This is a genomic window from Sphingobacterium chungjuense (assembly GCF_011316935.1).
Classification (GTDB): Bacteria; Bacteroidota; Bacteroidia; order Sphingobacteriales; family Sphingobacteriaceae; genus Sphingobacterium; species Sphingobacterium chungjuense.
In genome coordinates this window covers 230,686-288,356 of sequence record NZ_WLYS01000004.1, presented here as the reverse complement: position 1 = coordinate 288,356, position 57,671 = coordinate 230,686, and the positions used below count along the sequence as shown (strand labels likewise).

The following is a 57,671-nucleotide window of genomic DNA, read 5'->3' as shown; positions in this document are numbered from 1 at the left end:
GGTTTGCGTCATGCCGAGTGGCTTTAGAAAATGGGTACGAATATTATCCTCCCAAGATTTTTCAGTCATCTTCTCGGCAATCATACCTTGCGCTAGGTACATGAAGTTGTTGTACAGCCAAGTACTGCGTAGATCGGCAGTTGGTTTCATGTATTGCACACGTGCCAATAGGCTGTCGCGAGCATCGGTATTGAAGAGATACCACGAAAGATCATATCGGGAAAGCCCAGTGCGATGTGCCATCAGATCGCGTACAGTCACTTGGCTTTCGCGTCCATCTTGAAAACGCAATGCTGGTAAATGCTGCGTGATTTTATTATCTATTGAAAGGCTATCGCCAAATAATTTACCGACTAAGCCAGCGGTAAAGGCTTTGGTTGATGAACCTATAGCATACAAAGTTTGCGGTGTAGCTGGCAGCTTCTCTTCGTAATTACGATAACCGTAACCTTTGCTGTAGAGCAAGCTATCCTTATGCACGACAGCGACAGAAAACCCAGCTACTTGATAATCTGCCCGCACTTTTTCGAGTAAAGAATCGATAGTAGACCAATCGGCAGAAGTTTTTGTTTGAGCTTGTGTTACATGTACGCAGATGCTCAACAATAGGAGCAAGATGAAAGTGGATTTACGCATGAAAAGGAAATCTTGGTATAGCACGGTCGCTAAAATATTGGTTTGTAATAAATTCTTCTGAAAGATACGAATTTATTCAATTCCGCCGGATCAATTGGAGATTAACCCAGCGGAATTGATTAAATATTTGGTGTTAAACCAAATATTCAAAGAGCGTTTGATCTTTATTGATTTCAATAAAGTCAAACTTATAGGCTTTTAAGCGCTCGATCAGGCTGGTGTAATCTTTGGCCGTGCCTAGCTCGACACCGATCAATGCCGGTCCGCGTTCACGCTCGGTTTTTTTGATGTACTCGAAGCGCGTGATGTCGTCTTTTGGTCCTAAAACTTCGGTGACCAATAATCTCAATGCACCCGGACGTTGTGGAAATCGCACGATGAAGTAATGCTTGATCCCTTCGTACAAGAGCGACATCTCTTTGATTTCGCCCATACGATCAATATCATTGTTGCCACCAGACACGATACATACTACTTTCTTGCCGCGAATCTCTTCTTGGTGAAAGTCCAATGCGGCGATTGATAACGCCCCTGCAGGTTCGGCTACGATAGCATCTTTATTATAGAGTTCTAAAATAGTTGTACATATCTTACCTTCTGGCACAGATCGTACGCTATCCAATAATTGGCTAGAAATAGCAAATGGAAGTACACCAATTTTCTTCACAGCGGCACCATCCACAAACTTGTTGATGCTCTCTAACTCAATCGGTGCGCCATGCTTCATCGCGGCTTGCATAGAAGCTGCTCCTTCAGGCTCTACGCCGTACAATTTTGCCGCCGGTGCATGTTGCTTCATGTAAAGACTTAATCCCGAAGACAATCCGCCGCCACCGATGGGCATAATTACTGCTTCGACATCGGGTAAATCTTCCAAGATCTCTACCGCGACGGTACCTTGGCCTTCAATGATTTTGATATCGTCGAAAGGCGGGATGAATACCATGGCATGTTCAGCAGCATATTCCAAAGCGGCTTTTTGGCAGTCATCAAATGTATCGCCCGTCAATACAATTTCTATATTGCCATTGCCCCACATTTCTGTTTGCGTAATCTTTTGGCGCGGTGTTGGGCCGGGCATAAAGATCACGCCTTTAATGTCTAGCTTTTTGCATGATAGGGCAACGCCTTGTGCGTGATTGCCTGCACTAGCGCAGACTACGCCACGCTGTAAATCATCCGCCGACAGGCTACTGATCTTATTGAATGCGCCACGCAATTTGTACGAACGCACGACTTGTAGATCCTCGCGTTTCAGGTAAATCTCTGCGCCGTACTTTTCCGACAGATGATGATTATATTGCAATGGCGTACGAAAAACGACATCTTTAATGCGCTCTTTGGCAGCCAGTGAGTCGATTTCCAACGTGGATAAATTCATGTATTATTGCGATTATGGATAAAAGAAAAGGTTATTTGACTAAGGTCAAAAGATCCTCGTCCACAATGTCTTTTTTGGCATCTGCCAATACGAGAAAACGCTCGTAGGTAGCTGCTAATGCTTCTTTGTCCATCGTATATCCCAAGCGCTCGAGATGATGCTTCAAGGCGTGACGGCCAGAGCGCGCGGTCAGAATAATACCCGCTTCATCCAAGCCTACATCTTCTGGGCGGATGATCTCGTAATTCTCGCGGTGCTTCAAGAAACCATCTTGGTGAATTCCGGAGCTATGCGCAAAGGCATTTTTGCCCACGATAGCTTTGTTTGGTTGTACTGGCATGCGCATCATGGAGCTCACCTTCTGTGAAATGGCAGTGAAGAGCTTGCTATTGATATTGGAAGTAAGATCTGGGAAGTGTGCAGCATGTACTTTCAAGATCATGGCCACTTCTTCTAATGAAGTATTTCCTGCGCGTTCGCCTATACCGTTGATGGTACATTCTACCTGACGGGCACCATTTTGAATCGCGGCGATGGAATTGGCTGTTGCCAAGCCCAAATCATTATGGCAATGTGCCGAAATGATCGCCTGATCAATATTTTTTACGTTTTCTTTCAGGTATTTAATCTTCGCACCATACTGATCGGCCAAGCAGTAGCCATTGGTATCTGGAATATTGACGACCGTGGCACCTGCTGCAATAACCGCTTCGACCATTTGCGCTAAGTAAGGAAGGTCGGCACGGCCAGCATCTTCTGCGTAGAATTCTACATCTTCCACAAAACTTTTAGCATGCTTCACGGCAGCCACAGCACGATCTAGAATTTCTTCACGTGTGCTGTTGAATTTGTATTTGATGTGCATATCCGACGAACCGATACCAGTGTGGATACGTGGACGTTTAGCATATTTTAAAGCTTCGGCTGCCACGGTAATGTCGTTTTCATTGGCACGCGTAAGGGCACAGATAATCACGTTGTCTACCGCTTTAGAAAGCTCGACGACAGACTGGAAATCTCCGGGACTGGATACGGGAAAACCCGCTTCAATAATATCCACGCCTAGTGTTTCCAGATCTCTGGCTATTTCGATTTTTTCCGGTGTCGTAAGTTGGCAACCGGGTACTTGTTCACCATCTCTAAGGGTGGTGTCGAAGATATACAAATGATTCGGATCGTGTAACATAGGGTTCGAAATTTAGTACTTTACAGTATGTTTATATATCGGTTATCTTGACTTCAATAATTCAATGACCTTTTGGCCCATGGCTACGGTGCCTAGAATGCGATCGGCAGGTGTGTCGCTTACCGCAATATCAGATGTTCTCCATCCTGCTTTCAATGCTTGGTCTACGGCGTCGGTAACGGCTTTTGCTTCTTCTTGCAATCCAAAGGCAATATCTAGCATTAAGGCAGCTGATAGGATAGAGGCTAGTGGATTCGCTTTGTCTTGGCCAGCAATATCATGTGCAGATCCGTGAATCGGCTCGAAAAACCCAGTGCCATCACCAATAGAAGCGGAGGCCAACATGCCCATCGATCCAGCGATCTGCGAAGCTTCATCCGTCAAGATATCACCAAATAGATTCGCGGTCAATACCACATCAAATTTCTTCGGATTTTTCACCAGTTGCATCGCTGCATTGTCGATAAACATGTGCTCGGTTTCTACATCTGGGTATTCGGCAGCTAACCCTTGTACCACTTCTCTCCACAGGCGAGAGGTCTCCAATACGTTGGCTTTATCTACGGAGCAAAGACGCTTGCCACGCGTTTGTGCCGCCTCAAAAGCTTTGCGTGCAATACGCTCTACTTCGTAGCGGTGGTAGTTCATCAGGTCGGAAGCGAAGGTGTTATCTGTATTACGTGTTTTCTCCCCGAAATACACATCACCGGTCAACTCACGGAAGAATAAAATATCAGTCCCGCGAAGGATCTCTGGTTTCAAACTAGAAGCATCCAACAGCTCATCGAATAATAAGATAGGGCGTAAGTTAGCGTATAGGCCTAGTTCCTTCCGGATTTTCAACAAGCCTTGCTCTGGGCGTACTTTGGCTGAAGGATCATTGTCGTACTTAGCATGACCAATCGCGCCGAATAAGATTGCATCAGAAGCTTTGGCTTTTTCCAAAGTTTCATCAGGCAAAGGATTGCCAGAGGCTTCAATCGCGGTATGCCCCATAATGGCGTTGTCAAATGCAAACTCATGTCCGAATTTGGAAGCGATTACTTCTAGTACCTGCTTACCCCATTCTGTGACCTCTTGTCCGATACCATCACCCGGGATGATTAATATATTCTTCTTCATGTTATGTCGTTACTTGTCGAGTTTCTACGCTCGTTCTTCTAGTATAATTTTGTGTTGTGGTCTAACTATTTTTCCCTTTTCCAATACCAAACGGTGGTCGATGGATTGCGGTAATTGACTTTCGTAATGCCCGACGTAAAGCAACGTTTTGCCATGCTGGCATAATTCATCTACGACGTCGTTGAAATACTGTGTTTGTGTTTGATCCAAACCTTGGCAGGGCTCATCTAATACCAATAATGGTGGGTTTTTGATCACGGTTCTAGCAAGCAATGCCAAACGTTGTTTGCCCAAAGGCAAGGTGCTGAGCAGTTCACTTTTTACGGTATACAGATCAAAAAAATGTAACAGCTCGTCTACTTGTTTCTTTTGCTGAAAAGAGGCCTCTGCATATAAACCGATGCTATCGAAAAAACCCGAAGTGACGGTATGCCATACGGTAGCAGTTTGGTCAAAGTACCAGTGCATTTCAGGTGATATCAATCCGATCTTTTGCTTAATATCCCAGATGCTTTCGCCAGAGCCACGTTGATTGCCAAATAAGCGAATATCTAGCCCGTAAGCTTGCGGATGATCGCCATTGATGAGGCTCAACAACGTCGATTTTCCAGATCCATTGGCGCCTTGGATAACCCATTTGTCGCCCCGATTGACGGTCCAGGAGATATCCTGCAATACGGTTTTGTCGCCATAGCGAACGTGTATGTTGTTGAGCTGAATGATCTGCTCACTGGTTGCTTCGGGTGCTGCTCTTAGAAATTCGGGTAAAGCGCGGGATTGCCGCGGTTTAGCCACGATAAAACCATCTGGACTGGCTACTTCTTTTAATTGACCTGCCTGCACGATCGCGAATGCATTGATGCATTGCGGTAAGTTGACGTCATTCGTCAATAAAATCACCTGTGTTCCTCTTTCAGCTAGTTGGTCAATACACTCGTTTAATGATTTTCTTGATGCTTTATCTAAGCCAGTGTATGGCTCATCTATAATCAAAAGTTGTGGATTGCTCCACAGTGCTTTTACTAATTGTAATTTCTTGTGCTCGCCACTGGAAAGCTCAATCAGTTGCGAATCCATTTGCTCGTCAAAGCCTAATGCTTTCACGTAGGGAAGTGCTTCTGCCAAAGCTCGGTTTTCCTGTTCTGCAAAATGCGCCAATTCGCCAGCTACCGTTCTGGTATCTCGCCCTTGATGGGTATTGTATCGTTGCTGATAATAAAAGTTGCGATCGCCTTCTAAGTTGGTAAACTGATACCAATTGGGTACGTATAATACTGCGGGAGATTTATCAGTCGGTAAATTCAACTCAATCAAGCCCTGATAAGGGATTTGATTGGCCAATGCACGTGCTAAGGTTGTTTTTCCAGAGCCGCTTTCGCCACCAATCGCCCAATGTGTGCCACCCTCATAAGTCCACGCCAAGTCTTGCAACACAGTTTTAGCACCGTATCGTACGCAAAGATCTTGTATGTGAACCCAGGGTTTAGACATAGCTATATGGGCGCGTTTTTTCGAATTCCTCGATTTCTGAACGATGACTCAATATATAATCGATGTCGTCATATCCATTGATCAGACAAGATTTCTTGTACGGGTTGATCTCGAAGGTGAATGATTCATTCGTATCTTGAATAGTCACGGTCTGCGCTTCTAGGTCGACCACCAATTTGGATTCGGGGTTTTTAAACGTAGAGGCAAAGATCTTTTCTAGGAACTCTTCGGTCACTTGAATAGGAAGTACGCCATTGTTCAGCGCGTTACCTTTAAAAATATCAGCGAAGAAAGAGCTGATAACCACATCGAAACCATAATCTTGAATAGCCCAAGCCGCGTGCTCACGGGATGAACCACAACCAAAGTTCTTACCTGCTACCAAGATTTTACCAGCGTAGGTAGCATCATTCATCACGAAATCTGCTTTGGGTTGATTGTCGCCATCAAAGCGCCAGTCGCGGAAGAGGTTGTCGCCAAAGCCTTCGCGCGTCGTTGCTTTTAAGAAACGAGCCGGAATGATTTGATCGGTGTCAATATTTTCAATCGGTAATGGTACTACCGAAGAGTTTAATGTTTCAAATTTTTTCATTTTAATGCAATTTAGGTCATCCTTTAAGGATGACCATTATTTGGTATAAGGCATTACTTTCGAAACGGCCTATATGCTTATTCGTTCAGGATCTTTTCCTTCTCTTTTTCAAATTCTGCTTTCGTGATCACTTCTTCGTCTAACAATTGTTTTAGATCACGTAGTCTTTTCGCTTTTGAATCAGTAACGCTAGTCAACGGTTCATTCTTTTGTGATGATCCATTTACTGGCAAAAGCTCGTAGGTGCGGCTGTCTTTGTATTTCATCGTCCACAAAAACGGGAATAATAAAAATACACCACCAATAATAGCGCCCACATCCGCTTTTTCACTTCTAGAAAATGAAGAATAGAAAGTCTCATAACCCTCTTTCTCTAGTTTTACATCATTTGTAGATCCAACAATCTTCGAATCTTTGTAATCAAATGGTGTATTTCCAACAAACTCATTGTTGATATACAACTTGGCGTTTGATGGATTTGACTGAATCATTGTCTTACTCGCGCAACTAGCAAATAAGATTGATGTAGAGATAGTTACGGCAGTAATTTTTTTAAAAGAATGAATGCTCTTCATTTTTCAGAATTTAATGTTAAATGATAATTTGTGGTTGTTAAATAATTTCCGCCGAATGTACAATTTATTTTTTCAACTAAAACAGACAAACCTATTATCATTATATTATCCTGCATTACTGTATGAATTCTATCGATTCTTCAGATCCTAGAAATTCGCGCACATCTGTAATTTTTCCTGTGATGGCTGCTGCTGCTGCCGTCAACGGGCTTGCTAGCAACGTGCGCGCATTAGGTCCTTGTCTACCTTCGAAGTTTCTATTCGAAGTGGATATACAGTATTTTCCGGCAGGAATTTTATCTTCATTCATCCCCAAACATGCTGAACAGCCCGGCTCGCGTAGAATAAAACCGGCTGCTTCCAATACCTTGTCAATGCCTTCGGCTTTGGCTTGCGCTTCCACTTGCTTCGACCCTGGAACGATCCAGACTTCTACCTGCTCTGCTTTTTGCTTACCGCGCACAAAGTTGGCGACTTCACGCAAATCTTCGATACGAGAGTTGGTACAGCTACCGATAAACACATAGTCGATAGGACGGCCTAAAAGCGGCTGATCGTCTTCGAAACCCATGTAGTTCAATGCTTTTTTGTAAGAAGGGCGTTCGGATTCTGGTTGTGCTTCCGTAGCTGGAATGTGCTCGGTGACACCCATACCCATTCCTGGGTTGGTACCATAGGTCACCATCGGCTCGATATCTTCTGCGGCAAATTCCAATACGGAATCAAACGTGGCATCTTCGTCAGAATACAAGGTTTTCCAGTATGCCAAAGATTCGTCCCATTTCTGATCTTTCGGTGCAAATTCGCGTCCTTTGATGTAATCAAAGGTGATATCATCTGGAGCGATCAATCCACCACGAGCACCCATTTCGATACTCATGTTGCAGATTGTCATCCGTGCTTCCATGCTAAGCGCGCGAATAGCGGAACCGGCGTATTCAATGAAATAACCTGTACCACCTGCAGCCGAAATCTTGGCAATAATATATAGAATAATGTCTTTAGCACCTACACCTGGCTGTAAAGTGCCATTGACCTCGATTTTCATCGTTTTTGGCGCTTGTTGCAACAAGCACTGCGTAGCAAAAACTTGCTCTACTTGTGATGTTCCGATTCCGAAAGCAATCGCACCAAAAGCGCCATGCGTAGACGTATGGCTATCGCCACATACCATCGTTTTTCCGGGTAAAGTAATACCCAACTCAGGACCAATTACGTGTACAATTCCTTGGAAAGGATGGCCTAATCCGTAAAGCTCCACCCCAAATTCGCTGGTGTTTTTGCTCAACATATCGACCTGATATCTGGATAATTCCTCTTTAATCGGTAGGTGCTGATCGATCGTAGGTACATTGTGATCGGCGGTAGCCACCGTCTGATTCGGTCTGAACACCGGTAAATTGCGCTTGCGTAATCCGTCGAAAGCCTGCGGCGAAGTTACCTCATGGATGAGGTGCGTATCGATGTACAGGATGTCTGGAAAACCTTCTTGCCGTTTCACAACGTGCGCGTCCCAAATTTTTTCTACTAATGTTTTTCCCATTATGCTCTCTCTCAAATTGTGGTATTATGGATACGGGTCAAATTGACATATCGTCAATTTGACCCGTGATATGTCTATCAAAATTACGAAAATTTTAATGGATTATCCTGTTTTTGCTATTACGCGGTTTTAATCGTTTTCATCGCCTTCATTGCTTTACGTAGTTCGCGTCCAACGACTTCCACCGGGTGGTTACGCAATTTTTCGTTGATCGATACCAACTTCGAATTGTCTACTGCGCCGTCCTTGCCATCGTTGAAGTTCTTTCCAACGACTTCTGTATCTACTGTTCTCATGAAGTCAGTCAATAAGGGTTTACACGCTTGATCGAACAGGTAACATCCGTATTCTGCGGTATCAGAAATTACGCGGTTCATTTCGAACAATTTCTTGCGAGCGATGGTGTTAGCGATCAATGGTGTTTCGTGCAATGATTCGTAATAAGCACTTTCTGGTTTAATACCTGCTTGTACCATTACTTCGAATGCCAACTCTACACCGGCACGTACAAAAGCCACCATCAACGTGTAGTTGTCAAAGTATTCTTGCTCATTGATCTGTACATCACCAGCTGGCGTTTTTTCAAAAGCTGTTTCGCCCGTTTCTGCACGCCATTTCAATAGGTTGACATCGTCGTTTGCCCAGTCTTCCATCATGGTTTTGCTGAATTCGCCCGACATGATGTCGTCTTGGTGTTTTTCGAACAATGGACGCATGATATCTTTTAGCTCTTCAGATAATTCGAATGCTTTTACTTTCGCCGGGTTGCTCAAACGATCCAACATACCGCTTACACCACCGTGTTTCAAGGCTTCGGTGATTACTTCTACACCGTATTGGACCAATTTAGAAGCATATCCGGCATCGATTCCTTTTTCAACCATTTTGTCAAAAGATAGGATAGAACCTGTTTGTAGCAATCCACATAGGATGGTTTGCTCGCCCATCAAATCCGATTTTACTTCGGCTACGAAAGAAGATTTCAATACGCCTGCTTTATGTCCACCAGTGCCCACACAGTAAGCTTTTGCTTCTGCCCATCCTTTTCCTTGTGGATCGTTTTCTGGGTGAACCGCAATGAGCGTAGGAACACCAAAACCGCGCAAGAACTCAGCACGTACTTCAGATCCTGGAGATTTAGGAGCAACCATGATCACGGTCAAATCTTTACGTACTTGCAATCCTTCTTCTACGATGTTGAAACCATGAGAATAAGACAAAGTAGCACCTTCTTTCATCAAAGGCTGTACGGCATCAACTACGTTAGTATGTTGCTTGTCTGGTGTCAAGTTGATCACAAGATCTGCCGAAGGAATCAATTCCTCATACGTACCTACTGCAAAGTTGTTGTCTGTTGCATTTTTCCAAGAATCTCTTTTTTGTTCGATGGCCTCCTTACGCAGGGCGTAAGAAACATCTAAACCACTATCGCGAAGATTCAAACCTTGATTCAAACCTTGTGCACCAGCACCCACAATGACGATTTTTTTACCTTTTAATGCTTCGACGCCATCGGTGAAAGCGCTAGCATCTAAAAATTCTGCTTGTCCTAATTGGGTTAACTGCTCTCTGAGCGATAGGGTATTAAAGTAATTTGCCATTTTTATGTATTTATATTTTTTTGATATCTATTGCGGTTATTTAATTAATCTTTTCTGGGCGGTGGCGTAGCCAAAATGCCAATTGTCGTGACCAACCGTCGTAGCGATCACTTCTTCAATCGTGTTTAATGTGACTTTGTACGTGCTGGTTTCAAAGGATTGAAAATTAGCAAATACGCCCGCTTTGTAATCACGCTGTATGGTATCTATCGTATCTATTGCTAGCTTCTTTAAAGCATCTACTTCGGCCTGATCTACCACATACGTTGGTACGGTGCCTTTGGCATAAGCTGATAGGTATTGGATCTGACTGGTATCTGGGCGAACGCCTGAACGAGCGTAGCACAAACCTTGCGTGGATACGACGATATGTCCAAAATTCCAAATAATGTTATTGTTGTAACCTGCCGGAATTTCGTTAAGCTGTTCCAACGATAGCGTATCTAAAAGCGCAATAAATGCCCGTCTTGCATCGCGAATAAACTGGAATACTTCTGTCATGTCTATTTTGGAGATTACATGGTGAAAACCTCGTCCTGCTGATCTAGGAATTCATTTTCCACGACATCAGGTGATGGTTCTTGTTGTTCAAACTCTTTCAGTTTCTGGTGGAAACCAGCGCTTTCTTTGATGATCGCAATACGAGCACCGCGCACAAACTCGATCAAATTGTATTTAGTGAGTTCTGCCGTTAAGCGGTCGATTTCCTCGCGATGTCCAGCTGTCTCGAAGACGATGTAGTCATTGCGGATCACAACGGCGCTTGCGCCATACTGACGTAGTAAGCGCTCAACGTAGGCTTTCTCAGCGATCACGTCAGCAGGTACTTTATACAAAGCTTGCTCTTGCCATACCAATTCATCGTTAGTATTGTAGTACGCCTTCAATACTTCGACTTGCTTTTCGATCTGACGACATAGTTTGCGCACCACTTCTTCGCTTTCGCTAATGACGATCGTAAAGCGGTGAATGCCTTCCACTTCAGAAGGGGAGGTGTTCAGACTTTCGATATTGATCTTGCGTCGAGAGAAGATCGTGGATATACGTCCGATCATCCCAATGGAATTCTCGGTGTACAGGGTGATGGTATATTCTTGCTTTTCCATTTTGTGTTAATTAAGAAGAGTGAAGTCAGAAGTGAGAATTTAGAAGTGAGAAAGCCTTTTCTAACTTCTATATTTTAACGCTAACTTTTAACTTCTAATTTCTTAGTCCTTACTATTATTGCTACTAATATTCTTATAAGCTCATCCGTTTCTTTCAGTAAGGAGTTTATATCTTCTGATTGTTCCTCTAGTACTAATGTTTCCTTAATAAGTTTTAACCAATATTCTGTCTCGTTGGCTGACTTTAGATGTGGAACTTTAGAAAGTCGTTTTTCGAAGAGCCTGCTTTGCCTTCTGTTATACTCGCACCAACAGATGTAGCACTTCTTATCAATTGATCGAATAGGGAGTGATAGATAAGGTCAAATTTGAAGTTCTTGACAAACAAAACCACACTTTTGGAAAATTCAAAAGTCCGTTCTTTAATGTCATATATCTTCCTTTCGTTATCCACTTCTAACTTCCTACTTCTAATTTCCTACTTCTAACTTCCTACTTCTAACTTCCTACTTCCTACTTCTAACTTCTTTTACTTCAACCGTATTTCTGAAACTGATGTGCCCTGAGCGACCATAGGGAAAACATTGTTTTCCTTGCCCACCATGACTTCTAGTAAGTAAGCACCATCATGATCCAACATCGTTTTCAGCGCCGTTTTAAGATCTTTACGTTCTGAAATCTTGTTGCCGTCAATGTAGTATCCTTTGGCTACTGCGACGAAATCTGGACTGGTAATGTCTACAAACGAGTAGCGTTTCTGATGGAAGAGCTGTTGCCATTGGCGCACCATACCCAGAAACTCATTGTTCAAGATCAAGATCTTCACTTTTGCGCCGAATTGCATAATGGTGCCTAGTTCCTGAATCGTCATTTGGATACCGCCATCGCCGATAATAGCGACCACATCGCGATGCGGTGCACCATACCAAGCGCCAATAGCAGCTGGCAAACCAAATCCCATCGTTCCTAAACCACCCGAAGTGACATTAGATCTGCTCGAGTTAAATTTAGCATAACGGCAAGTCACCATTTGATGCTGGCCTACATCGGTTACGATAATCGCATCGCCGTTGGTCAGTTCATTTAAGGTTTTAAGCACTTCGCCCATCGTCATGATGTCTGTCGTTGGGTTCAGTTCATCTTGGATCACTTCCTTGATTTCTTCCTTTTCCAGTTCGCGGAATTGGGCTACCCAAGCGCTATGATCATTTTGTTGCAGCAGCGCAGTAAGGGCAGGCAGCGTTTCTTTACAATCTCCCCAAACGGGTACCGCTGTCTTGACGTTTTTATCTATCTCGGCGGGGTCGATGTCCAAGTGTACGATCTTCGCTTGCTTCGCGTATTTGTCTAATCTACCTGTTACGCGGTCATCGAAACGCATACCAATTGCAATCAACACATCGCATTCGTTCGTCATGACGTTGGGCGCATAATTACCATGCATACCCAACATGCCCACATTAAGAGGATGTTCTGTCTCCAATGCGCTTAATCCCATCACAGTCCAAGCAGCTGGGAAACCTCCTTTTTCAATGAATGCTTTGAACTCAGCTTCGGCTTCGCCTAATATCACCCCTTGTCCGAAAAGCACAAATGGTTTTTTCGCTTGGTTAATGACCTCGGCAGCTTGTGTGATGTATTCATTACGAACTACTGGTTTTGGCCGATAGCTGCGAATATGGTTACATTTAGTATAGCCCAAGAAGTCAAACAACTGGAGTTGCGCATTCTTGGTGATATCCACCAAGACTGGGCCCGGACGGCCTGTTCTGGCAATATAAAATGCTTTCGCCATTACTTCCGGAATCTCAGTTGCATCGGTTACTTGGTAATTCCACTTAGTCACTGGTGTCGTGATGTTGATCACGTCCGTTTCTTGAAAAGCGTCGGTACCTAACAAGGCCGCAAATACTTGTCCAGTCACACAGACAATCGGATTACTGTCAATCATGGCATCTGCCAGTCCTGTTACAAGATTAGTAGCGCCAGGACCACTGGTCGCGAATGCCACACCCACTTTTCCTGAAGTGCGTGCATAACCTTGTGCGGCATGAATGCCACCTTGCTCATGACGGACGAGAATATGTTTCAATTTCTCGCTATAATCATACAAGGCATCGTAGATCGGCATAATTGCGCCACCCGGATAACCGAAAATGGTATCTACGCCTTCTTGAAGCAAAGCTTCTAAGACAGCTTGCGAACCACTCAATTGGGTCGCCGTTACCGTTTCTTTTTCTAACTGCGTTTTTTCTAATGTGCTCATGATATATTCCGCGTAAAGGGTGATTCGACGTGCTTAAAGATCTGTTACACAGCCTTCGGAAGCGTCAGCCACCGTTTTTGCATATTTATATAATACTCCTTTGGATACTTTTAATGCTGGTTGTTGCCATCTGGCACGACGAGCAGCTATTTCCTCGTCAGATAATGATACATTGATGGTGTTATTGACAGCATCAATTACGATGTGGTCATTATCTTCGATCAAACCGATCAATCCACCGGCATAGGATTCTGGTGTAATATGACCCACCACAAAACCATGCGTACCACCAGAGAAACGACCATCGGTGATCAATGCGACCGATTTACCCAAGCCTGCACCAATAATAGCAGAAGTAGGCTTCAACATTTCGGGCATACCTGGCGCTCCTTTTGGTCCTGCATTGGTAATCACGACTACGTCGCCTTGTTTCACGCGACCAGAAGAGATACCCTGAATCAGGTTTTGCTCGCCATCGAAAACGCGTGCTGGTCCTTCGAAGCGTTCGCCTTCTTTACCCGATATTTTGGCTACAGAACCTTTTTCGGCAATATTTCCGTACAAGATTTGTAAGTGACCCGTCGCTTTGATTGGATCAGATAATGGGCGGATAATCGGTTGATTGTAATCGATGATCGATTTTACGTCCGCTAAGTTTTCCGCTACCGTTTTTCCGGTTACGGTGAGGCAATCACCATGGATCAATCCTTCGTCCAATAAGTAACGCATCACGGCTGGCGTACCGCCATATTGATGCAAATCTTGCATCAAATATTTTCCACTAGGCTTGAAATCGGCTAACACAGGCGTTTCATTGCTCATGCGCTGAAAGTCATCTTGCGTAATATCGACACCGATCGCTTTACCGATCGCAATGAAGTGCAATACCGCATTGGTACTACCACCCAATATGACGATGCTACGTATGGCATTTTCAAACGCTTTGCGCGTCATGATATCGGAAGGCTTAATGTCTTTTTCCAATAGAATACGAATGTATTTTCCAGCTTCCAGACATTCTTGTTTTTTCTCCTCACTCACTGCAGGATTGGAAGCAGAGTACGGAAGACTCATTCCCAAAGCTTCAATAGCAGAAGCCATGGTGTTTGCCGTGTACATACCGCCACAAGCGCCAGCGCCTGGACAGGTGTGTTTGATCACACCTTCGTAATCTTCGTCCGAAATGTTGCCACAGATTTTCTGACCTAAGGCTTCAAATGCGGATACGATATTCAGTTCCTCGCCTTTATAATGGCCAGGAGCAATCGTACCACCATACACCATCAAAGAAGGACGATCCAATCTTGCCATCGCCATGATCGCGCCGGGCATATTTTTATCACAACCGGGGATCGCGATCACGCCATCATAATATTGACCACCACAAATGGTTTCAATACTGTCTGCGATGACATCGCGGCTCACTAAAGAGTAGCGCATGCCATCTGTTCCATTGCTCATACCATCACTAACCCCGATGGTATTGAATATCAATCCTACTAAATCTTCGGACCAAACGCCTTTCTTAACCTCTTTTGCGAGGTCGTTCAAGTGCATGTTACAGGTGTTGCCATCATATCCCATGCTAGCAATACCGACTTGTGCCTTCGCCATGTCCTGATCGGTCAATCCAATCCCGTAAAGCATCGCTTTAGCGGCTGGTTGTGTGGCGTCTTGTGTAAAGATGCGGCTATATCTGTTTAACGTGTTTTCGTTGTCAGATGATGACTTCATAATTCTCTTGCTCTAATACTAATTTTTTGTACGTACGTTGTATGGATGAACCTATCGTGTGTTCCCAATCTTCCGGATAGGTCGTTTCGTCAATTTGTTTAATCCCAATAATACCTGCTGCGGTGCCACATAAGAAGGCGCTATCCGCACTATAGACATCCTCGACAGTCAGTCGTTTTTCGATTACCTCAAAGTTTAGACCTTTGCAGATATCCATCACCGTTTGGCGCGTTATTCCCGGAAATACGTTTGCCATCGGCGGGGTATATAATTTGTAATCTTTCTCTATAAATAGGTTTTCGCTGGATGCTTGTGCCACAAAACCATCTTGATCTAGCATTAGCGCTTCGTCAAAGCCTTTACGAATGGCATCACTCGTAGCACGAATCGCATTGATGTACTGACCCGAAATCTTGGCATCGATCTGGAAAGATTTTGGATGTGGTCTACGAATATCGGAAAGACAAACTTTGAGCAAATTCTGACCTAAGAATGGACCCCATTCCCAAGCGGCAATAACAATACTGGAGTTGGCCGCAGATGTCAGGTGCATGTTTGACCCCGAAAATACTAAGGGACGAATGTATGCAGCACGCATATTGTTTTTTGCCAGCAACTCGTAGGTCTGCTCAATCAGTTCGCGTGTAGACCAAGGAAAAGGCAAATTAATCGCTTCGCAAGAAGTGCGTAGTCGATCAAAGTGAGCATCCGCCTTAAACATACGAACACCATTGTGTGTACTGTATGCTCGTAGTCCTTCGAAAGCACCATAACCATAGTGCAAGGCTTGCCCGAAGAAGTCCGTGCCTGCTTCGTTGGCCTTTACAAATTCGCCATCTAGAAAAATGTACGTGTCTTGATTATAATACTGCATAGCTTTCCCGATTTTGTTTTCCTCTGTCTGGTATCATCACAACAGAGAGACAGGTCTTCTCTTTTTGTTTCTGTAAGATAAAGCGAATCCATTTTTAAAGCAATAGCGTGTATTCAAATTTTAAAAAAGTTTTTTATTCTGAATTTTAAGATTTAAAGTTTTTTTATTCTGTAATATAGCTATTTTTTTAAATTATAATTTGGATTAAGGTAGACTAATATTAAAATTAGTCTACCCTTGCGGAAATCAAATATTTTGCTAGGCTACCAATTTTCTGCCTAAAATGAGTGATTTGCCGATCTAGGTTATAAAAAAAGCCTCTTAAAACATATTGTTTTAAGAGGCCTATTTCTAAGGTGATTGTAAAAGTCTACCTAGCGTATTCCTTCGGCCAAGACGGTAATAATATTGTCTTTGGCTTCTACAACGCCACCTTTGATTTGGAATACTTCTTCCGATGTACCCGTATTAATGATTACTTTACCATCTTCCAATGTAGATACGATAGCAGCGTGATCTTTCAAAATTTGAAAAGAACCAGCACTACCAGGTACGGTAACGGCTGTTACATCGCCTTCGTATGCTAACTTATCGGGAGTTATGATTGTTAATTTCATATTAAACAGCTTCAGCTATTAGTTTTTTACCTTTTTCAATAGCCTCTTCAATGGTACCTACCAAGTTGAAAGATGCTTCTGGATACTCATCTACTTCACCATCAATGATCATGTTGAAACCTTTGATAGTGTCTTTGATATCTACCAATACACCTTTAAGACCCGTAAATTGCTCTGCTACGTGGAAAGGTTGCGACAAGAAACGTTGTACACGACGAGCACGGGTTACCGTCAATTTATCTTCGTCAGACAACTCATCCATACCTAAGATGGCAATGATATCTTGTAGTTCTTTGTAACGCTGCAAAATCTCTTTTACACGTTGTGCGGTATTGTAGTGCTCATCGCCTAATACTGCTGGAGACAAGATTCTTGAAGTAGAATCTAATGGATCTACCGCAGGATAGATACCTAACTCTGCAATCTTACGAGACAATACCGTAGTCGCATCTAAGTGGGCAAACGTAGTCGCTGGCGCAGGGTCCGTTAAGTCATCGGCAGGAACGTAAACCGCTTGTACCGAAGTAATAGATCCATTTTTAGTAGAGGTAATACGCTCTTGCATCAATCCCATCTCTGTTGCCAACGTTGGTTGGTAACCTACTGCTGAAGGCATACGGCCTAATAGAGCAGATACTTCAGAACCTGCTTGTGTAAAACGGAAGATGTTGTCGATAAAGAAAAGAACGTCACGACCTTGACCTTCGCCTTCACCATCACGGAAATATTCTGCAATCGTAAGACCTGAAAGGGCTACACGTGCACGCGCACCAGGAGGCTCATTCATTTGTCCGAATACGAAAGTACATTTAGAATCTTTCATCAATTCGTGATCGACTTGATCCAAAGGCCACTGACCTTTTTCCATACCTTCCATGAAGTGATCGCCATATTTGATAATGCCTGATTCAAGCATCTCGCGCAATAAGTCATTTCCTTCACGTGTACGCTCACCAACACCCGCAAATACAGATAGACCACCGTGTCCTTTTGCAATGTTGTTGATCAATTCTTGAATCAATACAGTTTTACCTACACCGGCACCACCGAACAATCCAATTTTACCACCTTTCGCATAAGGCTCTAGTAAGTCAATTACTTTAATACCTGTAAATAATACTTCCGTTTCTGTCGAAAGATCTTCGAAACGTGGAGGTACATTGTGGATACTGCGACCATTTTCTTTGTCGACGTTCTGGATACCATCAATAGCATCACCGACAACATTGAATACGCGGCCTTTAATACTTTCTCCAATAGGCATTTTGATTGGCGCTCCGGTATCAACTACTTGCATACCACGAACCAAACCTTCCGTAGCATCCATTGCGATAGTACGAACACGTTCTTCACCTAAGTGTTTTTGAACTTCCAAAACTACACGCTGACCATTCTCTTTCTCAATGTAAAGAGCGTCAAAAATTTTAGGAAGATTTTCATTGTCGGCGAAGTTGACGTCAACAACAGGGCCGATAATCTGCGCTATTTTACCAATATTGGGCATATTAATAGGACTAAATATAATTATTCATTCATATACAGCCACTTCTGTCGTGGTGTATTTTGGTTTGCAAAAATAGCTTTTATCCATTGAAAACCAAAACATAAAAAAAGAAATTAGCGCATATAGTCTAGTAGACGAAAAACGACTACTACAGTGGCTGTTAGGCTAGGAGGTGACAATGAAACCAAGCCATATCGCTAAAAGGCTAACCAAGATACTACTGAGTATATATGTGATTGCCGTGAGGACATGGCCAGATTGTAACAACGATAGATTTTCCGCGGTAAAGGCAGAAAAAGTGGTAAAGCCTCCGCAAAAGCCAGTCATCAAAAATAGACGCCATTCTGGTACATGCCCTGTTTGCTGATTGAAGGTTGATAATATTAGCCCAGCGAAAAATGAACCAATCACGTTGACCGTAAGGGTGCCCCAAGGAAAAGGAGTTGTAACAATGCGGCTGACGCCTTGCGAAATAAGAAAGCGGAGGACGCTCCCTGCACCTCCGCCTATTCCGATAAGTAGCAGTGTACGCCACATAATCTTGTTTTGATCTGCTTGGTAGCAGGTTAAGAATTTCGTTTCAGTTGTTCATCGAGTAGTTGCCGCTTTAGCAATTGCTCTTTCTCCATCGATTTCTTTTTGAAAGACTGTAATTCGTCCTGCAACTCATGTACGGTCTTCTGGTGCTCTACCGTATCGATTTTAGATTTCTTGAAAGCGAAGAAACTAGCAATAAAAGCGATTGCAAATACACAAATCAAGACCCAAACGATCGTGTGGTATGTGCTTTTCTGAAAATCGATGCCCAGAAAAGAGATGCTGTCAGTGCGATCGCGCTCTACCCGTAGCTCGCCTTCTAAGGTACTTACCGAGTCACGCAGACTCTGTGTGGTCGCTATCGATGATGAGCTAGCTTCCGTTATTTTTGCTATTTCACCTCTTAAGTGATTGATTGTGTCAGCAGTATTTTTCCGAAGAATTTCCAGATTTGTTTTTCGAATAAGTTTCGTGTCGGCATCCTGACTACGTGATAGCGTGTTGATAAAGTAAAACTGGGAATCAATAGCGCCTTTCAATGCATAGGGCAGCATCGGCCTGTTCTGTCCAAATGAGAAGGAAATGCAAAAGAGAAGGGCTGTAGTTAGAAATGCTTTGAACATAATTCGATAAAACTTTTTGAGGTTTCTGTGTATGATAAAGTCAATTTTAGTCATAATATTGAACATAAACAAGATTTCTGTTCAGAAATAGATCCTGTTTTCATACCTTTATTAAGGTTTTTAACTCCAGAATTATAAACTTTATGATAGATAAAACGGTGTCAAGTGCGCTTGAGGCCATCTCCGATGTGCAATCAGGAATGACAATTGCTGTCGGTGGTTTTGGTCTTTGCGGAATCCCAGAAAATTTAATTCAAGCATTGATAGATCGCCAAGTGGTCGATCTGACTTGCATTAGTAATAATGCTGGTGTAGATGATTTTGGTCTTGGTTTATTGCTTCAACGCAAGCAGATTAAAAAGATGATTGCATCGTACGTAGGCGAAAACGCGGAGTTCGAACGGCAAATGTTGAGTGGCGAATTGGAAGTAGAATTGATCCCGCAAGGTACGCTGGCAACGCGACTGATGGCAGGCGGATACGGAATGCCGGTCATTTACACGCCTACAGGAGTAGGAACAGAGGTGGCAGAAGGCAAAGAAGTCCGCAAGTTTACCTTCCACGGAGTGGAAAAGGACTATTTGATGGAACATGCCTTTGAACCGGATTTTGCTTTGGTGAAGGCGTGGAGAGGAGATCGGATGGGTAATCTTGTTTTCCGCGGTACAGCCAACAATTTCAATCACGCAATGGCGATGTGTGGCAAGATCACGATCGCAGAGGTAGAAGAGTTGGTCGAGCCAGGCGAATTAGATCCTAATTATATTCATACGCCGGGGATTTACGTGAGTCGTATTTTTCAAGGAGAACTATACGAAAAGCGAATAGAACAACGTACATACAGCACAAAAGAAAGTTAACAACATGCAAAACACAACAAAAAAAGTATTTATTGTTGCCGCCAAACGTACCCCAATTGGCGGTTTCGGCGGCGAACTAGCGTCGATCGCTGCGACCGATTTGGGTGCAAAAGCGATCGATGCGGCACTCCAGCAAAGCGGTGTGGCGACAGATCAAGTGGATGAGATTTTGATGGGAAATGTACTGTCAGCAAATGTAGGTCAGGCGCCAGCGCGGCAGGCATCTCGCAAAGCAAGTCTTCCAGACAATGTGCCAGCCACGACTATTAATAAAGTGTGCGCCAGCGGTATGAAAGCGGTATCTATTGGTGTGCAGCAAATCTTGCTAGGCGATGCCGATATCGTTGTGGCTGGCGGAATGGAAAGCATGAGTCAAGTGCCGTTTTACGATGCTTCGGCACGTTGGGGCGCCAAATATGGTCATCAAAAGCTGATTGACGGCTTGCAAAAAGATGGCTTGACGGATGTCTACTCAGAGCAAGCGATGGGAAATTGCGGTGAATCCTGCGCGGCGAAATATGAATTTACGCGAGAACAGCAGGATGAATATGCAATTTCATCCTACGAACGTAGTAAACAGGCTTGGGATGGTGGCAAGTTTGCTGCCGAGGTAGTCGAAGTAACGGTGGCCGGTCGTAAAGGAGATACGGTGGTTACCGAAGATGAAGAATTCCGACAAGTCAATATCGGTAAAATTCCACAACTACGACCGTCTTTTAGTAAAGAAGGAACGATTACAGCGGCCAATGCATCTACGCTAAGTGATGGTGCGGCAGCTTTGGTTTTGGCCAGTGAAGAGAAAGTAAAGGAACTTGGGTTAAAACCCATCGCCGAGGTGATTGCTTATGCTGATGCAGAGCAAGATCCAGAATGGTTTACCACGACGCCGAGCATTGCTACAGAGAAGGTGCTTAAAAAAGCTGGTCTGACGAAAGATGATATCGACTACTTTGAGTTCAATGAAGCTTTCTCCGTAGTGGCGTTAGCCAATGCCAAAATCTTGGGATTAGCTACAGAAAAGATCAATGTGTACGGTGGTGCGGTCGCGCTAGGCCATCCGCTCGGTTGTAGTGGCGCACGCATACTCGTGACTTTAAGTAGCGTATTAAAGCAAGAAGGTGGCACGTACGGGTTAGCCGCTATATGTAATGGCGGTGGCGGTGCTAGTGCGATGATCATCAAAAAATACGAATGATATGCTGGATAAATATGGAATTGCCAAACGAATTGCGAAGGAAGTAAAGGATGGTTATTATGTGAATTTGGGAATCGGCATACCGACTTTAGTGGCCAATTACATCCCAGATGATATTCATGTCGTGCTACAAAGTGAAAATGGATTGCTTGGTATGGGGCCTTTTCCGTCGGAAGGAGAGGAGGATGCTGATTATATCAATGCAGGAAAGCAAACCATCACCACGTTGCCAGGCTCAGCTTTCTTTGACTCGGCCATGAGCTTTGGTATGATCCGCTCACGAAAGGTGGACTTGACCATTTTAGGAGCGATGGAAGTATCTGAAAATGGTGATATCGCGAACTGGAAAATTCCGGGAAAGATGGTGAAAGGTATGGGAGGCGCCATGGATTTGGTCGCCAGTGCTCAAAATATTATTGTAGCCATGCAGCACGTGAACCGACAAGGCGAATCTAAATTACTGCCATCTTGTGCGCTGCCACTAACGGGTTTGCGTTGCGTCAAGAAGATCGTGACCGAGTTAGGAGTATTTGATATCATACCCGAGGGCGGCTTTAAGATTGTCGAATTGCACGAAGGGGTTACGCTTGAGCAAGTGCGAAATAGTACCAAGGGTAAATTAATCGACTAAATAATGCGCGGATGATAGCGTAAGGAGGTAAGTTTGCACTTTCTCTCCTTATGCTATCTTATATATGAATAAATCCACGAAACCCTCTCGCACTATAATAAGATTCTGCACCATTGTGATAGATAAAAACACGACCAAAGCGGTAATCGCCAAATAGCGCGCCTCCTAGCTTACGGAACTCCGCTGGCGTGCGCAACCAACTGGAAGTTTTAGTGTCAAATTTACCCACTTCTTGAAGTCTTTTGTATGCCTCCTCATCCAACAATTCTATGCCCATGCTTCGGGCTACTTCTACGGCGCTATCAACTGGTTTATTTTGTTTTCGGGAGTCCAAAGCTTCCTGATCATAACATAAACTGCGTCGGCCTGTGGGACTTTCTGGGGCAAAGTCGCAGAAGATCAACTTACCTGTATCCGCATCCGTACCAATCACATCGGGTTCACCTTGACTATCTTCCATAGCATAAAGCGCATACAAGGCTGCATCATCGGCGCTCTCTAACCTAATTAGTACATCATGCCATATCAATTTAGGGTGTCTTTTTTCATTTTCCCTAAACCGTTTTTCTAATTTTTCAACTAATTCCTCTTTTTGGTCTTCTGTCAATTTCGTCATAATCGGATAGGGGTTCGTTCGTTTTTTATCTTGGTGTTGATTAAGGTTTACCATTACACAATGACCAATAAAGTTAATCGCAACAATAACCCAAACTAATTTACGCATATTTTGCGCATAGAAAAAGGGGAAAGTTTTGTACACTTTCCCCTTTTTCTAGGGATATAGACGATCAATCGTCAGTATCTTTATAACTAAACGATTGTCTATAGCATTTATTTCCGACTTGGATATTGTTTAAAGATTCCCTGAATTATACCTGGTAATTTGTTGATAGCGCGCTCAGGATTGCGTACTTCTCTTGATCCACGTGCTTGCCAAACTACGGCATCTTCTTTACGATCAACTGCTTCGACAATGATATGAGCATAGCGATAGCCTTCGCGACCAACTGGTTGAGACCAACCGCCTCCCCAGCCCATGCCCCAGCCCCAGCCGCCACCCCAGCCCCAAGGTCCCATTCCCCAGCCGCCCCAGCCTCCATTAGACCAGATTAAGCGACTTTTGTTGTTGACGATGGCGATATAGCGGAATAAAATGTCTGGATTTTCTTTAGAATACGTAAGACCCAATTTCTCTACTTCGGTGTTAGCCGCGATCATAATATTCTCCCGAGCGATATCGTTAGAAAAATAATCTTTGGATAAAGAATCAATAGGCGCTAACCAACCGTACGTGCGATATTGGGTGAAATCTTTATTCATCACCTTGGTGGTGTTGAACTTATTGGTACGACACGCCGAAAACAAAAGCGTGACAGCCAACAAAAGGCTAAAGTGTAGTATGTATTTTTTCATGACTTTTAGATGCTAACAAGTGTCTATCTTGTGCTGTTTGACATGTTAATATATTAAAGGTTTAATAACGTTGTTTTAAAATATTGGTAGAAAATTGAAATCGCCAATAGATAGTATTCGTGTACTGATTCACATTTTTCATTTCCGCAATCTCCTTCCAGTAAAAAGCCTAACAGACTACGAATAAAATAGTTTGTTAGGCTTTTTATGATAACAGGGACATCAATATCTAATCGGAAGTGACCGAATCTGACAGCTTCGAAGCTGCTGCCTGATCAACCAAAAACAGCAACTCTCCCGAGGTCGGATTTAGCAATTGAGAAGGATATTCTTCTGAATTGCGTGCGCCTTCTAACACTTCATGTAAGGCCGGAGCTTTCTTTTCACCAAAGGTGATGACCACTATTTGTTTTGCCTTATTAATCAACGGAGCAGTCAGCGTGATGCGGTGCATCTGCTGGGGCGTGAGGTAATAAGCATCCACCCATTTTGTCTTTTCGTGCAATACGTCGGTATGTGGAAACAGCGATGCAGTATGTCCATCGTCGCCCATGCCGAGCAGAATCAAATCAAATTGTCCTTCTGCACCCAATACCTGCTTTAACTGTTGCTCGTAGATAACAGCAAATTCCTCTGGCGAACGATCTGTGTCGTACATTGGAAAAATCTGATCTTCTGGTAAAGGCACTTGTTGTAGTAATGTTTCGAAAGCCATTTTGGCATTGCTTAACGAATCCGTTAATGGTACCCAGCGCTCATCGCCCCAGAACACAAATACTTTGGTCCAGTCGAGCTGATCCAAGTAAGCTGGTGTGGCCAAAAGTTTGTACAATTCTACAGGCGAAGATCCGCCAGTCAATGCCACGCTAAATTTTCCTTTTTCAGCTATTGCCTTTTGGCCTGCCGCTACAAAAAGATCTGCTGCAGCGGGATGAATATCGGCTGGTTGTGCGTAGATTTTAATCACAGTTTTCGTCTTTTGATTTCGTTTTATGTAAAGCATTTACGGCCCATACATGTCCTTGTTGTGCCACCAGTACTTCTGCTGTTTCCGGTCCCCAAGTTCCCGAAGCATAATTTGGGAAATCCAAAGAATCCCGGCTTTCCCAAGCTTCCTGAATTGGCGTGATCACATCCCAAGCTTCATCTACCTGATCCGAACGCATAAACAGGGTTGCATCACCATTTAAGGCATCTAACAGCAAGGTCTCATACGCTTCTGGAGATTGTGTAGAGCAGGTATCATAATCGAAAATCATTTCCGAAGGATTCAAACTCATACTTAATCCTGGCTTTTTCGTCATGAAGCGCAGTCGGATGTCCATTTGTGGTTGTATATTAATCGTTAGCCGATTTGGCATCAGATTTTCCGCAGCTTCGCCATTTGAAAATGTAGAGTGCGGTACCGGTTTAAACTGAATGGTGATCGACGAATGCTTCTCTTGCATGCGCTTACCGGTACGCAGGTAAAACGGCACGCCTTGCCAGCGCCAGTTGTCCAAATAAAACTTGATCGCAGCGTAAGTTTCTGTATTTGATTTTGGATTTACACCTTGTTCCTCGCGGTAGCCGGGTACTTTTTTGCCCTGCAGCCAACCTTCGTGGTATTGGCCACGTACGGCATAGCGACTAACTTCTTCGGGTTTGATACGCCGGATCGAACGCAAAACATCCACTTTTCGGTTACGAATTTCTTCGGCTTTGAACGAGGCAGGAGTTTCCATCGCCACCATACACAAAATCTGTAGTAAGTGATTCTGGATCATATCGCGTAGCGCGCCTGCACCTTCGTAATATTCACCACGATTTTCTACGCCAACCTGTTCGGCTACCGTGATCTGTACCGAGTCAATGTAATTGCGATTCCATAAAGGCTCAAAAAGCGCGTTTCCAAAACGAAATGCTAGAATATTCTGTACCGTCTCTTTACCTAGATAATGATCTATTCTATAGATTTGATGCTCTTGGAAAGTTTGGGTTAGTAGTTGATTCAACTCAACTGCTGTTTTTTTGTTGTAGCCAAAAGGCTTTTCAATTACGATACGATCTTGCTCTGGTACGCTGGCCAAGCCTGATGCATTGATATTTAAGGTGGCAGCGCCAATGAAACGTGGCGCGACCGATAGGTAAAACAAACGATTTGCCCGCTCGCCCCATTCGGCATCTAGGGCATCTAATTGAGCCGCCAACTCTTGATAGGATTCTGGCGTTTCAATGTTCGATTGGAAGTAGCTCACCTGCGGATTGAAGATCGCCCATTTATCCGCTTCGGGTGCTCCCGTCCGCGAAAACTCGGTTAATCCTTCCTTCAAATGCTCGCGATAGGCATCATTGTCGAGCGCAGTTCTTCCCAACCCGATGATGGCAAATTTTTCAGGCATCCAATCGTCCAGAAAAAGATTATAAAAGGCAGGAATTAGTTTCCGCTTTGCCAGATCGCCTGTTCCTCCGAAGATGACGATAATCGCTGGTCTCGCTTTTTTACTTGTTTTCATGTGTAGACAGATAATACACTAGGCCTTAGCCCCATTGTGTGTGGAAGATACCTTCGCGATCGATACGCTCATAGGTATGTGCTCCAAAATAATCCCGTTGTGCTTGTATCAAGTTCGTTGGCAAATTAGCCGAACGATATGCATCAAAATAGGCCAAAGCATTCATTAGCCCTGCTACTGGAATACCTTTCGCTACTGCGAAGTTAATCACCGCGCGGAAATTCTCTTGTAAGCCCAACAATTGTTGTCCGATCTGCGCATCCAATAGGATGTTGCGCAAGTCTGGATTACGTTGGTAGGCTTGTCTAAAATCTTCTAATGCCGCTGCGCGAATAATGCATCCACCGCGCCAGATTTTGGTCACCGTTTCTAATTCTAATCCGTATTTATAAGTATCGGATGCAACCGTAAGCTGTGCCAATCCTTGTGCGTAGGTGAGCAGCATAGCCGCGTGAAATGCATCTTTCAGCTGTTTTAACAGTTGATCTTCTGCCACGTCAGACGAGGAAGTGGCTTCCCAAGTCAGTTGTTTCGCCGCTTCGATACGTTCTGGTTTGTATTTGGAGATGTCGCGCATATTCACCGCGGCATCGATCACTGGTACGGGTACTTGCAGATCCATGGCATTTTGCGAAGTCCATTTTCCTGTTCCTTTGGATTTAGCCCAGTCGGAGATCGCGTGGATTAATGGTGTACCATCTTCGTCTTTCTGTTTCAAGATCTCGCCCGTGATTTCTACCAAGAAAGATTGCAATTCGCTTTCGTTCCATTGGGCAAACGTCTCTTGTATCTTTTCGTCTGCAATGCCTGCACCACGTTTCATCAAGTCGTACACCTCTGCTAACAGTTGCATAATCCCGTATTCGATACCATTGTGCACCATTTTAACATAGTTACCTGCAGATCCACTGCCTAAGTACGCTACGCAAGGATCGCCATTGACTTTGGCAGAGATGGCTTCAAAAATCGGGCGCAAGCGCTCGTAAGCAACATCGTCACCACCGGGCATCATACTTGGGCCAAATCGAGCGCCTTTTTCTCCACCGGAGATTCCCATTCCAAAAAAGTGAATATTCTTTTCGGAAAGGTACGTATAGCGCCTTTCGGTATCTGGAAAATACGAGTTTCCGCCGTCGACTAAAATGTCGCCTTCTTCCAGGTGCGGAAGCAAACTTTCGATGGCACTATCTACAGGCTTGCCAGCCGGAACCAATAGCATAATAGCGCGGGGCTTGCGAATAGCTTCTACAAAAGTAGCTACGTCGGTCGTCGCTTTGATTTTATGATTTTCTGCTGCCTCTGACTGTAGTGAAGCTGCTTTTTCGGTGTCAAGGTCTAATCCAGCTACTGCGAAAGAATGGTCGGCCATGTTCAATAATAGGTTTCTACCCATTACGCCAAGTCCTACTATACCAAAATCGTATGATTCCATAAACTAAATTCTGTTTTTTGATGAGGATAAAAATGTTTTTTCATCTTGTGCGCAGAAATCTAATCTGGCCTACACAAGAATCAAACGTGATTCAAAGATAAAATTTTTCCTAAATAACAGTTGGTTAATCTGTTGAAATGACGCTCGATTAACTTGGATATTTAGCAACCAAAGGAATGACACGACCGGGGCCAAAAGCTTTAGGGCTTATGCGTAGGATGGGTGGTGCTTGGAAGCGTTTGAATTCCGCTCTATTGAGCATATTTTGTACGCGTAACACCATTTCTTCGTCAAACCCTAACGGTACGATTTCTTGACCGGATTTCTGCTGCTCGATCAGTTGGTAGAGGATGCTGTCCAATAGTTCATAATCGGGTAGGGAGTCAGCGTCTTTTTGATCCGGTCTTAATTCCGCCGAAGGCGGTTTTACGATTGTATTTGTTGGAATGATTTCGTGATGGCGGTTGATGTATTCGGCCAGTTGGTACGCCTGTGATTTGTAGACATCGCCGATCACAGAGATTGCGCCAGCCATATCACCATACAAGGTGCCATAACCTACTGATGCCTCACTTTTATTGGACGTATTTAGCAAAATATAACCAAATTTATTAGCTGTAGCCATCAAAATGGTCGCACGAATACGTGCTTGTATATTTTCTTCGGTAATATCAGGTTGCAAGCCACTAAAAAGGTCGCTCAACGTCTCGTCGTAAGCTTCTACCATGCTGTGAATAGGCACTATGTGATGATTACAACCGGTATTGGACACTAAATCCAAAGCGTCTTTAAGCGAGTGATCCGAGGAATATTTGGAAGGCAGCAAAATTGCGAATACATTGTCTGCACCTAGCGCTTCACACGCCAATGCGGCGACAATTGCAGAGTCAAGTCCACCAGATAATCCTAAAACCGCTTTCTTAAAACCGGATTTAGTAAAATACTCTTTTAAACCGAAGACCAGCGCTGCATGGATTTGTGCAATTTCCGATCCCGGCAGGTATACTTCTCGATGTTCCTTCAGCTGAAATCCACCTTTCACTAAACTTAGTTCTGCAAAGTCCTCTTCAAAAGCCGACAAAACCGTAACCACATCGCCATTGCTATCCAACACGAAAGAGCGGCCATCGAAAATAATATCAGTATGCGCTCCTACTTGATTCAGATAGATCAAAGGTGCCTGTGTGCGCAACACCGCGCGCCGCATAATATCCAAACGCGTTTGGTGATGTGTGTATGAAAAAGGAGAGGCGGCAATGTTCACGATCAAGTCAGGTTTTTCTACCGCTAGATCTTGAATGATATCACCCATATACGTGTTATCCACCCCATTGTCCCACAAATCTTCGCAGATCGTCAAGGCAATTTTTGTGTCGCCGATCGTCACACAATGCACATCTTTGTTGGGTTCGAAATAACGGTATTCATCAAACACATCATAATCCGGCAAGTACGTTTTCTTAACTGTATGCTTTACTTCACCTTGCTCAATAACTAGTGCAGCATTAAACAAATGCTTTCCTTCGGAGTGATTGTTACGGATTGGAGCACCAATGATACAAGCAATGTCGCAACAGGCACTCGCAATTTCGTGCAAAGCCTTCTCGCAGGCATTCAGATAGGCTGGATTGCGCAACAAATCTTTAGCAGGATATCCACCAATAGCCAATTCAGCAAAGATGATCAGTTCGTTTCCTTGCTTTTTAGCTTTGTGTATGGTTTCTATAATCTTTGCGGTATCCGTTTCAAAATCTCCAATACGATAATTGAGTTGAGCTAAAGCAATTTTCATGAGTAGTATGTTAAAATAATAAACCGACTTGGAGTGCTACGTAGGAAATCTTTGGCTCGCCACCGTTGCGGATAGCGCGGGTAAAACCGTTGTTGTACGCTGCACCTGTCAGCAATCCCAAGTTGCCGCCCAAATTCCATTCCACTCCGGTGCCAATCTGCAATCCTAACCGTACTAAATCAGTGCCAGAAAGCGATTGATGCTCCGCACCGGGCAAATCGGTCCTTTGTCTAGCCGATACGCGAACGCCGGCAGTCACCCCAAACTGTCCGTATATACGGCCATAATCTCTTTCTTCTGTTTTAAGCTTGATTGTTAGTGGCACTTCCGCATATTTTATGCGAACCGTATTGTTTACCACAGAAGGCGAACCGCCATCGAGCTGTAATTCTCGTTCGGCTCGCAGATCATTTAAAATGAGTCCAGTTGAAAAGTAATAGTTTCTGGAAAATCCAAAATCTGCTAACAATCCGTATCCAAAACGGTAACTCGAACTGCCATTAAATGATGCGTTGTCAAAATTAAACCAGCTAATATTTGGATTAAAAACTAAGCCAAGGCGCATATTGCGCTCATATGGATAGCCTCCATATTGTGCTTGGGCGTTTAGTGAAGTGCAGAAAAATGCAATCGCAATAGCTGCGATCATCCTGTATTTTTGGAGCAGTAGGTTAGATAGTCTGAGCATAGTTTGTTAGTTAAAAGAAAAGCACCTATCGAGGTGCTTTTCTTCTTATTTATATCGATTTATCGTTTTTCAATATCTACGACGTCTCTTTTCGTTTCGCCGGTATATACTTGTCTTGGGCGGCCAATTGGCTCTTTGTTTTCGCGCATCTCTTTCCATTGTGCGATCCATCCCGGTAGGCGACCTAACGCGAACAATACTGTAAACATTTCTGGCTTGAAGTTCAAGGCACGGTAAATAATACCCGAATAAAAGTCTACGTTTGGATACAATTTACGATCGATGAAATATTGATCGTTCAAAGCGGCTTCTTCCAAACGGATTGCGATATCCAAAACAGGATCGTCGATACCTAGCTTTTCTAAAATGTCATCACACGCTTTCTTGATGATCTTAGCGCGCGGATCAAAGTTTTTATAAACACGGTGACCAAAGCCCATCAAACGGAAAGGATCGTTTTTATCTTTTGCTTTCGCCAAATATTTATCCGCATCACCACCATCTTCTTTGATCGCTTCCAACATCTCGATTACGGCTTGGTTAGCACCACCGTGTAGCGGACCCCAAAGCGCATTAATACCAGAAGCGATAGAAGCGTACAAGTTGGCATTCGAAGAACCTACCATACGAACCGTAGATGTAGAACAGTTTTGCTCGTGATCTGCGTGCAGAATCAATAGTTTTTGCATCGCACTGATTATCGCAGGATCGAAAGAACTTTCTGCAGTAACGTCAGAGAATAACATATTCATGAAATTCTCTACGTAATTCAAATCTTTCTTAGGATATACAATTGGATGTCCAATTGATTTTTTGTGAATCCAAGAAACAATCGTTGGCATTTTGGCCAATAGGTTGATCATGGTTTTATTATCTTCCTCTTTAGTCGCGTTTGGATTTAAAGATTCTGGATAAAACGCAGATAATGCACCTACAAGACATGATAACTGTCCCATTGGGTGAGATTGCGAAGGAAAACCTGCGAAGAAATTCTTCATGTCTTCGTGGATCAACGTTTGTTCTTTGATCTCCGCGCGGAAGCTTTCTAATTCTTGTTTCGTTGGTAGCTCACCATATATTAATAAATAAGCAACTTCTAAGAATAAGCATTTCTCTGCAAGTTGCTCAATAGGATAACCACGATAGTGTAATATACCATTCTCTCCATCTAAATACGTGATCGCACTTTTGGTAGCACCCGTGTTTTTGTAACCTGGGTCTAATGTGATGAATTCGGATTGATCTCGCAGTTTGGAGATATCTATTGCTTTCTCATTTTCGGTTCCGACGATTACAGGAAGATCGTAGGATTGCCCATTTAAGTTTATTGAAGCTTTATTATCTGACATAATTTTCTGACTCGATTTCTACAAATGTATAAAAAATCAAAAACAGTTCGGCTGTCGATAAGCATTAAATTAACATGAAATCGTCATATATGATCAGGTACACAAACTTCGTGAAAGGTGATAAAACAGCTATCTACGATTTTTTCGTAAAAAGTTTTTGAAAAGCTTTTTGTTTCTACGAACTTTTCGTAACATTGTGTAATCTACTGATACAGATATGGAAAAACTTACGATACAAGAAGAAGAAGCGATGCGCGCCATCTGGGAAACCGAAGGCGGATTCATTCGAGACATCCTAGCAAATCTACAATCCACAGAAGAAATGCCCTATACCACCTTGGCATCGACCGTTCGCAACCTAGAAAAGAAAGGCTATGTGCAAGCGGTAAAGGCGGGAAATGCGAAACGCTACGAGCCGTTGATCTCTGCACAGGAATATAAAGGGAAGTTTATGAATGGTTTTGTAGGCAACTATTTCCATAATTCGTATAAAGATATGGTGTCTTTTTTCATCAAAGAAGAGCGCTTATCATCCGCAGAGTTAGAAGAAATCCTCGACATGATCAAAAACAATAAATCCTCGTAACATGGAAAATCTATTAATCTATATTCTGCAGGTCAATGTCTTGTTGAGCATCGTGTATCTCGGTTATATATTATTGCTCAAAGGGCTCACTTTTTACAACCTTAATCGTGGTTATTTTTTGGTGGGCATGTTGTTCAGTTTTATCTATCCATTTTTAGATGTCAAAAGTTGGTTTACGCGCCATGTCGAACCCATCGGTGAGTTGGTGGATTTTATGCCGAATTTTGTGTCGACGCCAGCACCAGACAATCTGTACAGTATCAATAATGTGTTGCTTGTTGCGGTGGCGGCAGGAGCTACTTTCTTTTTCTTGCGTCTGCTGATTCAGTCGGCCAGTGTCTTGCGTGTGCACTGGAATTCTTCTTCGGCCTTATGGCATACGTTTTCCTATCGGAATGTGCGTTTTCCGGTGGCACCATTTTCTTTTCTTCGGCAGATATACCTGTACCGCAAGCAGCACGATGAGCAAGAGCTTACCCATATTTTCAAGCACGAACTGGTGCATACCAATGGCTTGCATTCCTTAGATGTCCTCTTGACAGAATTGGTATATACCTGCTGCTGGTACAATCCATTGGTTTTCATAATGCGCAAAGCCATTCATCAGAATTTAGAATTCCTGACGGATCAGCAAGTGCTAGATTTAGGGATTGACCGCCAGACGTATCAATACAATCTATTGCATGTTAACAGAACGGGATTAGCTACCCCGATCACAAATAAGTTCAATTTTAAAATGTTAAAACAAAGAATTATGATGATGAATAAAAAGCGCTCCTCCAAATTGGAGTTGAGCAAATATGCGATGCTCATACCTGTATTGGTGCTCGCGTCAGCAGCATTCACGGTAAACAAAGTGGAGGCGAATATCCACGATGCGGTCGAGAAGGGGAAAATCAGTGTGCTAAGCAATGATTTTTTAATGCATGACGCACCAATAACAGATACAGGCGCTCTGTGCTTGGATGATATTTTTGCAGGAGAAAAGTTTGCTATGGTAGATACAAATGATCCAAGAGCCAAAGGGTTAAAGAAAATAGAAGCACAAAATGATGATACGACTTTGGTGATTGTGAAAAAAGATAGGAGCAATACACCGGAAGGGGCTAACTCAGGAATAACGATCCGAAAACAGAGCGGCGATCCATTGTATGTTGTTGATGGAACGGTGATGCTACCAAAGGATTTTAAAAACGTCAACCCAAATGATATCGAAAGAATTGAGGTTTTGAAAGATGGTTCTGCTACTGCAGCATACGGAGAAAAAGGAAAGAATGGGGTTTTACTAGTGACCACTAAAGATAGTCCATCAACCACTAAAAAAGTAACAGGTAGCGGTACATTTCAAAGAGATAGCACGATCACTAAAATAAAAGCATCGAGTGGAAATGAACCAAAGCCCTTGTACGTGCTAGATGGTATTATAATCAAGGAATCTGATATGGATGGTGTAGACCCTAAAAGTATCGAAAGTGTTAGTGTTCTTAAAGATAATAGTGCTACGGCTATCTATGGTGAACAAGCCAAAAATGGTGCAGTTTTAATCGTAACAAAGCAATTTAACCATGGAGTAAAAGGTGATGAAAAAACCGCCAAAGAACCATCACGAGATCAGGGAAAACAACCTGGGACACCCACAGGTTTATTCGGTTCTCCAGAAAGTTGGAGTAAGAAAGATTCACCTATAGTTGTCGTTGATGACGAGATTCAAAAGAACGTAGATGTCAAAAAAATAAATACTAAGGGGATTGTCAATATTCGAAAACTTACAGGCAAAGATGCTACCGATAAATACGGTCAGGTGGCCAAGAATGGTGCTGTCGAAGTAACCACAAAAGCTGCCGCTAAAAAAGCCGATAGCAAAAAATAGCCCTAAATTACCATTACATCTACTACCAACGGATCAGCGCCGATCCCCACGTAAACCCAGCACCAAAAGCTGCAAAGCAAATTAGATCGCCCTCTTTGATCAATCCTTCTTGCCACGCTTCAGACAGCGCGATTGGTATAGAGGCGGCCGTTGTATTGCCATAACGTTGGATGTTGCTGTAGATTTTCTCATCAGGCAAACCGAGTGTCTTTTGCACATATTGCGAGATACGAAGGTTTGCCTGATGTGGTATTAATAAGTCAATGTCAGACGGTGATAAATTGTTCTTTGCTAAAGCTTCGTGAATCACTTCTGGAAATTTCACCACGGCTTTTTTAAATACCGCTTGGCCATCCATGGTAGGATACGCCGTGCCATCTTCTAGCATTTGTGGCGTCATTAGCATACCGCCCAATTCCTTATCGGGCCATTGAGGCGGATTTTCTAATCCAAAGCCAGCAGCAGCGCCGGGATAGTACATCGCTAATTTTTCTGCTTCGGCTCCGTCGGAATGCAGGTGCGTGCTCAATACGCCTTTTCCAGCCTCGGTTGTAGGCTGCATCACGACTGCGCCTGCGCCATCACCAAAGATCACCGATACATGTCTGCTTCGCGTATCAAAATCCATGGCGAACGATTGTTTCTCGGAGCCAACAACCAGCACATTTTTGTACATGCCCGTTTTGATAAACTGATCGGCAATCGAAAGCGCATACACAAAGCCAGAACACTGATTGCGAATATCCAATGCCCCAATTTCGCCCATGCCCATCTCGCGCTGCAGAAGAACCCCACAACCCGGAAAATAATAATCTGGAGAAAGTGTCGCGAAAATGATAAAGTCAACGTCCGCAGCGGTTATGCCGGCACGTTCCAATGCAATTTTACTCGCTTCAACGCCCATCGAAGTAGTTGTTTCACCAATTCGATCGGCATAGCGACGTTCCTGAATACCCGTGCGCTCTTGTATCCAAGCGTCGCTGGTATCCATAAAACGCGTTAAATCGTTGTTTGTATATACATTTTTTGGCACGTAATGTCCTATGCCGGCTATCTTTGACTGAAACATTCTCTATTTTTCCGATTACAATGAAATCCTGACAAAAGTAGAGAAATTTCTAAAAATACCTTAATTTTGCAGATATGGGTACGGAGACCGCTACAGAGACATTTACGCTAGAAGAGATTTTGGCAGCAGCAAAGGATGGACATCGTTTGATCTTATGGAACGATGATTTTAACACCTTCGATCATGTGATCCATTGCATGATGCATCATCTCCAATACTCCGAAGGAGAAGCTTCCCGCATCGCTTTCAAAGTGCACAATGAGGGAAAATGTGCTGTTTTAGAAGGTTCCTACACCGAAATGGAAATTTACCGTAAGATCTTAAAATCCGAAGGACTTACCGTCAGCGTCGAATAAAGATTTGTCGTAAGGTAATAATGCGGTTACGTGCTCGTAGTTACGATATCAAATACCCATTTTTGCTATACGAAACTTATGAACATGCTCTTAATCCGAAATCTTAGCGCCGTTTTATTACTTCTGCCGGTATTATCACAAGCGCAACAAAAAGCTCAAATCCGCGGTATCGTTGTCGATGCAGAGACGAAAGCACCTATTGCTGGCGCCAGCGTCAATATCTTGACGCAAGCGACTAAAGCTTATCTACGTGGCGCTCAAAGTCAGCAAAATGGACAATTCTCTATTGACAATTTAGATGCTTCCACTTTCGCCTTGCGCGTTGCCAATGTAGGTTACGACGATTATTTGCAGGATAATGTTTCATTGACCGCAGGTCAACAACTCAAAATAGATACTGTTTTTTTACATACCGAGAGCAAAGTCATCTCCGAAGTGACCGTACAAGGTCGCACGCCTGATATGAAAATCGGAATCGATCGCAAGATTTTTGATGTATCTCAATCTTTAGTTAGTGCAGGTGGTACCGCCAGCGAGTTATTGGCTAATGTTCCGACTTTGCAAGTCGATCAGGATGGCACTGTAAGCTTACGCGGGTCGTCTAATGTGCGTATTCTCATTGATGGCAAGGAGTCGGCGATGGCAGGATCAGATATTGCGGCATTATTGCAAAGTCTGCCAGCAGAAGTGATTGACAAAGTGGAGATCATGACCAACCCCTCTTCTAAATACGATGCAGAAGGCCAATCCGGTATTATCAATATTGTGTTGAAGAAAAACGCTCGTATCGGTTTCAACGGATCGGTGAATGCGACTGGCGGATCTTTTGGCAATGCCATGGGGAGTGCTACTTTAAACTATCGTGATAGTAAGTTCAATCATTTTGGCAGCTACAATTTCAATCGTCGTGTTAACCGTGGCGATGGTTTTAATGAGAATATCATCTATCGAGATAACACCGGAGAATTGGAAGCGCCGCGTCGCATCTATTCCGAGAATGATTCCCGTCGTACAGGTCTTAATCACACCGTGAGATTAGGTAGTGATTATTTTATGACCGATAAAACCACATTCAGTCTGGCTGGGAATCTGAGTCTGCGCGACAACAATCGCCGACAAGAACTGATGTACCAATACAATAACATTCCGGAAAACGGCCCAACAGGAAGTCGTGTCTCGCAGCAATACGAAGATGATTTGGGTTTTGATTTGCAATTTGATTTCCGCCAAGTATTAGGTCGTCCGGGTGAAGAAATCACAGCCAATGCCTCGTATGGCTATAGTACCGAAGATGGTACAAACGATTTTAATGAAATCTTTGCCGGTTCGCGTTTAGATATTGTTCGCCAGAACTTGACCACGGAGATGGGAAAAAACTATAATGCGCAAATAGATTATGTGTTGCCTATTGCCGAAAACCATAAGTTTGAAGCAGGATATCGCTCTATTATCCGTACGTCGGAAGATTCACAATATTCATTCGTAGATCGGACGAATACAGGCAACTTAAATCTAGACGGCCTATTTAGTAATGAGTTTGACCTGAAAAATGAAGTACACGCCGTCTACGCTAATTATCAGCGTATGCTCACTTCTAAATTGGGAGCACAGTTTGGTCTTCGCGGTGAACAGATGAGATTAACCTCCACGTATTATGCCGTAGAATCTGAAGCGGCAGAACCGAGAACAGGACCGGCTACCAATGGCGGATTTGATTTCTTCCGACTTTTTCCGAGTGCCTATTTGACCTACGAAGTAGGCAATCAAGGCGATAAGATTCAGATGAGTTATTCACGTCGTATTCGCCGTCCAAATGGTTGGCAGGTCAATCCATTTCTTAATGCGTCGGACGAGTCTAATCTGAGACAAGGTAATCCCAATCTAAGACCGGAAGATATACATGCTGCCGAAGTGGCTTACTCTAAATCGTACAATCGCTGGAATTTTGTCAGTTCGTTGTTCTACCGCCGTACCAGCGATATGATTAATCCTTTGCAACGTGATCCTTCGGAAATAGATCTTCCGCAGGAATTTCAAAATGCTTCTTACTTTGTGTGGGAAAACGTTGGACGATCTGATGATGCTGGTTTGGAGTTGATCTCCAAAGTAGATCTGGCACCATGGTGGGATGTCACTGCTAATGCCAATATTTTTAATAATCGCATCAGGCCAGACATTGAAGGCGTAGGTTTGAATCGGGTAAATACCATCAACTGGGACGGTAATTTGATGACCAATGTGAAGTTTATGCCAACATTTTCATTGCAGATGCGCGGCGATTACCGCAGTGGACGCGAACGCCCACAAGGCCGTATGAACGCTATGTGGGGCGTGGATATGGCATTGAAGAAAGATGTGTTGCGTAACAAAGGCAGTATTTTGTTCAACGTGCGCGATGTATTCAATTCTAGAAGATTTGAGATGGAAAGTTTTCTGCCGGATCGTTCCATCGCCTCGGCCAACCGTTGGAATCGTCGTATGCTAACGCTGACATTCACGTATCGTTTTGGTGTTCAGGATCTTTTCAAGCGCGACGACAATAAGAATGGTGGCGCACCAGAGGAAATGGGGGGCGGAGAGTTTTAAGTTTAATTTCCTATTGTGGAATGCTTTACTTACTTTAAATAAAATTTTATAAATCTATGAATAAGAGCAAAATTTTCGGTGTAATGGGAGCCGTAGTTATGATGATGTCACATTCGGCATGTTCATCCAAAAAAGGTATGACAAGCGAGGCAAATGTGCCAGAATATGAGGTGCTTGATTTACCGATGGTAAATGTTAAATCATTCAAGAAAAACTCCGCTGGAGCGCATGTAATTTTTGATGGCACATCACTAGAAGGATGGCGTGGTTACGCAAAAGATCACGTACCTAGTAAATGGACTATTGATAACGGTACGTTACATTTTAACCCAAAACCAGATGGTGTACAAAACCCAGAAGGTGGTGATATTATCTTTGCATCAGACTTGAAAAACTTTGAATTTGAGTTTGAGTGGAAAGTGGCAAAATCAGGTAACTCTGGTGCTTTTTTCTTAGCGAAAGAAGTAAAAGGACAGCCAATCTACATCTCTTCTCCAGAATACCAATTGTTGGACAACGAGAATCACCCAGATGCTAAAATGGGTGTGGATGGCAACAGAAAATCAGGATCATTATACGATATGATTCCTGCAAAACCACAAAACGGCTTCCCATTTGAGCAATGGAACAGAGCGAAAATCGTGGTAAACAAAGGGAAAGTAACCCATTACCAAAACGACGAGAAAGTGGTAGAGTACTCCTTATGGACTCCAGAGTGGACTCAGATGTTGCAAGCAAGTAAATTTAGCGAAGCTAAATGGCCTTTGGCATTCCACTTATTAAATAACGTAGGCGGCAAATCTAAATCTGGTGTGATCGGTTTTCAAGATCACGGCGATAAAGTGTGGATGAGAAACATCACCGTAAAAGTGTTGTAATTTCCACATGTCATCTAATAGAAAAGCTCCTTCACACCATGTGAAGGAGCTTTTTTTATGGGATCAGTACGGGTTCTGTATTATTAAAATAGCTTCTGCAGCTGTTTTAAATCTGTGATGCTATGCAGGACGTCACTAGGCACTTCTGCCACAAGCGGATTAAAATAAATCGCGTCCATGCCGAAGTTTTGTGCGCCACGTACATCCGCGTCCAGATTATCGCCAATCATGATCGACGTATCTGGGTTGGCTTTTCCCCCTTGCAACGCATGTTGGAATATCCTCGCATCGGGCTTATTAATGCCCACTATCTCCGAGATCGTGATCGTTTCGAAATAATCAGCCAGTTGGCTGCCGGCCAACTTGCGTTCGCAAGCTTCTTGAAAACCATTCGATATCAAATGCAATGTATAGCGTTCTTTCAAATACGAAAGCGTCTCATGCGCATTCGGGAATAAGTTGGTTTTATTTGGGCACACCGCCAAATATTCCTCCTCAAAATCCCATGGAAATAAGTTAGGATCAATTCCCAACTCCGTAAAAGTGTCTTCAAACCGTAATCGGCGAAGCGTTGGTTTGTCGATTTGATTGTGGTGATACAAGCCCCATAGTCGGTAGTTGTTGCTCGTGTAGGCGGTGATAAAATGATGAGGGTTGGCATCACCGCACAAATCTTCAAATTTGTATTTTACGTACAAATCCTGTAAAGTCTCCTTAGCGTTGCGGTCAAAATCCCAGATCGTATGATCCAGATCAAAAAAGATGTCTTTTTTATAAGTAAACATGTTGCAAAGATACGCCAGTCATGGGAAATGCCCTACTGACTATCTCTTCTTTCTGTCATAAAGCTTGGCTAATTTTCTTATGATCGCATATTTAAGTATTTTTGTCACAATTCAATTATTGAGATGAAGAGAGCTCTTTTTTGGTTGTATGTATTAGCTTTTTATGCATTGTGTCAGCTTATTAGCTGGGGGTATATTTTCATAAAATATGTACCCGAGCGTATGGGGATGATTATCGGTGAAGGAATGATTTTTTTGGCTATCTTTATAATGGCTGTTATTCGTCTGAAGAATCATCTAGAGCGCGAACGCAATTACCAACAGCAGCAGCAAAACTTTCTATTGTCGGTAACGCATGAATTAAAATCACCTTTGGCTTCCGTGAAGTTGTATTTGCAGACCATCTTGAAGCGTGATCTTGATCGGGAACAGCAACAAGTTTTTTTGGGCAATTCGCTGAAAGATATTGAAAGGCTTGATTATTTGGTAGAAAATGTACTCTTGGCTACCAAATTGGAGAGTCGATCGTTTAGCTTTCCAAAAGAGAACTTCGAGCTAAGTGAAATTGTGCACAATGTAGTAGATCGCTTGCAGAAAAATGCCTGTAAGTCGCAACAAGCTATCGTGGCCAACATACAACCCGGTGTGATGATCAATGCAGATAAGTTTGCGATCATCAATGTCGTGAGCAATCTGGTCGAGAATGCGATTAAGTATTCACCGCCTTGCGCGCACATCAATGTAATTTTAGCACAGCGCGAAGAAGGTATCGTGCTCGAAGTAGCCGATTTTGGAGAAGGTATCTCTGATACAGAAAAAAGATTGATATTCAATAAGTTCTATCGTGTGGGTAGCGAAGCTACCCGAAAAACTAAAGGAACGGGATTGGGTTTATATATAGTAAAATCCGTATTGCAAAAACATGAAGCTGCAATCCGTGTGAAAGACAATACGCCAAATGGAAGTGTTTTTGAAGTAAATTTTGGAAATTATGCAAGCTAAGCAACGTATATTATTAGTCGAAGACGAAGAGCATTTGTTAGAGGCCATCAAGCTGAATCTGGAAATGGAAGGTTACCGAGTAACCACCGCTACCGATGGTAAAAAAGCATTAAAAATATTCAAGGAAGAACGGTTCAACTTGGTCATCTTAGATGTGATGATTCCAGAGATCGACGGTTTTCAGGTGGCCGAAACCATCCGCTTGCAGAATACCGTCGTGCCCATCATGTTCTTGACCGCTAAAAACAGTAGTGAAGACCGCGTAACCGGACTTAAAAAGGGAGCTGACGATTATTTGGTGAAACCATTTAACCTGGAGGAATTGATTCTTCGTGTGGGCAATCTTATCCGTCGGGTGATGAAAGGCGATGATTTAAAAGAACTCAACTCTTATGTGATCGGCGATAAGACGATTTATTTCAACTCCTACGAATTACATCATGCCGATGGTACGATCACCTCGTTGACCAAAAAAGAAACGATGTTGCTCAAACTTTTGATCGAGCGTCGCAACGAAGCGGTATCGCGCGAGCAAATTTTAGAAACCGTATGGAACTACGATGTATATCCATCTACCCGTACGATTGATAATTTCATCTTAACGTTTCGTAAATATTTTGAACCAGATCAAAAGCGCCCGACCTACTTTCACTCCATCCGTGGCGTAGGATACAAGTTCATGGATCAATAAGCTACCACATCGTCTATGAATACCAGAGGGAGATTAGTTGCGGCAGGGATTATCTTTGTGTTTATCGTGTACGCGATTGTGGTACAGCAGTACAATATTATTGTGTACCTAGCAGGTGCATTAGCATATTTACTGTGGAGTCATCTGCGCGAAGGTACCGTATATCTCGCAACGCAAGCTTTCCACCGTCAAGATTACGAGAATACTAAGAAATTGCTTGCCGAGATTGATAATCCAGATCGTCTGCGCAAAGGTCGTCGTAATTTCTACGAATTTATGATGGGAAATATCGCGCTAAAAGAAGAACGGTTTGACGAAGCTGAATATCATTTTCAGTTGGCTTCGCGTTTGCCATGGCGCAAGGATTATGAAAAAGGCATGGTATTGGTCAATTTAGCCAATATCAATTTGCGCAAAAAAGACTATGAACGCGTAGTGGGTTATTTGGACGTGGCCGAAAAATTGAAACTCACCGCACGCCAAGAAAGCATTGTAGAAAAAATAAGAACAGAAGTTAATAAACATATATAAGTGAAAGACACCTTACAAAACGATTTACTACTCCGTGCTGCTTGGTCGCAGCAAACTGAACGTCCGCCTGTGTGGATGATGCGCCAAGCTGGGCGATTTATGAAAGAATACTGGGAAATCAAGAATAAGTATTCTTTTTTAGAAATGTGCAAAACCCCAGAAATTGCGGCTGACGTTACCATGTTGCCAGTAGATTTATTGGGTATTGATGGCGCCATTCTATTTTCTGATATTCTCGTAACCGCAGAAGCAATGGGCGGAGATCTATCATTCGAGCAAGGTGTTGGTCCGCGTTTTGCCAATCCAGTGCGTACAGTGGCCGATATGGAACGTTTGTCGGTAGATTGTATCGATCGTTTGCAATATGTGGCCGATGCGATCAAAGTGATTCAGCAGCGCTTGGATAAACGTATTCCGTTAATTGGTTTTGCGGGTGCTCCATTCACTATTTTGAGCTATTTGGTAGAAGGTGCTTCTTCCAAAGATTTCAAGAGAACAAAGCTCATGCTAAACAATGAGCCTGAGCTCGCGCATGCTATTTTGCAGAAAGTTGCTGATGTTACGGTGGAATATTTGAATATGCAGATCGCTGCTGGTGTCAACGCGATCCAACTTTTTGATAGCTGGGCTTTGGCACTTTCGTGGAATGATTATCATGAGTTCTCACACCACTACAACAAATACATCATCTCGAAACTAAACAGACAAGATATCCCGGTGATCTCTTTCTGTAAAGGAAGTTCGGTATTTGCGCCGGTAATGGCCGAAGCCAAACCGGATGTAATTTCGGTAGATTGGAATGCAGATTTGCTAAACATCAAGCAAGCACTGCCAGCGAATATCGCTGTACAAGGTAACTTGGATCCATTCGTATTGTATGCGGATAAGAAGGTGATTCGCGAGAAGATCTTGCAATTATTTGAGCGTATGCGTGGTGTAGATGGCTTTATCTTCAATTTGGGACATGGCATTATGCCGGATATTCCATTTGATAATGTGAAATACGCGATCGAAGTCGTAAAAGAATTCAGATATTAAGCGAAGCGTACAAACGACTTTTAATAATTATTGTTATACCAACGTGGGGTGCTTGTGTGATAGACCGATTAATAAACACAAGCACCCCACGTTGCACTTTGAAATACGGTCATGATATATCTTTACGCTAAGTCGATACATATCATCTTTGTGGTTTGCTGGATGGCGGGCTTATTTTATATGCCGCGTCTGTTTATCTATCACACAGAAGCAAAAGCAAAGTCGCCAGAAGTTTATCATGCATTGCATCAGCAATTTCAAATCATGGAACGTAGATTGTGGTGGGTAATCACAACGCCAGCGATGTACTTTGTTTTTGCGTCTGCGTTGGTTATGCTTTGGGTAAATCCGGCTTTATTGTCCCTTGGCTGGATGCAATTAAAATTAGCGTTTGTGGCGGGCTTGGCGATATATCATTTCATATGTCAGCGCATGATGTTTGCCTTGGCGAATGAGAAGCTAACGTGGACATCTGCACAATTGCGCTTGTGGAATGAGGTGTCCACGATATTTCTTTTTGCCATCGTATTCATTGTGGTTCTCAAATCTGCATTTCAGTGGATGTATGGCGTAGGCGGACTGGTAGGATTAGCTATTCTGCTCATGATCGGTATCAAAACGTATAAAAGATATTTGGCGCGTAAAGCGCAAGATCAAAACTAAATAATATGAAAAAACTAGTACTATTATTGGTCGCTATGGCGGGATTCCTTACTGTTCAGGCACAGGAACACGATTGGGCATTTGGATTCTATGGGGATATGAACCTGCAAGCACCAGAATTTGGAGAGCGGGGTAGAGGGACGTTTGGTATTCAAGGTAAATATGATTTTGAACTGCATCATGGTGTACAAGTGTTGGTGCATGGCCAGAAAGATTTTGCCGCCTTTGGAGCAGACTATATCTACACGTTTTTGGATCGTACCACCAACAATTGGAATGTATTTGCCGGTGGTGGAGCGGCCAGTGAATACGATCGCATATTGAGTTTTGATGAAGCGAATATCCGTAATGAAGATTACCATCAGCGCACGACGCTAAATGCACAAGTGGGTGTAAGTTATTACGTACCGGATGTAGCGCTGTCGCTGTATGCAGGTTATAAAATAAAGTCCGAAGTACGACTGCGAGATGATCGTCCGCATTTCGTGATGGTCGGTTTACGCTACCATATCTGGTAAAAAAGTAAAAGCACCTATCAAGGTGCTTTTACTTTTTTATTGGCCGTAGCTAATGTATTTTATTTCTAAATATTCATCCAATCCGTGATGCGAACCTTCTCTACCGACACCGGATTGCTTCACGCCACCAAAAGGTGCCGATGCATCAGAGATGACTCCGGTATTCACGCCGACCATTCCCGATTCTAATTGTTCGCTAACGCGATGACAGCGACGTATATTCTCGCTGTAAAAATACGCGGCTAGTCCGAATGGGGTGTTATTTGCCGCTTTTATGGCTTCCTCCTCGGTGGAGAAGCGGAATAAAGCACAAATAGGCCCAAAGGTTTCTTCACTAGCAATAAGGCTTTCTGAATGGACATTCGTAAGCACTGTCGGAGCATAAAAATTTCCTTCGAGATGTTTGGCCCCAGTTTCTGCTTTAGCGCCGCGATCTAGCGCATCTTGTACATGTTTTTGTACTTTTTGTACTGCTTTCTCGTTGATCAATGGGCCAACTTTTACGCCTTCATCTAGACCATTTCCAACCTTCAGTTGGCTGACTTCATGCGTTAATGCAGCTGCAAACTCATTATAAACAGCATCGTGCACATAAAAACGATTCACCGAAACGCAGGTTTGTCCAGCATTTCTAAATTTGGCGGCTACCGCACCTTGTACGGCAGCTTGTATATCGGCATCATCAAACACAATAAAGGGCGCGTTTCCACCTAGTTCCATAGAAGTTCGTTTGATCGTACTAGCAGCCTGTTCCATCAACGTTCTACCCACTACGGTCGATCCGGTAAACGAGATTTTTCGAATCAGCTCGCTGGTAGCGAGCAATTTGCCAACGGCTTTACTATTGGTCGAAGTGATGACTTGAAATGCACCGCCAGGAATGCCTGCTTCTTGTGTTAGTTTGGCAAAAGCCAATGCCGTAAATGGCGTTTGGGAAGCCGGCTTTAAGATCACCGTGCAGCCTGCGGCTAATGCTGGGGCGACTTTGCGCGTCAGCATCGCGAGTGGGAAATTCCAAGGTGTGATCGCCGCTACCACGCCCACGCTTTGTTTAATAGTGAATAGCTTGTTTCCACTACTTACCGCAGGAATGGTGTCTCCGTAAGCCCGCTTAGCTTCTTCGGCAAACCATAGGATAAACGACGCCGCATATTCTACCTCTGCCAAGGATTCTTGCAGTGGCTTGCCACTTTCTAAGGTCATCACTTCGGCTAACTGATCACGATGCTTCAATGTGAGTTGATACAACTTCTGCAACAATTGGCTTCGCTCTCCAACCGAGGTGGTTTTCCAAGATTGCCACGATTTATCGGCGTACGCGATCGCTTTTTCAATGTGGTTTAATGGTATTTCTGGCACTTTTCCTACGCGCTGGTTCGTGGCAGGATTACGTACGTCAAATTTGTCTTTCGCATCCACAAATTCACCTTGTACATATGCTTTCTCTATTATCCAAGTATGATCCATTATTATCCTCCGTTTTGTTGGTCTATAGTACTAATCGTGCAAATCTGTTTCGATCAGATATAAGCTTTATAAAGTAAAAAAGGACGCTAGCGTCCTTTTTGTTTTCGTTATATATTTTTTAGGCTATGACCCATTCGATCGCGTTTTGTTTTGAGGTAAAACTCGTTATGCGCATTAGGCGCAATCTCTATCGGTACATTTTCGACAACTTCTAGTCCGTATCCTGTTAAACCTGCGCGTTTGGTCGGATTATTAGATAGCAAGCGCATCTTGGTAATACCCAACGCACGTAAAATTTGAGCTCCAACGCCATAATCACGAAGATCGGGTTTGAATCCAAGCTGAATATTAGCATCCACGGTATCAATCCCCTCTTCCTGCAACTTGTAAGCCTGCAATTTGTTGATCAAGCCGATTCCACGTCCTTCTTGATTCATATATAGGATTACGCCTTTTCCTTCTTGCTCGATAAGCTCCATGGATTTGTGCAATTGAGGGCCACAGTCGCAACGGCAAGAACCAAAAATATCACCTGTAATGCAGGAGCTATGTACGCGCACTAAAACCGCTTCATCAGGTTCCCATGTTCCTTTGATCAAAGCCAAATGTTCTTCGCCTGTATTTTTTTGGCGATAGGCTTGCAGTTGAAAATCTCCCCATTGGGTGGGCATATGCACCTGCACGACTTCTTCGATCATCGAATCGTGTTTTAGTCGATACTCAATCAAATCTTCGATGCTGATGATTTTTAGATTGAATCGTTTGGCTACTTCCAGCAAATCTGGAAGGCGCGCCATTTCACCATCATCTTTCAATACCTCTACCAACACACCTGCAGGCTCAAAGCCAGCTAAGCGCGCCAAATCCACGGCTGCCTCGGTATGTCCGGTGCGGCGCAATACGCCACCATCTTTAGCGATCAAAGGAAAAATGTGACCCGGTCGGCCCAATTCTTCATTTTTAATATCTGGATTGATTAATGCAAGTATTGTTTTGGAGCGATCGGAAGACGAAATTCCCGTAGTACAGCCATAACCTTGCAAATCTACCGATACCGTAAAGTTAGTTTCATACACCGCTGTATTGTTATTGACCATGAGATTTAAATCCAGCTCTTTGCATCGCTTTTCTGTAAGCGGAGCGCAGATAAGTCCACGGCCATGAGTGGCCATAAAATTTATTACCTCTGGAGTAGCATTTCGTGCCGCGGTCACAAAATCACCTTCATTCTCTCGGTCTTCATCGTCTACAACTATGATAACCTTTCCTGCTTGAATATCAGCAATGGCTTCCTCGATGGTGTTTAATTGTACTTTCATGTTGTTGCTTAAAAAAATGGCAGGTCGTGCATCAGGACACTTTCATGCTTGCCATATGTACAAAGTTAGTGGTATTTCGAAGATATTCTATAAGGATGCTGTCATAATCTTTAGCGAGCTACATGTGTATCCGCTTTGGATTTATTGCGATCCTGAAACTTTTCGACTTTATCTTTTAGTTTATTAAATATCTTTTGAGCTTTAATTTTATATTGATCAATATCAAATAATGCCGAATCGGTTGTCGATTTATACGTTAAAAAGATAGCCAATGGCGTCAAGACAATGATCGCCATCCACATGCCAATTATCGGTTCTAAACTGCCGTCTTTAGCCGCCTTCTCCGAGATCGTAAATATGACGTGATAGATCAGAAAAAAGACGATCGCCATTACCACCGGCAGCCCTAAACCACCCTTTCGGATAATCGCACCTAGAGGAGCACCAATGCCAAAGAGCAATAAACAGGATGCTGCTAAGGTGAATTTTCGATGCCACTCAATATCGTAACGAATGTCTTTTTCGATATACAATTTGTATTCTTGCCCTCGATTTTGGGCAATGTCTTTTACGTAATTCACTTGGCTATTGGCATTGCTAATAATATTACGCTTACTGCTATTATTGATCGCTTGCAGGTCTAAATCTGGATAACTATAATCGCCGGAAGCGACCAATGTTGTTTTCAGAGAGTCGCGTTTCTGGTTGTAATAACTCGTAAAATAATTGATATGTCGCTTGGTATCTTCCGCTATGATGTGGCCCACACTATCCAATTGCATATGATTAGAGTCAGAATAATGTTTCAGCTGCTTCAAGTTAAGCATCTGATGATGCGATTTGAAGAGACTGGCATCGGTTTTTTGCGCACCAAAAGACTCCATGCTGAACTTCTGGGTGGATTCCTTAAAACGAAAACGAGTAAACTGCTGCCGCTCATCATACCGTGTCGCATTTCGAGCACGGGCATCTTCGTATTGCACACCATCACGCAGTTGTAGGATCATATATTGATTATCCACCGAATTGTGCATATAACCTTCTTTAGCGATCAGGATATTGGTGGCTTTACTACTTGTAGTATGGTTATAGATCAATAAATCGCGCAGAATGGTGCCGTCCTCGCTTTTGCTCTTTGCTCGAATAGAATAACCAGGAATACTACTGTTAAATACACCGGGCTTAATGAGGAAATCAGCTTTTTGATTTCTGATGTCTAACAGCATCGTTCCCATTTTAAGATTGACAACCGGTAAGGTATAATCAGAAAAAATGAAGGCGCCACCAGCGAAAATACCCACCAGAACAAACAGTGGTGCCATCGCATTTCGTAGTGATACACCGGCCGCTTTGATGGCTACGAGCTCATAACTTTCTCCCAGATTGCCAAATGTCATGATGGAGGACAAGAGCATGGAAAGTGGTAAAGCCATGGTGAGCTGCACAATACATTGATACCCTAATAATTCTAGAATGGTATACCATTCTAATCCTTTGCCGATGAGGTCATCGATGTACTTAAACAAAAAAAGCATCAATAAGACAAACATCACAATCGTAAATGTGACGAGAAATGGCCTTATAAATGCATGTAATATGAGTAAGTGTATTTTCTTCATCCCTACCAAACGCCTAACATTCCTAATAGACTACGCGAATAGCTAAAAGTAAAGGACAAAGGTACAGAAATTTAAGCTCCAATCACACTTTGCAGGTAGCTAATCGAATTATTCCAGATCAATTTTCGGTCTTCTAAATTGTCTTCCTTCACGTAGTCTGTAATGCTTAAGGCTACGTCATTTGTCAATTCATCCAAAACGATTTCGATTTCAAAATAATAAGGTTCGTCTTCCAGCCATTTATACTTTACACACTTGTTCTCTTTGGAATGGATGAGCTTTGCCTTAAACGACTCGTCATCCCATACAAATTCGTAAATACCTTCTGCATAGTTCACATCATCGGCAAACCATTGCGCGAGCTCATTCGGTTCAGACAGATAGGGGAATAATATTCTCGGGGAAGAATTTACGACATATTCTAAGTTTAATTTTATTTTCTCTGCCATACAATGGAATGAAATATTAATAACGTGATAATGGACGGTTACCGAACAGCGCTGCTGATCGACGATTGGTTTTGTCCGCCCGTAATAATACGCAAATATTCTGTTAAACAAAGTATAATCTCTGCGAATTTATTGATACATATTATGCCGATAGTGTCAAGATAGAGTTAGGGACATGATGTGGTATTTAGTGATGAAATTTGTGAATTTTGCTTTGATAATAATTCCTAATTACTATATTTGCATCACGAAAAACGGCGGGGTAGCTCAGATGGTTAGAGCGCAGGATTCATAACCCTGAGGTCGGCAGTTCGATCCTGCTCCCCGCTACTAAAAAAAGCTTCAAGGAAACTTGAAGCTTTTTGCGTTTAGAAGAGTTTTAATAGTGGAAGCACCACTATTAAAAATTGGAAGTTTGTAGCGCTTTATTGCGCCTCGCCGGGGTTTACCAAAGCCGCTGCCACACCAAGACCGCCCAAAACTAAAACAGTTCCGACAATAGCTCCTGATTGATTCACCTCGGACAATCCGGAGATATCTGCTCGCGTATCCAACATTCTCCGAACGCGTTTTGATCCGATACCGCGAATTCTCGTGAAGTTTGTGCTCCCACCCTTCCCTGTACAAAGGATGTACCGTCAATAAAGGCCTGCGACTTGCCATTTACTATCAAAGCTGATTTAGTCAAATCAATGATCATGGATTTTTCTGTATAGTTCTCAAAACGCACTCGTACAGATCCATCTATATTATTAAAGGCATAAGAAATTCCAAGCGTGTCATTTCCACTATAAAATGTACTATCTACCTTGTTTTTCCCCATGTTACTACTTTGCATAGTCGCTAGGTAGTGACTAGAACAACTAAAGAATAGTGGCATTGTTAGGATTGCAATCCAAAGAAATTTGATAGGATTTTGTAGCATAATATGTTAGTATCGTGTGTTCCTAATATAAGGAATAAATCTAGTATAGCGCTACTGGGAAAAGAACTTTTTTGTCCAATGTGCTTATCAATCTTCCAAGGCGTCGGGTAAAAAATAAATGTTAAATCTATAGATTAAGTAGTATTTATAATTTATTTAATTTATCTTTGGTTAATATTATTAATCTCAACAGGTTGTGTGTATATGGTTTTCGGATTTAATCAGTGTCAAGTCTTTGATCGGCTGAATCGCGGTGCTCAAAGGGGATTATATTCATTGATTCGGTCACTATAGTCAAAGTAAATAATTAGAAATTTATGCAACCATCAAAAACTTCCCCAATCAGATTTATCATCGCGCTTTACTTAGTAATTCCTTTAATAGGGTATGGGCAAATTGATACCAAGCCGATTATAAATGCTACAATCTATGGTAGAATAATTGATTCAATAGATCGCGTACCAATTGCGGGAGCATCCGTACAATTAGAAGGAGTGACACATACTGTGGTAACCGAAAAGGACGGCTCATTTCGATTTGTCACTGGTCAACAATTACCCGCTACCGTACTTATCAAGTCAATAGGATATGAGTCAAGAACTGTTGTGATTAGCCACGTGCCTTTTGATATTGCACTACCGCCGCTGCTCAATCAATTTGACGATGTGGTAGTTACGGGTTATGCCGCTCAAAGCAGACGACTCTACACGGGCGCCGCATCTCAAATAAAATCTGAAGCATTGGAAAACCGACCAGCGCAATCTTTTGATCAATTGCTTGGTGGACAAGCTGCTGGTGTAAATATTGTGCAACCTAGTGGCGCATTAAATGCGACACCAGTTTTCCGAATTCGAGGAATCAATTCTATAACATCATCTGTCTATCCTTTAATAATTGTAGACGGTGTCACCGTGTTCACAGGTTCGGCAGGAGGGGATGTGGGTAATAATCCTTTGGCAAATATCAATCCTGCTGATATTGAGTCGATGGATGTGTTGAAAGATGCGTCTGCTAGCGCTATTTATGGTTCGCGAGCAGCCAACGGTGTTTTGATCATCACCACAAAGAAAGGCAAACTTGGTAAACCTACGGCTGGATATAATAATTGGTTAAGTATTAGTAGACCCTTCAATTTGCCTTCCGTACTCGGCGTGTACGATTACATCGAACTAAAAAACGAAGCGCGCGTAAATGCTGGATTGTCGCCGGGCTTTGTACTCGGTACCGATGCGCAAAGCAATGTGATTTGGACCGATTGGTACGATGTAGCTTACCAGACTGCTGTGTCTCAAAATCACCACCTCTATCTTTCGGGAGCGACGCCTAGTACTAGCTATTATGCGAGTGCTAATTTTACGGATCAAAATGGGATCGTCCGAACCAACAAATTTCAACAAAAGGGGATACGATTTAATATAGATCATCAGCTGCATTCTCGTGTCAATATAGGATTGAGTACAGGCTACACCATATCTCAAAATGAAGGACCAGACACAGGAGCTATCGGGCCAAATACGATTGCTTCGTCCTCCGGAACAGATGTCAATGCGCAGTATATTGGCAATCAGCCACTCGCTCGATTGACTTATATATTGCCGCCCAATGTTCCTATTTACTTGCCAAATGGTGATTATAATATCAACCAAACTAATGGAAACGTTGGCTATGGGCCAAATGATCCGGCTCTCGGAGTATTCAACGCATATAACTTGCAAACCTTATTAGATTACGATAAAAATAAGTCAGCGAGTAATGCCTTACTAGGGAGTATTTATGCCGAGGTAGAAATATTTAGGTGGTTAAAATTTAAAACTTTATATGGTTTGAATGATCTTCGCGTCGAAAATACGAGCTTCCGAAACCCCCTAAGTGGAGATGGCTTTGCGACCAACGGTTTAGCAAGTAATAATACGGCCAGATATCAACGTGCTAATTGGACCAATACACTCATATTTGACGAAACTTTTCAGGCAGATCATCACTTGAATGTACTGTTAGGACATGAATATATTAAGACAGACATAGCAGGTTGGGGAGCGACCCGTACGGGCATGTCAGACCCATCTTTCACCAGTTTTCAAGGCGGATGGTTGAATATTGTACCTGCAAATAATATTCAGACGGAGAATGCCATTATCTCCTATTTTACCAACATTAATTATGCCTACAAGAGCAAATACTTGATTAGTCTAAATGCACGGCGAGATGGTCTGTCTGCCCTAGCAGATGGCAACAAATGGGGCAATTTCGGTGGTGGTGCTGTTGGATGGAATGTTTCTGAGGAACGTTTTTTTAAAGAAAGCACCGTTTCTCAATCACTAAATGCACTCAAGGTTCGAGCAAGTTATGGTGTCGTGGGCAATAGCAGTTTGAATGATTATGCGGCGCTATCTATTTATGATGCTGGCACCTATGCCGGTTCGCCTACGTTACGATTTACGCAGGCGGGCAATCCAGATCTTCAGTGGGAATCAAGTAAAAAATTTAATATAGGATTAGATTTAGGGTTTTTAAATAACCGTGTACTTGTCAGTGGAGAGTATTATCGAAACAATGTCGACAATCTTATCTTGAGCGCGCCACAAGCGTCTTCGCTTGGAATCCCGGGAAATGCAGTGACTGCCAATGTGGGATCGCTATATAATAAAGGATTTGAATTTACGGTACAGGCCAATATTTTACAAAAGGGTGTATTTCGGTGGTCAGCTAATGCCAACCTATCCACGCTCAAAAATCGCGTTACCTCATTAGGAGATGGAGGAGATATATATCCGACCTCTTTGAGCACATTTGGTATTCAAAATATGACGCGTGAAGGTTATTCGGTAGGATCTATTTTCGCTGTTCAGACGGATGGTGTCAATCCCGATAATGGCAACAGAATTTTTATCAACAGAAATGATGAACGCGTACAGTACGATGCCTTGAATCGGAGTTTCAGTTACCTCGATGGGTCAGTTGCACCACAAATTGATAATTATGGAGATGGTCGCATACTAGGAAACTCGCTGCCGAGCTACTATGGAGGTGTTAATAGCACTATGTATTATAATAACTTTGACCTCCTGATAGGCATTATTTTTTCTGGAGGGAATAAACTGCACAACGGTACAAGAGCTACGTTATCGGATCAACGATATTTTAATAACGGCACATTTATCCTAGATCGATGGACTGAACCAGGTCAGATTACCGATGTGCCAAAAGTGGTTTGGGGAGATAGTTTTTCTAATGGTTTTTCGAGTTCTATATCTTCCAACGTCGAAGATGGAAGTTTCGCTAAGCTAAAAAATGTCGCTATTGGCTATCAAGTGCCACTCAAAGAAAATTTTGCACGCCATCATATATCTTCCTTGCGTATCTATGCGCAAGCCACAAACTTATTAACGATTACCAGATATACCGGATCAGATCCAGAAATATCTATAAACGGTAACTCAATCAACTCCGGAAAAGATCAGAATGTACCCGCAAATGCACAGGTTTTTAGTGCCGGTATCAACATTGGTTTTTAATCATAAACGTAAGTACCATGAATGTATTATATGCTAAAAAGCTATTTAGATTAGGAATGATGGTATCACAAGTATACGTAATCATAATACTAACAGCCTGCCAAAGTGATCCACTTGACTTGATACCGGCCACGAGCATATCTGAAGCAGAAGCCTACAACACACCCGAAAAAATATTGGCACAAGTCAATGGATTGTACGGTCTGCTTGGGAGTCCCTTATACTTTGGTGGTCAAGGTATTCTTTTTAACGAGCAGCGTGGCGATGAGTTTAGCCAGAATGATGGCAATAATGAAACGGGTGCTAATGTTTGGAATCAGAGTATTTCATCATCAGGATTTTTTGTAAATGCCGTATGGGAAACCGCCTACCAAACGATCAACTCCGCTAATATACTATTAGATCAACTCGCAGCACAGTCGTTCCTTCCTACGGAGACACGCGACGCGTATGCCGCTGAAGCGCGGTTTGTCCGGGCGTTTGCTTATTTTGGTTTGGTGCAGACTTATGCACGGCCGTTTAACCAAAATCCGGATAATTTAGCTTTGCCACTTCGGTTATCCCCTAATTTATCTGGTGGGAACAACCAGCTGGCGTTTAGTACGGTTCGCGAAGTGTACAATCAAATCCTATTGGATTTAGATGCCGCGGAAGAAGATTTACCGATCGCCCATTCTAATGCACTATTAACGGTGTCAAGAGCACATAAAGCGACCGCGATTGCACTAAAAACGCGCGTTTACCTTACGCAATCTAATTACAATATGGTCATAGAAGAGGCCGCAAAGTTAGTGCCTCCTTCACCACCTTTCCAATATCAGGCAGTAGGTCTTAGTCATTCTCTAGAGTCAACTATAGCACCGATATTTTCTGGCTCTTACACTGGTACAGAAGCGATTTTTTCCGTGCCTTTTATCATTCCTACAGAAGCGCCTTCGCAGCAACGTGCTTTAGCATTCAATTATTTATCTCCGGTTACCTACTTAAACACGGCGGGCATTGTAGCCCATGACGTTTTTGCGGCTAATTCGGACGATGCACGTCGAAATCTCATCATAAACAATGCTAGTGGTCAACGCTTGCTAAACAAGTTTCCAAATAATGCAGCCCCTTTTATGGACTATGTGCCACTAGTACGATATGCCGAAGTGCTATTAAACTATGCGGAAGCAGCCGCTCAATTGAATCAGCTAAGCAGAGCTAAGACACTTTTAGAAGCGGTGAGGCATCGCTCCGATCCGAATTTTGTCTTCGGAGCGCCAGCTGAAAACCAAGCAGCATTGGTGCAACTTATTTTCACGGAGAAACGGATCGAATTGCTTGGTGAAGGCTTTCGTTCTTGGGAGCTTTTTAGAACAGTGCAGCCGCTCCCAGCTAAAATAGGCAATGCAGGTGTAGCTCCCCGAATATTGCCTACAGATGCCAATTATGTATGGCCTATTCCCAGTGGAGAAATTGCCTATAATCCATTGGCAAGATAATAGGAAATCACTCATTTTATAAAAATAATGAAAATTGAAAAAATACTACTATTAAGCTGTGTTTGTTGGTTCTGTTTAAAAATGCAAGCACAAACATTATACGTAAACGGACGTGTTATTACCGTGGATTCTGCCGACAGGATTTTAGAAGCGGTGGCCGTGGCGGACGGTAAGATTTTGGCTGTAGGTAGCACCGCACAAGTACTTACCTTACAAACTCCCAAATCTACGATCATAGATTTGGCAGGTAAAACCATGATTCCGGGCTTTATTGATGGTCATAGTCATTTCCTAGGTTTGTTTTCCACTCCAAGAGTTTACTTAGGATCGCCCCCCATGGGAGAGATGCGCGATATCAATGATCTTGTCAATGCTCTTGTAAGATTTCAGCAAGAGAGAAATTTAGCTTTAGATGAGTGGGTGCTTGGATTTGGATACGATCAGGATCAATTGACCGAAGGTCGCCATCCTACCAAAAAAGAATTAGATAAAGCATTTCCCAACACACCGGTTTTTATCTTAAACATCAACGGCCATATGGGGGTGGCCAACTCGGCCGCATTGCATATTTCGGGGGTTGATATGCTTACGCCAAATCCTACTGGTGGTGCGATAGAGAAAGACGCCCAAACCGGAGAGTTGACTGGATTATTGCAAGAGAATGCCAAAGCGCTACTAGCGATACCACCCGAGACTTCCTTATCACTGGAGAAACGTTTGGTCGCGCTAGATGAACAACAATTGCTGTATGCGAGCCATGGTATTACGACAGCGCAAGAAGGCCTCACTAATTTATCTAACTTAAAGCTGCTGCAAGAGGCCTCCAATCGCCAGAGATTATTTATTGATATAGAATCACTACCCGCGGCGGATTATTTAGAAGAGGTAATGGCCGATACGAGTTTTGTATTTGGCGAGCTAAAAAATCATCTCAAACTAGCTGGTGCCAAACTCATCGCCGATGGTTCCCCGCAAGGAAAAACGGCCTACTTCTCCGAGCCCTATCTGACTGAAGTGCCTGGATGCGATCACGGTGATTGCGTTGGCTTTCCGACAATAGATCAACAGCAGTTCAATGCCTTTATTTTAAAAACGTTCCAGCAGGGAATAAGACCATTTGTACATTGTAATGGAGATGCTACTATCGATATGTATTTGCAGGCAATCGACTATGCCAATGCGCGATTGGGGATTGCCACTGCTGAATATCGCCCAGTGTCGATACATTCCCAGTTTGTACGGCCTGACCAACTCGATCGATATTACGATTTGGGAGTTATTCCAGCTTTTTTTAGCAATCATGCTTTTTTTTGGGGAGATGTGCACGTCCGGAATTTAGGCGTAGATAGGGCAAGTTTTTTAAGTCCACTTAAATCGGTCAGGGATCGCGGAATCATCGCGACCAATCATACCGATTATCCAGTGACACCGGTGAATCAATTATTTCTGCTTTGGACAGCCATAAATCGGGAAACCAGATCAGGCCAGATTATAGGTGCTGACGAACGATTGACAGTGCTAGAAGCACTACGTACCGTAACGATCAATGGCGCTTATCAATATCATGAAGAAGCTATTAAAGGGTCTATCGAACCGGGAAAGCTAGCAGATCTCGTGATCCTTTCGCATGATATCACTCAAATAGACCCCAGTACCTTGAGGCATGTAGAGGTGCTAGAAACAATCAAACAGGGGAAGACGATTTATAATCAGTTGCACCATTAAAATATAGATTTTGCCGCGTATGCAAAAATCATCCTTAAAGAAAGAAATTCGATTAATCGACGCTATATCCATTGTAGTAGGTAGCATGGTGGGATCTGGTATTTTTATAGTCGGCGCTGACATTATGCGTCAGATTGGTTCGGCTGGAGGGTTTATCGGTGTGTGGGTTCTGGGTGGAGTAATGACGTTGATCGCAGCATTGAGCTATGGCGAGCTTAGTGGTATGTTTCCCAAAGCTGGAGGACAGTATGTGTATTTGAAAGAAGCTTATAATCCACTAGTCGCCTTTGTGTATGGTTGGAGTCTTTTTGCCGTAATTCAGACTGGAACTATTGCAGCTGTGGGTGTTTCATTTTTTAAATTTTTAGCATACTTTCTACCAGGACTTAGTGAAAATATCATTGTATTTCAAATAGGTAATTTTACGCTATCACCGGCTCAATTAGCTGCTGTTTTGTTGATCTTTGCGCTTACTTATGTCAATACTAAAGGGATTAAAAGTGGGAAAACTATTCAAACAATATTTACTATCACAAAAGTATTGAGTATTGGTGGGTTGATTGTTTTTGGATTTGTTTTCTTGAGTCCATCAGTATGGGATCTAAATTGGTCGGAAATGTGGCAAATAAAAAAGCTGCTACCAGACAATGAAGTCGAACTGTATCACACGCTGCCAGATTTGGGTGGAGGAATAGCAGCAGCACTGGTCGGAGCTATTATGAGCTACGAAGCCTGGAACAATGTCACATTTGTATCGGGAGAAATTCAAAATCCAAAGAGAAATATCGGCCTGAGCCTACTGATTGGCGTATCTGTCGTAACACTTATATATGTTTTATTAAATCTGATGTTTATGGCAGTATTGCCACTGAACGAAATTGCGTACGCAGATAAAGACCGTGTGGGTATTGCAGCATCTCAAAATATTTTTGGAGAGCTAGGTACTGGTATTATCGCGATACTGATAATGGTCGCCACATTTGGGTGCAACAATGGATTGATTATTTCGGGCGCACGAGTTTATTATACCATGGCACAAGATCGATTGTTTTTTAAATCTTCTGCTCAACTAAATAAATACGCTGTCCCGGCTTATGCTTTATGGTATCAAGCTATGATGGCATCACTTCTTTGTTTGAGTGGCACCTATGGGGATTTATTAGACATGATTACTTTTGTGGCCGTACTGTTCTACGTCGTTACGATTGTAGGAGTTTATATTCTGCGTATTAAAAAACCTGATTTGCCTAGACCGTATCGAGCAGTAGGCTATCCATTGTTGCCCGCCTTATATATACTGATGGGTTTATTATTTTGCGTGTTGCTCATCATTTATAAGCCTGATTTTACGTGGC

The 57,671-nt window shown here is 43.0% G+C and carries 53 protein-coding genes and 1 tRNA gene (2 of these 54 only partly in view); 19 read left to right on the top strand and 35 right to left on the bottom strand.

The features are described from left to right. The 20 genes from GKO22_RS11895 to GKO22_RS11800 all read right to left on the bottom strand — a co-directional run. Positions 1-636, bottom strand: partial view of a serine hydrolase gene (locus tag GKO22_RS11895; protein ID WP_166335309.1) — the beginning only. Its footprint begins 1,161 nt before the window's first position; 636 of the gene's 1,797 nt are visible here — the first part of the coding sequence; it begins with the start codon at positions 634-636; its stop codon lies beyond the left edge, outside the window. 133 nt (positions 637-769) lie between these two features. Next, the gene (ilvA, locus tag GKO22_RS11890; RefSeq protein WP_166335307.1) at positions 770-2,017 is read right to left on the bottom strand and encodes a threonine ammonia-lyase IlvA; all 1,248 of its coding nucleotides are present in this window, start codon (positions 2,015-2,017) and stop codon (positions 770-772) included. A 31-nt stretch (positions 2,018-2,048) separates the two neighbouring features. Then, a complete protein-coding gene (locus GKO22_RS11885; protein WP_166335305.1) occupies positions 2,049-3,203 on the bottom strand; it encodes a 2-isopropylmalate synthase in 1,155 nt (384 codons plus the stop codon). 42 nt (positions 3,204-3,245) lie between these two features. Then, a complete protein-coding gene (gene leuB, locus GKO22_RS11880) occupies positions 3,246-4,325 on the bottom strand; it encodes a 3-isopropylmalate dehydrogenase (protein WP_166335303.1) in 1,080 nt (359 codons plus the stop codon). Positions 4,326-4,349: 24 nt separating this feature from the next. Further along, entirely contained in the window at positions 4,350-5,816 is a 1,467-nt protein-coding gene (locus GKO22_RS11875; protein WP_166335302.1) for an ATP-binding cassette domain-containing protein, read from the bottom strand. Continuing rightward, complete coding sequence (leuD, locus tag GKO22_RS11870; protein ID WP_166335300.1) at positions 5,809-6,408, bottom strand: 3-isopropylmalate dehydratase small subunit; 600 nt, start codon at positions 6,406-6,408, stop codon at positions 5,809-5,811. The genes GKO22_RS11875 and leuD overlap by 8 nt, the downstream gene beginning before the upstream one ends. Before the next feature lie 77 nt (positions 6,409-6,485). Further along, entirely contained in the window at positions 6,486-6,983 is a 498-nt protein-coding gene (locus tag GKO22_RS11865) for a PEGA domain-containing protein (RefSeq protein ID WP_166335298.1), read from the bottom strand. Positions 6,984-7,098: 115 nt separating this feature from the next. Continuing rightward, on the bottom strand, positions 7,099-8,526 hold the full coding sequence (leuC, locus tag GKO22_RS11860) for a 3-isopropylmalate dehydratase large subunit (protein WP_166335297.1): 1,428 nt from the start codon (positions 8,524-8,526) through the stop codon (positions 7,099-7,101). Positions 8,527-8,645: 119 nt separating this feature from the next. Next, entirely contained in the window at positions 8,646-10,127 is a 1,482-nt protein-coding gene (ilvC, locus tag GKO22_RS11855; RefSeq protein ID WP_166335295.1) for a ketol-acid reductoisomerase, read from the bottom strand. A gap of 36 nt (positions 10,128-10,163) precedes the next feature. Beyond that, entirely contained in the window at positions 10,164-10,628 is a 465-nt protein-coding gene (locus GKO22_RS11850; protein ID WP_166335293.1) for a DinB family protein, read from the bottom strand. Positions 10,629-10,642: 14 nt separating this feature from the next. Beyond that, a complete protein-coding gene (gene ilvN / locus GKO22_RS11845; RefSeq protein ID WP_116774076.1) occupies positions 10,643-11,233 on the bottom strand; it encodes an acetolactate synthase small subunit in 591 nt (196 codons plus the stop codon). 80 nt (positions 11,234-11,313) lie between these two features. Continuing rightward, entirely contained in the window at positions 11,314-11,550 is a 237-nt protein-coding gene (locus GKO22_RS16910; protein ID WP_394352161.1) for a four helix bundle protein, read from the bottom strand. Beyond that, a complete protein-coding gene (locus GKO22_RS16905) occupies positions 11,478-11,687 on the bottom strand; it encodes a four helix bundle protein (RefSeq protein WP_166335292.1) in 210 nt (69 codons plus the stop codon). Before GKO22_RS16905 ends, GKO22_RS16910 begins: the two co-directional genes overlap by 73 nt. Before the next feature lie 75 nt (positions 11,688-11,762). Further along, positions 11,763-13,499: a biosynthetic-type acetolactate synthase large subunit gene (ilvB, locus tag GKO22_RS11830; protein WP_166335290.1), complete on the bottom strand. Its 1,737-nt coding sequence runs from the start codon at positions 13,497-13,499 to the stop codon at positions 11,763-11,765. Positions 13,500-13,532: 33 nt separating this feature from the next. Next, entirely contained in the window at positions 13,533-15,233 is a 1,701-nt protein-coding gene (ilvD, locus tag GKO22_RS11825; protein WP_166335289.1) for a dihydroxy-acid dehydratase, read from the bottom strand. After that, the gene (locus GKO22_RS11820; protein WP_166335287.1) at positions 15,217-16,107 is read right to left on the bottom strand and encodes a branched-chain amino acid transaminase; all 891 of its coding nucleotides are present in this window, start codon (positions 16,105-16,107) and stop codon (positions 15,217-15,219) included. Before GKO22_RS11820 ends, ilvD begins: the two co-directional genes overlap by 17 nt. A gap of 374 nt (positions 16,108-16,481) precedes the next feature. Further along, positions 16,482-16,724: an ATP synthase F1 subunit epsilon gene (gene atpC, locus GKO22_RS11815; protein WP_166335285.1), complete on the bottom strand. Its 243-nt coding sequence runs from the start codon at positions 16,722-16,724 to the stop codon at positions 16,482-16,484. 1 nt (position 16,725) lies between these two features. Then, positions 16,726-18,228, bottom strand: a complete 1,503-nt coding sequence (gene atpD / locus GKO22_RS11810; RefSeq protein ID WP_166335283.1) for a F0F1 ATP synthase subunit beta — start codon at positions 18,226-18,228, stop codon at positions 16,726-16,728. A 165-nt stretch (positions 18,229-18,393) separates the two neighbouring features. After that, on the bottom strand, positions 18,394-18,765 hold the full coding sequence (gene crcB, locus GKO22_RS16900; RefSeq protein ID WP_166335281.1) for a fluoride efflux transporter CrcB: 372 nt from the start codon (positions 18,763-18,765) through the stop codon (positions 18,394-18,396). Positions 18,766-18,794: 29 nt separating this feature from the next. After that, positions 18,795-19,388 (bottom strand): hypothetical protein, encoded by a 594-nt coding sequence (locus GKO22_RS11800; protein WP_166335279.1) that lies wholly within the window; start codon positions 19,386-19,388, stop codon positions 18,795-18,797. A 143-nt stretch (positions 19,389-19,531) separates the two neighbouring features. Here GKO22_RS11800 and GKO22_RS11795 point away from each other — a divergent pair, with 143 nt between their 5' ends. The 3 genes from GKO22_RS11795 to GKO22_RS11785 are packed head-to-tail and all read left to right on the top strand — an operon-like array spanning position 19,532 to position 22,074. After that, positions 19,532-20,248, top strand: a complete 717-nt coding sequence (locus tag GKO22_RS11795; RefSeq protein ID WP_166335277.1) for a CoA transferase subunit A — start codon at positions 19,532-19,534, stop codon at positions 20,246-20,248. 4 nt (positions 20,249-20,252) lie between these two features. Continuing rightward, positions 20,253-21,443, top strand: a complete 1,191-nt coding sequence (locus GKO22_RS11790) for an acetyl-CoA C-acyltransferase (protein ID WP_166335275.1) — start codon at positions 20,253-20,255, stop codon at positions 21,441-21,443. Position 21,444: 1 nt separating this feature from the next. Beyond that, positions 21,445-22,074: a 3-oxoacid CoA-transferase subunit B gene (locus tag GKO22_RS11785; protein WP_166335273.1), complete on the top strand. Its 630-nt coding sequence runs from the start codon at positions 21,445-21,447 to the stop codon at positions 22,072-22,074. Between the two features lie 58 nt (positions 22,075-22,132). Here GKO22_RS11785 and GKO22_RS11780 read toward each other — a convergent pair whose 3' ends face one another. The 8 genes from GKO22_RS11780 to GKO22_RS11745 all read right to left on the bottom strand — a co-directional run bounded on the left by GKO22_RS11780 (position 22,133) and on the right by GKO22_RS11745 (position 31,243). Further along, the gene (locus GKO22_RS11780) at positions 22,133-22,690 is read right to left on the bottom strand and encodes a DUF4256 domain-containing protein (RefSeq protein WP_166335271.1); all 558 of its coding nucleotides are present in this window, start codon (positions 22,688-22,690) and stop codon (positions 22,133-22,135) included. A gap of 215 nt (positions 22,691-22,905) precedes the next feature. Further along, positions 22,906-23,487 (bottom strand): DUF4136 domain-containing protein, encoded by a 582-nt coding sequence (locus GKO22_RS11775; protein ID WP_166335270.1) that lies wholly within the window; start codon positions 23,485-23,487, stop codon positions 22,906-22,908. Positions 23,488-23,716: 229 nt separating this feature from the next. After that, the gene (gene pgl / locus GKO22_RS11770; protein ID WP_317165711.1) at positions 23,717-24,454 is read right to left on the bottom strand and encodes a 6-phosphogluconolactonase; all 738 of its coding nucleotides are present in this window, start codon (positions 24,452-24,454) and stop codon (positions 23,717-23,719) included. After that, complete coding sequence (gene zwf / locus GKO22_RS11765) at positions 24,447-25,982, bottom strand: glucose-6-phosphate dehydrogenase (protein ID WP_166335266.1); 1,536 nt, start codon at positions 25,980-25,982, stop codon at positions 24,447-24,449. The genes pgl and zwf overlap by 8 nt, the downstream gene beginning before the upstream one ends. A 25-nt stretch (positions 25,983-26,007) precedes the next feature. After that, a complete protein-coding gene (gene gndA / locus GKO22_RS11760) occupies positions 26,008-27,414 on the bottom strand; it encodes an NADP-dependent phosphogluconate dehydrogenase (RefSeq protein WP_166335264.1) in 1,407 nt (468 codons plus the stop codon). 148 nt (positions 27,415-27,562) lie between these two features. Continuing rightward, on the bottom strand, positions 27,563-29,206 hold the full coding sequence (locus GKO22_RS11755; RefSeq protein WP_166335262.1) for an NAD+ synthase: 1,644 nt from the start codon (positions 29,204-29,206) through the stop codon (positions 27,563-27,565). A 10-nt stretch (positions 29,207-29,216) separates the two neighbouring features. Then, positions 29,217-29,894 (bottom strand): outer membrane beta-barrel protein, encoded by a 678-nt coding sequence (locus GKO22_RS11750; protein ID WP_166335261.1) that lies wholly within the window; start codon positions 29,892-29,894, stop codon positions 29,217-29,219. Positions 29,895-29,953: 59 nt separating this feature from the next. Then, positions 29,954-31,243, bottom strand: coding sequence for a citrate synthase (locus GKO22_RS11745; RefSeq protein ID WP_116774096.1), 1,290 nt, complete (start codon positions 31,241-31,243; stop codon positions 29,954-29,956). 217 nt (positions 31,244-31,460) lie between these two features. Here GKO22_RS11745 and GKO22_RS11740 point away from each other — a divergent pair, with 217 nt between their 5' ends. Both GKO22_RS11740 and GKO22_RS11735 read left to right on the top strand, forming a co-directional pair. Then, complete coding sequence (locus tag GKO22_RS11740) at positions 31,461-31,829, top strand: BlaI/MecI/CopY family transcriptional regulator (RefSeq protein ID WP_166335259.1); 369 nt, start codon at positions 31,461-31,463, stop codon at positions 31,827-31,829. Position 31,830: 1 nt separating this feature from the next. After that, positions 31,831-33,699 (top strand): M56 family metallopeptidase, encoded by a 1,869-nt coding sequence (locus tag GKO22_RS11735; RefSeq protein WP_166335257.1) that lies wholly within the window; start codon positions 31,831-31,833, stop codon positions 33,697-33,699. Between the two features lie 22 nt (positions 33,700-33,721). On the opposite strand, the gene GKO22_RS11730 is transcribed toward GKO22_RS11735, so the two are convergent. Then, a complete protein-coding gene (locus tag GKO22_RS11730; RefSeq protein ID WP_166335255.1) occupies positions 33,722-34,768 on the bottom strand; it encodes a 3-oxoacyl-ACP synthase III family protein in 1,047 nt (348 codons plus the stop codon). A 74-nt stretch (positions 34,769-34,842) separates the two neighbouring features. On the opposite strand from GKO22_RS11730, the gene GKO22_RS11725 reads away from it, so the two are divergent. The 3 genes from GKO22_RS11725 (at position 34,843) to GKO22_RS11715 (ending at position 38,588) form a co-directional block, all read left to right on the top strand. Beyond that, the gene (locus tag GKO22_RS11725) at positions 34,843-35,124 is read left to right on the top strand and encodes an ATP-dependent Clp protease adaptor ClpS (protein ID WP_166335253.1); all 282 of its coding nucleotides are present in this window, start codon (positions 34,843-34,845) and stop codon (positions 35,122-35,124) included. 84 nt (positions 35,125-35,208) lie between these two features. Beyond that, complete coding sequence (locus tag GKO22_RS11720) at positions 35,209-37,710, top strand: TonB-dependent receptor (protein ID WP_240920281.1); 2,502 nt, start codon at positions 35,209-35,211, stop codon at positions 37,708-37,710. A gap of 56 nt (positions 37,711-37,766) precedes the next feature. After that, positions 37,767-38,588: a 3-keto-disaccharide hydrolase gene (locus tag GKO22_RS11715; protein ID WP_166335250.1), complete on the top strand. Its 822-nt coding sequence runs from the start codon at positions 37,767-37,769 to the stop codon at positions 38,586-38,588. Positions 38,589-38,671: 83 nt separating this feature from the next. On the opposite strand, the gene GKO22_RS11710 is transcribed toward GKO22_RS11715, so the two are convergent. Next, positions 38,672-39,373, bottom strand: a complete 702-nt coding sequence (locus tag GKO22_RS11710; protein ID WP_166335248.1) for a YjjG family noncanonical pyrimidine nucleotidase — start codon at positions 39,371-39,373, stop codon at positions 38,672-38,674. A 123-nt stretch (positions 39,374-39,496) separates the two neighbouring features. On the opposite strand from GKO22_RS11710, the gene GKO22_RS11705 reads away from it, so the two are divergent. The 6 genes from GKO22_RS11705 (at position 39,497) to GKO22_RS11680 (ending at position 43,816) form a co-directional block, all read left to right on the top strand. After that, positions 39,497-40,375: a sensor histidine kinase gene (locus GKO22_RS11705; protein ID WP_166335246.1), complete on the top strand. Its 879-nt coding sequence runs from the start codon at positions 39,497-39,499 to the stop codon at positions 40,373-40,375. Further along, complete coding sequence (locus GKO22_RS11700; RefSeq protein WP_166335245.1) at positions 40,365-41,066, top strand: response regulator transcription factor; 702 nt, start codon at positions 40,365-40,367, stop codon at positions 41,064-41,066. The genes GKO22_RS11705 and GKO22_RS11700 overlap by 11 nt, the downstream gene beginning before the upstream one ends. Positions 41,067-41,081: 15 nt before the next feature. After that, positions 41,082-41,597: a hypothetical protein gene (locus GKO22_RS11695; protein WP_166335243.1), complete on the top strand. Its 516-nt coding sequence runs from the start codon at positions 41,082-41,084 to the stop codon at positions 41,595-41,597. After that, positions 41,598-42,635, top strand: coding sequence for a uroporphyrinogen decarboxylase (hemE, locus tag GKO22_RS11690; RefSeq protein WP_166335241.1), 1,038 nt, complete (start codon positions 41,598-41,600; stop codon positions 42,633-42,635). Positions 42,636-42,746: 111 nt separating this feature from the next. Further along, positions 42,747-43,298: a CopD family protein gene (locus GKO22_RS11685; protein ID WP_166335239.1), complete on the top strand. Its 552-nt coding sequence runs from the start codon at positions 42,747-42,749 to the stop codon at positions 43,296-43,298. Positions 43,299-43,303: 5 nt separating this feature from the next. Beyond that, positions 43,304-43,816, top strand: coding sequence for an outer membrane beta-barrel protein (locus tag GKO22_RS11680; RefSeq protein ID WP_166335237.1), 513 nt, complete (start codon positions 43,304-43,306; stop codon positions 43,814-43,816). Positions 43,817-43,852: 36 nt separating this feature from the next. On the opposite strand, the gene GKO22_RS11675 is transcribed toward GKO22_RS11680, so the two are convergent. The 4 genes from GKO22_RS11675 to GKO22_RS11660 form a co-directional block, all read right to left on the bottom strand. Continuing rightward, positions 43,853-45,283: an NAD-dependent succinate-semialdehyde dehydrogenase gene (locus tag GKO22_RS11675; protein WP_166335235.1), complete on the bottom strand. Its 1,431-nt coding sequence runs from the start codon at positions 45,281-45,283 to the stop codon at positions 43,853-43,855. 107 nt (positions 45,284-45,390) lie between these two features. Next, a complete protein-coding gene (locus GKO22_RS11670) occupies positions 45,391-46,602 on the bottom strand; it encodes a bifunctional 3,4-dihydroxy-2-butanone-4-phosphate synthase/GTP cyclohydrolase II (protein WP_166335233.1) in 1,212 nt (403 codons plus the stop codon). A gap of 110 nt (positions 46,603-46,712) precedes the next feature. Beyond that, a complete protein-coding gene (locus tag GKO22_RS11665; protein ID WP_166335232.1) occupies positions 46,713-48,221 on the bottom strand; it encodes an LptF/LptG family permease in 1,509 nt (502 codons plus the stop codon). A 71-nt stretch (positions 48,222-48,292) separates the two neighbouring features. Beyond that, positions 48,293-48,670, bottom strand: a complete 378-nt coding sequence (locus GKO22_RS11660; protein ID WP_166335230.1) for an START-like domain-containing protein — start codon at positions 48,668-48,670, stop codon at positions 48,293-48,295. Positions 48,671-48,926: 256 nt separating this feature from the next. Between GKO22_RS11660 and GKO22_RS11655 the strand changes: the two genes are divergently transcribed. Continuing rightward, positions 48,927-49,000 (top strand) — tRNA-Met (locus GKO22_RS11655). Between the two features lie 95 nt (positions 49,001-49,095). On the opposite strand, the gene GKO22_RS16745 is transcribed toward GKO22_RS11655, so the two are convergent. Beyond that, positions 49,096-49,227, bottom strand: a complete 132-nt coding sequence (locus GKO22_RS16745; RefSeq protein WP_262886491.1) for a hypothetical protein — start codon at positions 49,225-49,227, stop codon at positions 49,096-49,098. 685 nt (positions 49,228-49,912) lie between these two features. Between GKO22_RS16745 and GKO22_RS11650 the strand changes: the two genes are divergently transcribed. The 4 genes from GKO22_RS11650 to GKO22_RS11635 all read left to right on the top strand — a co-directional run. Then, positions 49,913-53,110, top strand: coding sequence for a SusC/RagA family TonB-linked outer membrane protein (locus GKO22_RS11650; protein ID WP_166335228.1), 3,198 nt, complete (start codon positions 49,913-49,915; stop codon positions 53,108-53,110). A 17-nt stretch (positions 53,111-53,127) separates the two neighbouring features. Then, a complete protein-coding gene (locus GKO22_RS11645) occupies positions 53,128-54,591 on the top strand; it encodes a RagB/SusD family nutrient uptake outer membrane protein (RefSeq protein ID WP_166335226.1) in 1,464 nt (487 codons plus the stop codon). Between the two features lie 81 nt (positions 54,592-54,672). Next, positions 54,673-56,316 (top strand): amidohydrolase, encoded by a 1,644-nt coding sequence (locus GKO22_RS11640; RefSeq protein ID WP_166335224.1) that lies wholly within the window; start codon positions 54,673-54,675, stop codon positions 56,314-56,316. A 19-nt stretch (positions 56,317-56,335) separates the two neighbouring features. After that, positions 56,336-57,671 carry the 5' portion of an APC family permease gene (locus GKO22_RS11635; protein ID WP_166335222.1) on the top strand. It continues 65 nt past the right edge of the window, so 1,336 of the gene's 1,401 nt are visible here — the first part of the coding sequence; its start codon is at positions 56,336-56,338; its stop codon lies off the right edge, out of view.

What these genes read in the sequence shown, in the direction of transcription:
- ilvA (WP_166335307.1), bottom strand. Translation starts at nt 2,017, where the DNA reads ATGAATTTATCCACGTTGGAAATCGACTCACTGGCTGCCAAAGAGCGC.
- GKO22_RS11885 (WP_166335305.1), bottom strand. Translation starts at nt 3,203, where the DNA reads ATGTTACACGATCCGAATCATTTGTATATCTTCGACACCACCCTTAGA.
- leuB (WP_166335303.1), bottom strand. Translation starts at nt 4,325, where the DNA reads ATGAAGAAGAATATATTAATCATCCCGGGTGATGGTATCGGACAAGAG.
- GKO22_RS11875 (WP_166335302.1), bottom strand. Translation starts at nt 5,816, where the DNA reads ATGTCTAAACCCTGGGTTCACATACAAGATCTTTGCGTACGATACGGT.
- leuD (WP_166335300.1), bottom strand. Translation starts at nt 6,408, where the DNA reads ATGAAAAAATTTGAAACATTAAACTCTTCGGTAGTACCATTACCGATT.
- GKO22_RS11865 (WP_166335298.1), bottom strand. Translation starts at nt 6,983, where the DNA reads ATGAAGAGCATTCATTCTTTTAAAAAAATTACTGCCGTAACTATCTCT.
- leuC (WP_166335297.1), bottom strand. Translation starts at nt 8,526, where the DNA reads ATGGGAAAAACATTAGTAGAAAAAATTTGGGACGCGCACGTTGTGAAA.
- ilvC (WP_166335295.1), bottom strand. Translation starts at nt 10,127, where the DNA reads ATGGCAAATTACTTTAATACCCTATCGCTCAGAGAGCAGTTAACCCAA.
- GKO22_RS11850 (WP_166335293.1), bottom strand. Translation starts at nt 10,628, where the DNA reads ATGACAGAAGTATTCCAGTTTATTCGCGATGCAAGACGGGCATTTATT.
- ilvN (WP_116774076.1), bottom strand. Translation starts at nt 11,233, where the DNA reads ATGGAAAAGCAAGAATATACCATCACCCTGTACACCGAGAATTCCATT.
- ilvB (WP_166335290.1), bottom strand. Translation starts at nt 13,499, where the DNA reads ATGAGCACATTAGAAAAAACGCAGTTAGAAAAAGAAACGGTAACGGCG.
- ilvD (WP_166335289.1), bottom strand. Translation starts at nt 15,233, where the DNA reads ATGAAGTCATCATCTGACAACGAAAACACGTTAAACAGATATAGCCGC.
- GKO22_RS11820 (WP_166335287.1), bottom strand. Translation starts at nt 16,107, where the DNA reads ATGCAGTATTATAATCAAGACACGTACATTTTTCTAGATGGCGAATTT.
- atpC (WP_166335285.1), bottom strand. Translation starts at nt 16,724, where the DNA reads ATGAAATTAACAATCATAACTCCCGATAAGTTAGCATACGAAGGCGAT.
- atpD (WP_166335283.1), bottom strand. Translation starts at nt 18,228, where the DNA reads ATGCCCAATATTGGTAAAATAGCGCAGATTATCGGCCCTGTTGTTGAC.
- crcB (WP_166335281.1), bottom strand. Translation starts at nt 18,765, where the DNA reads ATGTGGCGTACACTGCTACTTATCGGAATAGGCGGAGGTGCAGGGAGC.
- GKO22_RS11800 (WP_166335279.1), bottom strand. Translation starts at nt 19,388, where the DNA reads ATGTTCAAAGCATTTCTAACTACAGCCCTTCTCTTTTGCATTTCCTTC.
- GKO22_RS11795 (WP_166335277.1), top strand. Translation starts at nt 19,532, where the DNA reads ATGATAGATAAAACGGTGTCAAGTGCGCTTGAGGCCATCTCCGATGTG.
- GKO22_RS11790 (WP_166335275.1), top strand. Translation starts at nt 20,253, where the DNA reads ATGCAAAACACAACAAAAAAAGTATTTATTGTTGCCGCCAAACGTACC.
- GKO22_RS11785 (WP_166335273.1), top strand. Translation starts at nt 21,445, where the DNA reads ATGCTGGATAAATATGGAATTGCCAAACGAATTGCGAAGGAAGTAAAG.
- GKO22_RS11780 (WP_166335271.1), bottom strand. Translation starts at nt 22,690, where the DNA reads ATGACGAAATTGACAGAAGACCAAAAAGAGGAATTAGTTGAAAAATTA.
- GKO22_RS11775 (WP_166335270.1), bottom strand. Translation starts at nt 23,487, where the DNA reads ATGAAAAAATACATACTACACTTTAGCCTTTTGTTGGCTGTCACGCTT.
- zwf (WP_166335266.1), bottom strand. Translation starts at nt 25,982, where the DNA reads ATGAAAACAAGTAAAAAAGCGAGACCAGCGATTATCGTCATCTTCGGA.
- gndA (WP_166335264.1), bottom strand. Translation starts at nt 27,414, where the DNA reads ATGGAATCATACGATTTTGGTATAGTAGGACTTGGCGTAATGGGTAGA.
- GKO22_RS11755 (WP_166335262.1), bottom strand. Translation starts at nt 29,206, where the DNA reads ATGAAAATTGCTTTAGCTCAACTCAATTATCGTATTGGAGATTTTGAA.
- GKO22_RS11750 (WP_166335261.1), bottom strand. Translation starts at nt 29,894, where the DNA reads ATGCTCAGACTATCTAACCTACTGCTCCAAAAATACAGGATGATCGCA.
- GKO22_RS11745 (WP_116774096.1), bottom strand. Translation starts at nt 31,243, where the DNA reads ATGTCAGATAATAAAGCTTCAATAAACTTAAATGGGCAATCCTACGAT.
- GKO22_RS11740 (WP_166335259.1), top strand. Translation starts at nt 31,461, where the DNA reads ATGGAAAAACTTACGATACAAGAAGAAGAAGCGATGCGCGCCATCTGG.
- GKO22_RS11735 (WP_166335257.1), top strand. Translation starts at nt 31,831, where the DNA reads ATGGAAAATCTATTAATCTATATTCTGCAGGTCAATGTCTTGTTGAGC.
- GKO22_RS11730 (WP_166335255.1), bottom strand. Translation starts at nt 34,768, where the DNA reads ATGTTTCAGTCAAAGATAGCCGGCATAGGACATTACGTGCCAAAAAAT.
- GKO22_RS11725 (WP_166335253.1), top strand. Translation starts at nt 34,843, where the DNA reads ATGGGTACGGAGACCGCTACAGAGACATTTACGCTAGAAGAGATTTTG.
- GKO22_RS11720 (WP_240920281.1), top strand. Translation starts at nt 35,209, where the DNA reads ATGCTCTTAATCCGAAATCTTAGCGCCGTTTTATTACTTCTGCCGGTA.
- GKO22_RS11715 (WP_166335250.1), top strand. Translation starts at nt 37,767, where the DNA reads ATGAATAAGAGCAAAATTTTCGGTGTAATGGGAGCCGTAGTTATGATG.
- GKO22_RS11710 (WP_166335248.1), bottom strand. Translation starts at nt 39,373, where the DNA reads ATGTTTACTTATAAAAAAGACATCTTTTTTGATCTGGATCATACGATC.
- GKO22_RS11705 (WP_166335246.1), top strand. Translation starts at nt 39,497, where the DNA reads ATGAAGAGAGCTCTTTTTTGGTTGTATGTATTAGCTTTTTATGCATTG.
- GKO22_RS11700 (WP_166335245.1), top strand. Translation starts at nt 40,365, where the DNA reads ATGCAAGCTAAGCAACGTATATTATTAGTCGAAGACGAAGAGCATTTG.
- GKO22_RS11695 (WP_166335243.1), top strand. Translation starts at nt 41,082, where the DNA reads ATGAATACCAGAGGGAGATTAGTTGCGGCAGGGATTATCTTTGTGTTT.
- GKO22_RS11685 (WP_166335239.1), top strand. Translation starts at nt 42,747, where the DNA reads ATGATATATCTTTACGCTAAGTCGATACATATCATCTTTGTGGTTTGC.
- GKO22_RS11680 (WP_166335237.1), top strand. Translation starts at nt 43,304, where the DNA reads ATGAAAAAACTAGTACTATTATTGGTCGCTATGGCGGGATTCCTTACT.
- GKO22_RS11675 (WP_166335235.1), bottom strand. Translation starts at nt 45,283, where the DNA reads ATGGATCATACTTGGATAATAGAGAAAGCATATGTACAAGGTGAATTT.
- GKO22_RS11670 (WP_166335233.1), bottom strand. Translation starts at nt 46,602, where the DNA reads ATGAAAGTACAATTAAACACCATCGAGGAAGCCATTGCTGATATTCAA.
- GKO22_RS11665 (WP_166335232.1), bottom strand. Translation starts at nt 48,221, where the DNA reads ATGAAGAAAATACACTTACTCATATTACATGCATTTATAAGGCCATTT.
- GKO22_RS11660 (WP_166335230.1), bottom strand. Translation starts at nt 48,670, where the DNA reads ATGGCAGAGAAAATAAAATTAAACTTAGAATATGTCGTAAATTCTTCC.
- GKO22_RS16745 (WP_262886491.1), bottom strand. Translation starts at nt 49,227, where the DNA reads ATGTTGGATACGCGAGCAGATATCTCCGGATTGTCCGAGGTGAATCAA.
- GKO22_RS11650 (WP_166335228.1), top strand. Translation starts at nt 49,913, where the DNA reads ATGCAACCATCAAAAACTTCCCCAATCAGATTTATCATCGCGCTTTAC.
- GKO22_RS11645 (WP_166335226.1), top strand. Translation starts at nt 53,128, where the DNA reads ATGAATGTATTATATGCTAAAAAGCTATTTAGATTAGGAATGATGGTA.
- GKO22_RS11640 (WP_166335224.1), top strand. Translation starts at nt 54,673, where the DNA reads ATGCAAGCACAAACATTATACGTAAACGGACGTGTTATTACCGTGGAT.